Here is a 46,650-nt window from a genome sequence, read left to right on the forward strand (position 1 = left end):
GCCGAGGAGTTCCAGCTCGACCCGGCCGACCTCGCCCTGCCGCTGACCGTGGCCGTCGAAGCGGCGGACGCCGTGCTGCACCTGGCGTTCCGGCGCGATCCCAACGGCGACCAGGCGATGCTGGCCGAGGCCAAAGACCTGGTCCGCGGGTACTTGTCCAACCGGATCGCCGAAGGAGAACGAGTCAGCTCGGCCGTGGTCGGGCGAACGATCATGCCGCGTTACCCGAACGACCTGCCTTCCCCGCGGTAGGTCGGCGCCTCTTCGACGGCCGAGACCCCGCCGTCGACCAGGTGGTACCGGTTGAACCGCTCCGCGAGCTCCCCGGCCTTGGAGTGCCGGAACCAGACCCGGTCCCCGATGCGCAGGCCGCGCGCCGCCGCACCGGTCACCGGTGTCTGCACCTCACCGGCACCCTCGGCCCCCAGCAGTCCCAGACCCTCCGGCCAGTGCGGGGCCGGAACCCGGTCCGCCCCAGGCGGACCCGAAGCGATGTAACCGCCGCCGAACAGCGTCGCGATGCGCCTGGCCGGTCGATGCACCACCGGCAGGGCGTAGAGCACGGCCGGCCGCGGCTGGAAAGCGCGGTAGGCGTCGAACAACGTCGGGCCGATCAGCCCCGAACCCGCCGCGATCTCGGTGATGATCCCGTCCTCCACCGCTGTCCGCTCCAGACTTCCGGTGCCGCCGCCGTTGACGAACGCCAGATCCGCGACCTCGCGAACCTCGCGCACCACCGCCGCGCGCCGCTGCGCCAGCTCGGCCGCCGAGCGGCGTTGGATGCCGCGCAGCAGCGCCCCGCGCAGCGGCCTGCCGGGCGGGGCGTCGCCGAGCCCTGCGATCTGCCCCTCGTACGCCATCAGCCCGACCAGCTGGAATCCCGCGCGCCGCTGAGCGGCTTCGGCGAAACGCCGCACCTGCGCCGGGGTGTGCAGCGGGGAACGGCGGGTGCCGATGTGCACCCCGGGCACCGGCCGCCACGAGGCGTCGACTTCGACGCACAGCCGGATGTCCGGCCGGTCGCGCCCCACCGCGGCGTCGATGAGGTCCAGGTGATCGATCGAGTCGACCATGACGCTGATCGCCGCGGCGGCTGCCGGGTTCGCGGCCAGTTCCCGCAGCGCGGAGCCGTCCGCGGTCGGGTAGGCGACCAGGAGGTCGTCGCTGAGGCCTTCGGCGTGCAGCCACAGGGCTTCGGCAAGGGAGTAGCACATCAGGCCCGAGTAGCCGTCCATCCGCAGCGCGCGGGTGATGAGCTCCCGGCACCGGACGGATTTCGTGGCGATCCGGATCGGCACACCGGCCGCGCGGCGCACCATGTCCTGGGCGTTGTGGTCGAAGGCTGCCAAGTCCACCGCTACGAACGGTGCCTCGATTTCGCTGGTGATCTCGTCGATCCGGCGCACGCCGACAACCGTAAGCCGATGGGCCTTGTTATGTGAATCGGTTTCACATAACTTCAGCCCATCGCGCCGACCACCTCACCCATTGGAGGCCCGGCATGCAGCGTGATCCGGCCACCGCACGGCCGTGGACCAACTGGGGCCGCACGACCACCGCGCATCCGGCGCGGGTCGTCGCCCCACGAGACACCGCCGAAGCGGCCGAAGCGATCCGCGCCGCGGCCCGGGATGGCCTGCGGGTGCGGCCGATCGGGTCCGGGCACTCGTTCTCGGCCGTGGCCTCGCCGGAATCCGGTGTGGCGCTGGACCTCCGGCACTGGTCGGGGATCATCCACGCCGACCCGTCGACCGGCCTGGTCACCGCGCACGGCGGCACTCCGCTGCACGTGCTCAACGCCGAACTCGACTCGCTGGGCCTGGCGATGGCCAACCTCGGCGACATCGACCAGCAGACGATCGCCGGCGCCATCTCCACCGGAACGCACGGCACCGGAGCCGGTCTCGGCGGTCTGGCCACGCAGGTGGAAGCGCTGGAACTGCTGCTCGCCGACGGCAGCGAGGTGCGCTGCTCGGCGACCGAGAACCCCGAGCTGTTCGCCGCGGGCAGGCTCGGCCTGGGCGCGCTCGGCGTGATCACCACCGTGACGCTGCGCTGCGTCCCGGCGTTCACGCTGGCGGCCGAGGAACGTCCGGCGCCGCTGGAGGAGGTGCTCGCCGACTTCCACGGGCTCGCCGAGGCCCACGACCACTTCGAGTTCCACTGGTTCCCGCACAGCCGCAACGCCATGGTCAAGCGCAACGACCGGCATCCGGGACCGCCGCGCCCGCTGCATCCCGTGCGGCACTTCCTGGAGTACGAGGTGATGGAGAACCACCTGTTCGGCGCGGTCTGCGGGATCGGGAAAGCCGTTCCCGCGCTGGTCCGGCCGCTGAACCGGATCTGCGCCGCGACCTGGTCGGCCCGCAGCTACCAGGACCGCTCGTTCCGGGTGTTCACCACGCCGCGCCGGATCCGGTTCGTGGAGACCGAGTACGCGTTCCCCCGCGAGATCGTCCCGGACGTTGTGCGCGAACTGCGCGAGGTCGCCGCGCGGCTGGCCGACCCGGTGATGTTCCCGGTGGAGGTTCGGGTCGCCCGAGCCGACGACGTGTGGCTGTCCACCGCTCACGGCCGCGACACCGGCTACATCGCGGTGCACCAGTTCCTGGGAATGCCCTACCGGCACTTCTTCGACGCCTTCGAGGCGATCGCCCGGGACGCGGGCGGGCGACCGCACTGGGGGAAGATGCACCGCCTGGACTCGACGGCGTTGTCTCGCATTTACCCACGGTTCAACGAGTTCCGGCAGGTCCGCGCCTCGGTGGACCCGGGCGGGATCTTCCACAACTCGTACCTGGACCGCGTCCTGGGACCTGTGGATAACCCGAACTGATTACCCCGCCGCGGCACGCACCGCGTCGGTGATCGCAACGTCACCACCGACGAGCTCCAGGGCCCGTCCGGAGGTCCCCGGTTCGAGCAGCAGGGCCGCCAGAACGGCGGCCACGTCGCGGCGCGTGACCTCGTCCCGGCCGACTTCCTCGGCGAGCGTGACCCGGCCCGTCGGCTCGTCGTCGGTGAGCCGTCCCGGGCGCAGGATCGTCCACTGGAGATCGCGCCCGCGCAGGTCCTCCTCGGCCGCCCGCTTGGCGTCCAAATAGGCCCCGAACACCGGGTCCACGTCGGGCGGGTTGGGGGTCCGGGTGCCCATCGAACTCACCTGCACGAAGCGTCGAATTCCGGCCTGTTGACAGGCATCCGCGAGCAGCGCGGAGGCTCCGCGGTCCACTGTGTCCTTGCGCGGAGCACCGCTGCCGGGACCCGCTCCCGCGAGGAAGACGGCGGCGTCCACTCCGGACAGCCGGCCCGCCAGCTCGGCCGCTCCGGTGCTCTCCAGATCGAGCACCAGGGGCTCGACGCCGTCGGCTTCGAGGTCGGCCGCGTGGTCGGGGTTGCGGATGATTCCGAGGACCTGATCGCCCCGTTCGGAGAGCAGTCGGCCGAGCGGCCGAGCGATCTTCCCGTGGGCTCCGGCGATGACGATGCGCATGTCCCCACGGTATGCCCGACGCCGCTGCTCAACCGTTCAAGCACGGCCTGTGGACAACTCCCGATTTCTGGGGATAACCCACCTGTGGACACACCTGTGGACAACTCCGCGAGAAGCCTCGAACCGAGTCGGCGGACGGAGCCCGCCCACGCTGCGCGGTAGCGTGGTCCGGGCGGGCACCGTCCGCTTCTCTCCCCCTCCAGCAGGCAACCCCCGCCCACTGGTTCTGGTAAGTGCAGTTCCAGTTGAAGCCCCCCGGTCCAACTGGAACTGCGGCCCCCAGGGGCCTTCAGCTGCGCGACGGCGCTGGGGCTTCAGCCGACAGCAGTTGCTGGTAGACGACCTCGTTCACCCATCGCGAGACCGCGGTGTGCTCGACCGGCGGCGCGTCGTCGAGGCTGTGCCCCGGAAGTTCTTCGCGCACGTCGTCACCGTCGGCGCTGAGCACCGCGATGCCGAACTGGCGGGCGCGGATCAGGCAGGTCTCGGCGAAGTCCGGCGCGACGGCCACGCTGCGCGGCACGACGATCGCCGCGTCGACGAAGCGCGCGAACGGCACCGCGGCGGTCAGCGCGGTGCGCCAGTGGCGCGCCGGCGCGAGGACTCCGGTGATGCGGGCCGCGGGCGGTGGCACCCGGCCGTCCATCTCGGGCCAGACCCAGGTGGCGATCTCCGCGCGGTCCAGAACCGGACCGCTGGCGAAGACCAGGCGTTCGGCGTGGGCTTCGGGCACCAGTTCCGCGGTGGCGATGATCTGGCGTCCGAGCAACTTCACCGGCGGCAGCACGCTGCCGCTCCAGCCCATCGCGTCCACCGATCGCTGGGCGAGCCGACCCATCGAGGCGGCCTGCCCCAGCGGCGACCGGACCTGCGTGGTCGAGCAGGCTCGGAGCTCGTCTTCGGACCAGGCATGTCCCGGCATTGCGGTCACAGCGTTCCGCCTCCCTCGCGCTACGTGCACTCCGCGACTTCAACTTCCCCCGGCCACCGGTGCGGGGGCCACGTTGACTAAAACAGCTCCGAGGCGGTTCTGCGCTGCTCATCGGGGGTCGCTGCGATCGGCGGCGGGCAGCTGTCGGTGACCGGTCGACGAATGACATGGAGGCTTCAGCCCCGCCATGCGGCCAAACAGGTGATCGGTACCCGACACCCGCACGACGACGCCTTCCGCCCATCATTCATGGCCTTCAAAATCGCGGCATGATATCTGCGCCGGTCACACGACCTGCACAAATGTACAGTTGACGGATTATTCGACCAGTAAGCGGAAGATTATTCATCGCTGCAGCGCGTCGAGGTTGACCCGTTCGCCCTCGGCGAGCCGCTGCCGGATGCCGTCGGCAGCGGGCAGCAGCGAGCGGACGAGCCGGGTGATGTCGGCCCGGACGCTGTGGGCGACCACGCCGAGCGCCGCGACGACCGTTCCCGAGGTGTCGTGGACGGGCACGGCGACCGAGCAGTTCCCGAGCGTCATCTCCTCGTTGGCGGAGGCGAAGCCGCGCGTGCGGACTCCCTGCAGCTCGCGGCCGAGCCGGCCGGGCTCGGTGATCGTGTAGGCGGTGTGCCGGGACAGCCCCGTCTCGCAGCAGGAGTGCAGAACGCTCGCGGGCGCGTGCGCGAGGAGGACCTTGCCGACCCCGGTCGCGTGCAGCGGCAGCCGTCCACCGGTCCGGGAGACGATCGGCACGGCCTTGGGCGTCGTGAGCTTCTCCACGTACACGGCGTCCAGTTCGTCCCGAACCGCCAGGTGCACGTTGTCGTGAGTGGTTTCGCACAGCTCCTGCATGTAGGGCAGCGCGGCTTCGCGCAGCCGCCCGTTCACCGGGGCCAGCAGTCCGATCTCCCACAACCGCAGCCCGATGACGTACCGCCCGTCGGGGTCGCGCTGCAGCGCACCCCAGAGCTCCAGCTCGCGCACCAGCCGGTGCGCGGTGGCCAGCGGGATGTCGGCCCGCTGCGCGATGGCCGTCAAGGTCAGCCGAGGGTGCTCCGCGTCGAAGGCGGTCAGCACGCTCAAGGCACGAGCGGTCACCGACCGCCCAGGATCCCGACTGTTTCCCGCCACGAGGCCACCTCCGAGCCACAACCCCCAGCCGGACACCCCCACCCCAGCACAAGAAGCACCCAACACCAAGAAAGATCACGAAAAGATTTCGCTCAACGCTGAACACCCACCCCACCACGAAAACAGCAAGGAGAAGGGAGGAAACGCCACTCGAGGCCGAAGGCCGAGCACAATGCTTTACGTGAGCAGGCCGAAGAAGAACCAAGGCGACGACCAGGAAGAACGAGCCCAGCCGCACCGTGGGGGGCATGGGGGGTTCGACCCCCCAACACGAAGACGAAGAAGGCCCCCGGCGAAGCATGAGCCGGGGGCCTTCGAAGTGGGCGAGGAGGGAGTTGAACCCTCACGTCCTTTCGGACACACGGACCTGAACCGTGCGCGTCTGCCATTCCGCCACTCGCCCGTGGCACGATGAGAAGCTTAACTTGCCGCTTTTCACCGCTGGGCACCGGGGTGAGCTTTCGCTTTTCCCTGCTGCCCTGTTGGCGAAAAGAAGATTAGCACGGCCCTGAGAGGGGTCTGCGCAGGGGGGTCAGGAAGTTGGGAGCAGGGCGGTGTCTCGGGCCGTGGGCCCAGATACGATGGTCGGCAGAAGTCGTACGCGTGGAGGGATATTGCCGTGGGCCTCGTGCAGCGCTTTGAGCGCCGGATCGAAGGCATCGTCGGTAATGGCTTTGCGCGCGTGTTCGGCGGGAACGTAGTTCCGCAGGAAGTCGCCCAGGCCTTGCAGCGCGATGCTGAGCTGAAGGTCAGGGAGCTTGCCGGTGGTCGGTTGCTCGCTTGTAACCACTACGTTGTGCAACTGAGCCCGTCGGACCATGATCGGCTCACCGGCGATGAGGACCGGGTGACGGACCTCCTCGCCGACTGCGTTCAAGAGCACCTCACCGAGCAGGGGTGGGACACATATGGTGACGTCGTAGTCTCCCTGGAGCGCTCTGAAACGCTGCACACGGGACAGTTTCGAATCAGTTCGACCGTCGACCCCGATGTAACCCGACGGCCGACACAACCGCGTACCGCAGGAGACCGACCCATGAGCCAGCCACCAGGCCACTACCCCCAGGGAGATCCGTACAACCAGCAGGGGCAGTACGGCTACGACCAGGGATACGGCCAAGGCCAGGACCCCAACTACGGCTACGGTCAGCAGCCCGGCTACGACCAGCAGGGTTATGGCCAGCAGCAGGGCTACGGTCAGCAGCCCGGCTACGACCAGCAGGGCGGGTACGGCCAGCCGCCGCAGCCCGGTTACGACCAGGGCTACCCGCAGCAGCCCGGCTACGACCAGGGCTACGGCCAGCCGCCGCAGCAGCCCGGTTTCGACCAGGGTTACGGGCAGCCGCCGCAGCAGGGATTCGACCAGGGCTACGCACAGCCACCGCAGCCCGGCTACGACCAGGGTTACGGCCAGCCCCAGCAGGGTTACGACCAGGGCTACGCACAGCCGCCCGGTTTCGACCAGGGCTACGGCCAGCCCCAGCAGGGATTCGACCAGGGCTACCCGCAGCAGCCTGGCTTCGACCAGGGCTACGGCCAGCCGGGCGGTGCCTACCCGCAGAGCGCTCCGGGCGGTTTCCCGGACCAGGGCGGCTACGGCCAGCCCGGCGGTGGCTACCCGCAGAGCGCACCGGGCGGTTACCCGGCCGGTGGTCCTCGTGGTCAGATGACCGCCACGCTGCACCTGGACGACGGTTCGAACCGCTCGTACACGCTGCAGCAGGGCTCGAACATCATCGGCCGCGGACAGGAGGGCCAGTTCCGCCTTCCCGACACGGGGGTCTCGCGCAAGCACATCGAGATCACCTGGGATGGTCAGAGCGCGATGCTGGCTGATCTCGGTTCGACAAACGGCACCACGGTGAACGGCACTCCGGTGCAGACTTGGCAGCTGGCAGATGGTGACGTGATCAGGGTCGGGCATTCGTCCCTGGTCTTCCGCGCCCAGCAGGGCTGAGCGCGGACCGCCGATCCCCGAATACGAGTAGGAGCGTTCACAACAAGTGCCGGAGCTGGTTATTCAGCTGACCAGAGCAGGGTTTCTCGCCCTGCTCTGGTTGTTCGTGCTGGCTGCGCTTCGCGTGGTTCGTTCAGATCTCTACTCCGCGTCGGGGATGCGAGTCCCGATGCCAGGTGCGAGTCGGGCCCCGGGCAAAGCCCGGGGCAAGAGCAAGGCGCCCCGCCAGATGGTGGTGACGCACGGCGCTCTCGCCGGCACGCGCATTTCCCTGGACGGCCGGCCGATCCTGATCGGCCGAGCCGATGACTCCACGTTGGTGCTGGACGACGACTACGCGTCGACCCGGCACGCTCGGTTGTCGCTTCGCGGCTCCGATTGGTACGTGGAGGATCTAGGCTCCACTAACGGCACATACCTCGATCGGGCGAAGGTCACGGGGCCGACCAAGGTCCCGCTCGGCGTTCCGATCAGAATCGGCAAGACGGTGATCGAGCTGCGCTCATGACCCTCGTCCTTCACTACGCAGCCCGCAGCGACCGCGGCCTGGTGCGCTCCAACAACCAGGACTCGGTCTATGCCGGCCCACGACTACTCGCCCTCGCGGACGGCATGGGTGGACATGCCGCCGGTGAGGTCGCCAGCAAGGTCGTCATCGCGGCGTTGGCGCCGTTGGATGATGACGAACCAGGTGACGACCTGCTCGGACAGCTCCGCGGTGCGGTGCTGGACGGCAACAGCGCGATCGCCGAGCTGGTGGCCAACGACCCGGAGCTGGACGGGATGGGCACCACCCTCACCGCTGTGCTGTTCGCAGGCAGCAAGCTGGGTCTGGTGCACATCGGTGACTCCCGCGCATACCTGGTCCGCGACGGCGAGCTGACCCAGATAACCCACGACGACACCTTCGTGCAGTCGCTGATCGACGAAGGCCGGATCACCGAGGAGGAGGCCGCCAACCACCCGCAGCGCTCGCTGCTGCTGCACGCGTTGACCGGCCACGAGGTGGAACCGAGCCTGGCGATCCGCGAAGCTCGCGCGGGCGATCGCTACCTGCTGTGCTCCGACGGCCTGACCGGCCCGGTGAGCACGGAGACGATGGCGGAAGCCCTGCGCATTCCGGACCCGCAGCAGTGCGCGGACCGGATGATCGAGCTGGCGCTCAAAGGTGGCGGTCCGGACAACGTGACCGTGATCATCGCCGACGTCGTCGACGTCGAGTTCGGCGACGACGCCCCCATAGTCGGGGGTGCGGCGGGAAATGGCGATGAGCATCCGCAACCCGATTCGTCGGCGGCGCGCGCTTCCGCGGTGACCATGCCGCGGCCGCAGCCGAAGCGTTTCGAGCCCACCTCACCTCCGGCGGAGAAGCCGCGCAAACGGCGCTGGCTGACCCCGCTGGTGGTGGCCTGCGGCGTGCTCATCGTGTTGGCGGCTGTCGCGCTGGTTGGGCGTTGGTGGGTGCTCAACCAGTACTACATCGGCGTGAACCGCGCCGATGAGGTCGTGATCTACCAGGGCGTTCAGGGAGCCACGCTGGGCGTGGCGCTGAACTGGCAGGTCGAGACCTCCTGCCCGCCGGACTCCGCCAAGGACTGCCAGCCGATCAAGCTGAACGACCTGCAGGAAGCGCAGCGTCCCGACGTGCGCAACGGCATCACCGAGGTCAACGGCCTCACCGAGGCGCGGGAGGCGATGCGGCGGCTGCGGATGACCGCGCTGCTGCCGGAGTGCCAGACGCCCGAGCCTTCGGTGCCGACGGTTCCGCCCGTTCCGGGTGCCCCCGTTCCGGGTGCGCCGACACCGCCTCCTCCCGGTCAGCCGCCCGTGCAGCCCACCCCGGGTGCTCCGACGCCTGGTCAGGCCCTGCCGCCGGAGTCCTCGGCGGCGGACGCCACGCCGCTGCAACCGGAGGAGCCGAAGCCTGGCGTGAACTGCCGGACGGTGAGTTGATGTCCGAACCGGCCGCTACGACCGGAGCAGTCAACGGGGCCCCCCGAGTCAACACTCGGCGGGGCACCGAACTGTTCATGCTCGTTTTCTCCGCGATCATCGTGACCGCGGCGTTGATCTTGGTGGAGGTTTCGCAGGAGCAGACCGTCACCCGTGAGCTGCTGTTCTACGGGGTCGCGTTCCTGATCCTCTACGGCGCCGCGCACTTCGGCGTGCGCTACTTCGCGCCGTACGCCGACCCGTTGATCCTGCCGCTGGTGGCGTTGATCAACGGGCTCGGTCTGGTGATGCTGCACAGGCTGGACCTGGCCCCGGTCGTCGGGGCGCCGTACACGCCGAAGCAGATCCTCTACACCACGGCCGGCGTGGTCATGTTCATCCTCGTCCTGTGGCTGGTGAAGGATCACCGCACGCTCGCGCAGTACGGCTACACGTGCGGTTTCGTCGGGATCGCGCTGCTGGCGCTGCCCGGTGTGCTGCCGGCGAGCATCTCGGAGGCCAACGGCGCGAAGCTGTGGGTCAACCTGGGTTTCATCTCGATCCAGCCGAGCGAGTTCGCCAAGATCCTGCTGCTGATCTTCTTCGCCTCGTTCCTGGTGGGCAAGCGCGAGCTGTTCACCACGGCGGGCAAGCGGTTCCTCGGTGTGGACTGGCCGCGTCCGCGTGACCTCGGCCCGGTGCTGGTCGCCTGGGTCCTGTCCATCGGCATCGTGGTGCTGGAGAAGGACCTGGGCACCTCGCTGCTGTTCTTCGGCATCGTGCTGGTGATGATCTACATCGCGACCGAGCGCGCGGTGTGGGTCGGCCTCGGCCTGACGTTGTTCGCGGCGGGCGCGGTCATCGCCTTCAACCTGTTCTCGCACGTCCAGGTCCGGGTGAACACCTGGCTCGACCCGATGATGCGGGTGGCCGACGGCGAGTCCGACCCCGGCTACCAGCTGCGCACCGGCCTGTTCGGGATGGCCCACGGCGGCATCCCGGGTTCGGGTCTGGGCAGCGGGATGCCGAACATCACGCCGCTGTCGTTCAGCGACTTCATCATCCCGGCGCTGGGCGAGGAGCTCGGCCTCATCGGGCTGATGTCGTTGCTGCTGGTCTACGTGCTGCTGATGATGCGCGGGCTGCGCAGCGCGCTGGCGGTGCGCGACTCCTTCGGCAAGCTGTTCGCCGGCGGTCTGTCGTTCACCATCGCGCTGCAGCTGTTCGTGGTCGCCGGCGGTTCGACGGGTCTGATCCCGATGACCGGTCTGACGGCGCCGTTCCTGGCGGCCGGTGGTTCGTCGATGCTCGCCAACTACGTGCTGATCGCGCTGCTGTTGCGGGTGTCCGACGCGGCCCGCCGCCCGCAGGCCCCGGCCAAGCCCAAGCCCAAGCAGGCGCCGATCGCGGAAGCGCATACGGAACTGGTGGAGCGTCCCCGATGAACAAGCCGCTGCGCCGAGTGGCGCTGGCCATGATGGCGATGGTCCTGCTGCTGATGGGCAACATGACCTACGTCCAGGTCATCAAGGCCGACGAGTACCGCGAGGACGCCCGCAACACGCGCACCCAGCTGGAGGAGTTCTCCCGGGAGCGCGGTCAGATCATCGCGTCCGGTCAGTCGCTGGCCAGCTCTTCGCCGATCGAGCACGACCGCTACAAGTTCCAGCGGACCTACCCGAACGGCCCGCTGTACGCGCCGGTCACCGGGTTCTACTCGTTCTTCTACGGGTCGAACGGCGTCGAGCGCGCCAACGACAAGATCCTCAACGGCACCGACGACAGCATGGCGTTCGGCCGGATGTCGGACATGATCACCGGCAACACGCCGCGCGGTGGCAGCGTCGAGCTGACCATCAGGCCGGAGATGCAGCAGGTCGCCTACGACCAGCTGACGAAGAAGGGCTTCCAGGGTTCCGTGGTGGCGCTGAACCCGTCGACGGGCGAGATCCTGGCGATGGTCAACGCGCCCTCCTACGACCCGAACAAGCTCACCGGCCCGGATAACAACCAGGTCGCCGAGCAGTGGAACGCGCTGAACGAGGCCGAGGGCAACCCGATGGCCAACCGGGCGGTCTCCGAGATCTACCCGCCCGGTTCGACGTTCAAGCTGATCACCGCGGCCGCTGCGCTGGAGAACGGGTACAACCCGAACAGCCAGGTGCAGGACGCCGCGTCGATCACGCTGCCGCAGACGTCGACCCAGCTGCCGAACTACGGCGGCAAGAAGTGCTCGGGCAACACGCTGACCGACGCGCTGGCGCACTCCTGCAACACCGCGTTCGCCGAGATCGCGGGCAAGGTCGGTGCGGACAAGCTGCGGGAGACCGCGGCGTCGTTCGGCTTCGGCCAGGACCTGCAGATCCCGATGAGCGTGGCCAAGTCCGACCTGGGCCCGATGGACGACGGTGCGTCGCTGTACCAGAGCGGCATCGGCCAGCGCGACGTGCGCGTCACGCCGATGCAGAACGCGATGATGGCCGCCACGATCGCCAACGGCGGCAAGGTGATGAAGCCGCAGCTGGTCAGCGCGACGAAGGCTCCCGACATGGAGGAGCTCGACTCCCTCCGCCCCGAGGAGCTGGGCCAGGCGGTCACGCCGGACGTCGCGGGCAAGATCCGCGACATGATGATCAAGTCGGAGCAGAACACCAAGGGCTCCGGCAAGATCACCGGGATCGAGATCGCCTCGAAGACCGGTACCGCTCAGCACGGCGACCCCGGTGACCGGCCGCACGGCTGGTACGTCGCGTTCGCGCCTGCCGCCAACCCCACGATCGCCGTCGCGGTGATCGTGGAGAACGGTGGCGACGAGGGCGACGAGGCCACCGGTGGTTCGCTGGCAGCCCCCATCGGCCGGGAGGTCATCCGGGCCGGTTTGCGGGGAGGTGGCTGATCCGTGCTGACCACCGGCCAGTTACTCGCCGAGCGCTACCGCCTCGGCCGCCGCATCGCGGTCGGCGGAATGGGCGAGGTGTGGGAGGCGGTGGACGTCCGGTTGGACCGGACGGTGGCGGTCAAGGTGCTCAAGGCCGAGCTGTGCGGGGACGCCGAGTTCCTGCACCGCTTCCGCACCGAGGCCCGCACCACGGCGTCGCTGAACCACCCGGGAATCGCAGCGGTCCACGACTACGGCGAGACCGCTGCGGTCCCCGACGGTCCGGAGGACACCGCCTACCTGGTGATGGAGCTGGTCGAGGGAGAGCCGCTGGCGGCGATCCTGGCTCGGGAACGGCGGATCAACACCGATCACACGATGGACATGCTGGAGCAGGCGGGCCAGGCGCTGCAGGCCGCGCACGAGCGCGGCCTGGTGCACCGGGACGTCAAACCCGGCAACATCCTGATCACCCCCGAGGGCAAGGTGAAGCTGACCGACTTCGGCATCGCCAAGGCAGCCGACGCGGCACCGGTCACCCGCAACGGGATGGTGATGGGAACGGCGCACTACATCGCGCCGGAGCAGGCGCTCGGCAGCGACGCGACACCGGCCAGCGACGTGTACTCGCTGGCCGTCGTCGGTTACGAGTGCCTGATGGGGCACCGCCCGTTCCTCTCCGAGAACGCGGTGACGGTCGCCATGATGCACATTCGCGACATCGCTCCACCGCTCCCGCCGGACGTTCCGCCGGGAGTGCGGGCGCTGGTCGAGGCGACCCTGGTGAAGGACCCGCGCCGGCGCTACGCCGACGGCGGGGAGTTCGCCTCCGCGGTCGCCGCGGTGCGCGCGGGTCGGCCGCTGCCGACGCCGTCGGCCCTGGTCGCCCAACAGCAGCGACCGGTGAACGTGCACGGGCCGGGCACCGGCGTGCACCCGGCGCCGCCGGGTCCGCCACCGATGGGCAACACCTATCCGCCCGGCATCATCCCGCCCCAGCAGCCCGTGCAGCAGCAGGCGGTTCAACAGCACCAGGTTTCACAGCAGCAGGCCCCGATGCCGGTTCCGGCCAACGCCTCGGGGGTGGCAGGAGCCATGGGTGGCAATGCTCACCGGGAAAGCGGCAACACCAGGGTTGTCGTGTGGATTCTCGTCGCGGCGCTGGCGGTAGTCTTGCTGGTCGCCATCGGTCTGCTGACGTATTGGGCGGTCAACCGCCACGACCTCGGCATGTCCGGACGCGGTCCGGTGGCCACCCTGAGCCTGGATTCCACGAACGGTTTGGGCCAAACTTCGCATCGGCAGGAACCCATGATCGGAATGCCTCCCGCGGGTGAGATGGGACGATCGTTGACAAGGATCGGAACGACGATTCGATGAGTTCACCTCGACTTCTATCCGACCGCTACGAGCTCGGCGAGACTCTCGGCTACGGCGGTATGTCGGAGGTGCACAAGGGCCGCGACACCCGCCTGAGCCGAGACGTCGCGGTCAAGATCCTGCGTGCCGACCTAGCCCGGGACCCCACCTTCCAGCTGCGCTTCCGCCGCGAGGCGCAGAACGCGGCAGCGCTCAACCACCCGGCGATCGTCGCGGTCTACGACACCGGCGAGACGGACTCCGAGAACGGGCCGCTGCCCTACATCGTCATGGAGTACGTCGACGGCCGGACGCTGCGCGACATCGTCAAGACCGAGGGACCGCTGTCGCCCCGGCGGGCGATGGAGGTCATGGCGGACGGTTCGGCCGCGCTGGACTTCAGCCACCGGCACGGGATCGTGCACCGCGACGTGAAGCCCGCCAACATCATGATCACCCGCTCCGGTGCGGTGAAGGTGATGGACTTCGGCATCGCTCGCGCGCTGGCCGACGGCCAGGCGGCGGTGACCCAGACGGCGGCGGTCATCGGCACCGCCCAGTACCTCTCGCCGGAGCAGGCGCGCGGCGAGGCGGTGGACGCGCGAAGCGACGTCTACGCCTCCGGCTGCGTGCTCTTCGAGCTGCTCACCGGGGAACCGCCGTTCACCGGTGACTCGCCCGTCGCGGTGGCCTACCAGCACGTCCGGGAAGAACCCCGCAAGCCGTCCGACGTCGTTCCCGCCACCCCCGCGTCGCTGGACGCCGTGGTGCTCAAGGCGCTGAGCAAGAACCCGGCCAACCGCTACCAGTCGGCGGCCGAGATGCGCGCCGACCTGGTCCGCGTGCTGTCCGGTCAGCGCCCGAAGGCTCCGATGATCATGTCGGAGGAAGAGCACACCGCGATGCTCGGCCAGGGCGCCGGCCCCACCGAGATGATCGGCTCCGGCCGGCACCGCTCGGACGACGTCGAGGACTACCCGCCGGCCCACCAGCCGGAGCGCCGGCGCAGCAAGAACGCCGTCGTCGCGCTGGTCACCCTGGCCTGCGTGGCCGTGTTCGCGCTGGCCGCGTGGCTGGTGACGATGCTGGTCGGGGTGGGCAACCCGGATCGCGTCCCGGTCCCGAACCTGATGGGCATGACGGCCCAGGCCGCGAACGAGAAGGCCAAGTCGGAGGGCTGGATGGTCCTCCCGCGGTCCTGCCCATCACCGGAGGACAAGCGCGGCACCATCGTGAACCAGACGCCGAGGGCGGGAACCCAGAGCGTCAAGGCCGAGACCAAGATCGAGCTCTGCGCGGGCACCGGGCCGGAGTCCACCGCGGTCCCGGACCTGTCCGGCATGACCATGACCGAGGCTCAGCAGGCCCTCGAAGCCGCGGGGCTGAAGATCGGGCTGAACCCGGACAAGAAGGAGACGTCCGACCCCAAGCAGGTCGACAAGATCCTCGACTGGGACAGCAAGGGCTCCGAGGTCGCCAAGGGCACCACGATCAACGTCGTGGTCGGCCAGGCGATCCCGCAGACGGAGGTCCAGGACCTGCGCGGCCAGCAGCTGGAGACCGCGAGGGCGTTCCTCGTCGGCGCCGGTTTCAAGGTCAGCGTGGAGCAGCGCGACTCCTCCGAGCCGCCCAACACGGTCATCGACCAGTCGCCGTCCGGTGGCACCAAGGCCCGAACCGGTTCGACGGTGACCCTGGTGGTCTCCAAGGGCAACCAGATCACCATGCCGCAGCTGCAGAACATGTCGAAGAACGAGGCCGAGGCCGCGCTGAAGGCCGCAGGCTGGAACGGCACCCTCAGCGAGTCCGAGCAGCCCACCGGTGATTCGTCCAAGGACGACAAGGTCCTCAGCAGCTCGCCGCAGGCGGGTCAGAAGATCAGCAAGGACCAGTCGATCACGATCTACGTCGGCAAGTACGACAGCTCCAGCACGAGCTCGCCCCCGGGCAGCGGAGGCGGGTTCTTCCCGTTCCCCTGAGGGGACTGACGAGAGCGGGGCGGTGGCCGAGTGGCCACCGCCCCGTTTCGCGTTCGAGGAGTGCTGGTCAGCGGGCCGATGCCGCTGCGGCGACCTTGCGCATCTCGGCTTCGAGCTGGTCGACGACGTGATCGGCCACCGGGTGACCTGCCGAGGCCATCCAGTTGGCGAGCATCCGGTGGCCGCCGTCGGTGAGCACCGACTCGGGGTGGAACTGCACGCCCTCGATCGGCAGCTCGCGGTGGCGCATGCCCATCACGATGCCGGACTCGGTGCGCGCGGTGACCTCGAAGTCGTCCGGGATGGTGTCCGCGCGGACGATCAGCGAGTGGTAGCGGGTCGCGATGAACGGCTGCGGCAGTCCGGCGAACACACCGGCCCCGGAGTGCTCGATCTCGCTGACCTTGCCGTGCAGCAACTCGGGGGCGCGCTCGACCGTGCCGCCCCACACCGCGCCGATGGCCTGGTGCCCGAGGCACACGCCGAAGGCCGGCTTGCGCTCGGCGGCGCAGCGCTGGATGAGCTCCATCGTCCGTCCCGCACGGTCCGGAGTCCCCGGACCGGGGCTGAGCAGCACGCCGTCAGCAGCGGCCACGTCGTCGTCCGTGACCACGTCGTTGCGGCGCACCTCGCACTCGGCTCCGAGCTGGGCGAGGTACTGCACGAGGTTGTAGACGAAGCTGTCGTAGTTGTCGACCACCAGTACACGCACGCGCCCAGACTACGCGTCCGGCGCATCCGAATTTTCCGCGCTCGTCCTGCTCGGCGGTGGTCAACCGGTGGTGACGTCGTCGAACGGAAGCAGCGGTTCGACCCAGGGGAACACCACGAACAGCAGCAGGGCGACGACGGCCGCGACGAGCACGAGCGCCACCAGGGCCTTCGCCGCGAACGGGCCGGGCAGGTGTCGCCAGATCCACGCGTACATCAGCGCTCCTCCAGTTCCGGGGGCCGCAGCTCGGGGTGGTCGGCGACCTTGGGGTACTGCGTGGTGAGCACGCCGTGGACGATCAGCCGCTCGCGCGCGGAGAACTCCGGGTGGCAGGTGGTCAGGGTGATGAGCCTTGTGAGCTGGTCGCGCGGGAAGGTCTCCGGCGCGAGGCCGGGCACCGGGAAGATCACCTCTCCCTGCGAGGGCCGCACGAGGTGCCGCCCGACCACGTGGTCGTAGGGCGCGGGCATCGGCGCGACGCCCCGGCAGTGCGGATCGCCGCCGCGCCCGTCCCAGGTCGCGACCTCGTCGGCCATCGGCAGGACCCGGTAGACGTACCAGTGGGTGGCCGTCTCCACGACGATCGGTGCGCAGGAGGGCAGCCGGTCCAGGTCGTTGAACGGCGCGCCTCGCCCGATCCGGTGCCCGGCGACCGCGAAGTTCCCCTGCTCCCCCGGCCACGCCGTGCCGGTGTAGTGCCCGGGGCCGCCGCTGAGGGTCCGGAGGGCGGTGCCCTCCAGCACGGTGAAGTCGAAGTCCGGCCCGAAGGTCGGCAGGTGGAGCTGCGCGAACCCGGCGCCGGGCGCGGGCGGTGGCGGTTCGGCGATCGGGTGCAGCTGCCGGGCCTGCCACTCCTCGTGCATCCGCCCGGTCGCCTGCGCCTGGTCGCGCGCGGTGAACAGGTCGGTCACGTAGACGACGTAGAAGACGAACAGCAGCAGCACCAGGCCGACGGTGATCATCAGCTCGCCGAGGACGCGGACCACCGCACGGGCGGTGTCGCCTCCGCGCCGGGGCGGCGGTCGGGGCGGGCTCTGCACCGACGGAACCACGACGTTCCTCTCCGGTCACGGGTTTGCGAGGGGTGCTCGCTCAGCGCTGTGATTACGTTAACGTGGTAGGTGGAAATGGAGCCGTTCCGCCGCCACCGGCGACGAGCCGGGCGGGCGCGGGACGGCGGTGCCGCATCACCTGGCGAGGACACCTATGCCGAAGTCCAAGGTCCGCAAGAAGGACGACTCCAACCCGGTTGTCGATCGCCGCACGCCGGTCAAGGCGAAGTCGGTCGGTCCGTCGCACCCGATCTACGTCGCCGTGATGCTCGGCCTGATGATCATCGGGTTGCTCTGGCTCGTCGTCAACTACATCGCCGGCGACAAGATCGGATTCATGAGCGACCTGGGCGGGTGGAATTTCGCCGTCGGCTTCTCGTTCATGATCGTCGGCCTGCTGATGACCATGCGGTGGCGCTGACCCACCCCGCTGACCTGCAATGACGTCCGGCCTTGAGGGTCGTATAAGGCCGGGCGCACGCGGTCGCAATTCGAGCGCCCAGCACGGCGACGCTTCGTGCACGAGCTCCGGAGGAGGGAACTCCTTCGGAGCTCACTCATCCCTTTGGCGGCTTGACAGACGGTCAGCGAAACACACCTGTGTAACTAGTCCCCAGTGGGGATAAGTCCTGTGGATAACTCGTCGATAGCGGGTGGATGACGGTGAACACGGCGGAGCAGTCGATGGGCTGGGCACCTCCGGCCGCGCTGGTGGGCTGCGGCTGGCTGCTCACCGCGGGCGCCGCGACCTGGGCCTTCCTCGCCTCCACACCGGCCGACCGGGTCTTCGTGGGAGCGCTCGCGCTCGCCCTGCTGACCGCGTCCGCCTTCGGCACGATCTGCCGTCCCAGACTGCACGCCGACGCCACCGGCATCACGGTGCGCGCGCTGACCGGCCGCAGGCACTACTCCTGGGACCAGGTCACCATCCGCGTCCGGGAGACCCGCCGACTCGGCCTGACCGGCACCAGCCTGGAGCTCGACGCGGACCCGGACCTGACCGTCCTCACCCGCCTCGACCTCGGCGAAGACCCCTACGCGGCGGCCGACGCGCTGCACGCGCTGCGCAGGTGAGTCAGCCGCAGGCCAGGGTGTAGCCGGAGCCGAAGCAGGCCAGGTCACCGTAGGAGGCGTCCCGGACGAACAGCACGACCACCAGCACCACCAGCAGTCCGACCAGCGCACCGGCCTGGACGAGGGTGCGGCGCTCGCGCGGCGCGTAGACCAGGACCGCCGTCGACGCGGCGCCCAGGATCAGCCCGCCGATGTGCCCGAGCAGCGAGATGCCGGGGATGAGCACGCTGGCGACGATGTTCAGCGCGATCACGGTGGTCACCGGGCGCAGGCTCACCTTCAGCCGAAGCGCGGCCACGGCGATGCCGCCCATCAGGCCGTACACCGCACCCGAAGCACCCGCGACCGGGGCTTCGGCACCACCCAGCAGGAACACCGCGGTGCTGCCGCCGATCAGCGACAACCCGTAGACGGCGGCGAAGCGCGCGCGGCCGAGCAGCAGCTCCAGGTCCCGCCCGATCACCCACAGGGCGAGCATGTTCATCACCAGGTGCACGACACCGATGTGCAGGAACCCGGAGGTGACCAGGCGCCACCACTGCCCGCCCGCCACGGTGAGCGGGATCAACGAGTAGTCGACGAACAGGGCCGACCGGAAGTTCTCCCAGAAGTCGCCCGCCTGAACGGCGGTGAGCACGTACGCGGCGACGTTGGCCGCGATCAGCAGCGGCACCAGGATCGGCTTGTCGCGCAGCCGCGCACCGGCGACCGTCACGGGTCGGCGCACGGTCGCGCCGCCCTCCCGGACGCAGTCCACGCACTGCTGGCCGACGGAGGCGTCGCGCAGGCATTCCGGGCAGGCCGGGCGTTCGCACCTGGTGCAACGCAGCCCGGTCGGCCGGTCGGGGTGCCGCGCGCACGTCGGTAACTGCGGCGGCGCCCCGTCCGGGCCGGGCGTCGTTCCGGGTGGCACAGTCACGGGTGAGACCTGCTTTCCCGGGCGGTGTCAGCCGCGCTCGATCGAAACCTTCTCGATGACGATGTCGTTCACCGGGCGGTCGTTGCGACCGGTCGCGGTGCCGGCGATCGTGTCGACCACCTCGCGCGACTCCTTGTCGGCGACCTCACCGAAGATGGTGTGCTTGTAGTTCAGCCAGGACGTGGCCGCCACGGTGACGAAGAACTGCGAGCCGTTGGTGTTCGGCCCCGCGTTCGCCATCGCGAGCAGGTACGGCTTGGTGAACTGGAGCTCCGGGTGGAACTCGTCGCCGAACTGGTAGCCGGGGCCACCGCGTCCGGTACCGGTCGGGTCACCGGTCTGGATCATGAAGCCTTCGATGACCCGGTGGAAGATCACGCCGTCGTAGAACGGGCCGGAGCGTTCGCCCTTGGCGTTCGGCTCCGTGTATTCCTGGGTCCCTTCGGCGAGGCCCACGAAGTTTTTCACGGTCTTGGGCGCCTGGTCGGGGAACAGGTTGATCCGGATGTCTCCCTGCGAGGTGTGCAGGGTCGCGGTCAATGTCGTCCCAACGAGCGATCCGTTGTCTTCAGCCACCCGACCATCCTGCCATCGAGCGGGCCGATTGCGGTGTCTGGGTGCAATATGGGCGGGTCCGCGCCCCTTACCCGGCTCCGTGGTGGAGGCGTGGTTGGCAGGTGCTCATCCGGGATAACCGGACTGGTGAAGGCAAGCCAGGCCAAGGAGGTCAACAGGCGATGGATGAAGTGAACGCGATGGCCAAGGCCGGCGAGACCGTGGGGAAGGCGGTTGGCACCGGTATCAAGCAGGCCCGTCACGGCGCGAAACGCGCAGGTGAGCAAGGTGCGGTGCTGTCCAGGCAGGCGGCAGCGAGGGCCGAGCGGGAACTGGCCAGCCGCGGCTATTCGACCGAGGAGTTGCAGGAGCTCATCGCCCAGCGCGCCACGGGCAAGTCCCGCAAGGAGCTCGCCAAGCAGGCGAAGCAGGCCCGCAAGGACTGGGAGAAGCGGACGACCGAGTCCCGCAAGCGGCTGGCCGCCAAGATCGACCCCACTCCGGTGAAGAAGAAGCGCCGCTGGCCGTGGCTGCTGCTGATGTTGGTGGTCCTGGGCGTCGCCGGAGCGGCGATCGCGCTGACCCGCCGTCCCGAGGAGCTCCCGCTCGCAGCGGCGGACGACGAGCCGTGGGACTCGCACACCCCGGGCACCTCCCAACCCCGCCACCGGGCCTCGGCCGAGACCGACGGCCACCAGGAACCTCGCGCGGTGGAAACCCCCAGGGCGAACCCGCCCACGCCCTGATCAGACGAGAAGAGGCCGGGCCCCGCGGGCCCGGCCTCTTCATGTTCACTATTAATAATGAATTCGATCATTCAATGATTTCTACTCAATTAAACCACCGCAAATGCGACACCAGCGGGAGCACGGGCCTGTGAGCAGGCCGGGAACGCTGTCCCGCGCACGGAGCCGACACCAAGCGGCCACCGCACCGTAGGGGGCTTGGGGAGTCGCTCCCCCAAAATCATGACGAAGCGATAAACGCGAAAACGCCCCGTGTTGAGCGGGGCGTTTTCGATCGCGCAGTGGAGACGAGGGGAATCGAACCCCTAACCCCCGCCTTGCAAAGGCGGTGCTCTGCCAATTGAGCTACGTCCCCCAACGGCGGCGGAGGTCAGGGCCCCCGGCCGGAGGATCAGACCTCCGCGGTGGCCTCGCGCCAGAGGTCGGCCTCGGCCTTGGCGGCCTTGTTGCGACGGACCACGAACAGCACGACTCCGGCAACTGCGGCGAGTGCGAGCAGCTTCTTCATTCCGGTCGCCTCCTAGAACACGGCACCTGTGCCGTTGATGTTCGAGTCTGTGAAAGAGGGGGGAAGAAATTCCCGAGTGGGCCTAGAAGGACTTGAACCTTCGACCTCTTCGTTATCAGCGAAGCGCTCTAACCGCCTGAGCTATAGGCCCTCGTTCGTTGTGCTGCAAACATTACAGGACGGGCTCCCGCTCTCGTCACGGGGGGTCACTCCGTCCCGACCTTGCTGCGGCGGCGCTCTCCCACCTCGGAAAACGCCGCCGCAGCCCGGTCAGCTGCTCACTCGCGCTCGGACAGCGTGATCTCGATGCCGCCGGCGAAGTCCGCCGCCACGTTGTAGATGAACGCGGCCACGGTCGCCAGAGCCGTGATCAGAACGATGTTGATCGCACCGATGATCGAGGCGACGCCGAAGACCCTGCCCGCGCTGATCAGCGGCTCGTTCACCGCGTCGTCGGGCTGGGTCAGCTCGGTGAAGGTGCCGTTGAGCTGCTCCCAGACGCCCATGCCGTCGAGCACGCCGTACAGGACGGCCACGGCGATCATCCACACGAAGAACAGCGCGACGCTGAGCACCAGGGCCAGCTTCAGCACCGACCACGGATCGAACCGCTTGACCTGCAGACTCGCCCGGCGCGGTCCCCGGCTGGGGCGCCGCGCGGACGGGCCGCTGGAGCTGCGCTGCTGCGTCCCCGAACCGCTGCCCGCACCGGTGTAGGACACCTGGGTGCGCGCCGACTGCGGGATCTGCGTGCGGACCGTCTCCTGGTCGGACACGGTCTTCGGGAACGTCTGGGTGTCGTCGGCGCCGCGGCCCCCGGCGGCGGAACCGCCTGCCGCGGCACCGGCGGCGCCGCCGAGGGCACCCGCCGCCAGCGATCCCGAAAGACTGCCCGGCTCCTCCTCCGCGGATTCCTCCTCCGAGGAGGCGGCCGAGCCGCGCTGCCACGGCGGCGGCGCGTCGGTGCCGTCGAGGGCCTCCCCGCCGCCGTCGGTGGCGGTCGGCTCGGCCGTCGAGCCGGACTCCGCGGTCCCGCTCGCAGAGGCAGCAGCCTCAGAACCGGTCGTCTCGACCTTGTCGTCGACTGTCTGGGTGCTGGCCGAGCCCCGGCCCGCATCCTTCTGCGGGTCCGAGGACTCCGGCTTCTCGGAACTTGTCACGAGCGATCCTTCGGTGATCGTCGGCGTTGGTGTGCCCCGTGGCGTGCCACGGCATGTTCAGTTGATCGGCGCTGCGGTCACGCCTGCTTGGGCTCCGGTGCGGCGTCCGGATCCGCTGCCTCGTCGGCGTTGCGCGCCACGGCCAGCAGGGTCGAGCCCTCGTCGAGGTTCATCAGGCGAACCCCCTTCGTCTGCCGACCGGCCTTGCGCACCTCCTTGGCAGTGGTGCGGATGACCCCGCCCGCAGAGGTGATGGCGTAGAGCTCGTCCTCCAGCTCGACGATCTGCGCCCCCACAAGCCTGCCACGTTTGCGGTCGTACTGAAGAGTCAGCACTCCCTTTCCGCCGCGGCCCTGGACCGGGTAGTCCTCGATGGGAGTCCGCTTCGCGTAACCGCCGGCAGTCGCGACCAGGACGTACCGGTCTTCGCGGCACACGCCCATCGCGAGCAGCTCGTCACCGTCGTTGAAGCGCATGCCCAGCACACCTGAGGTGGCCCGGCCCATCGGCCGGAGCGCGTCGTCGGAGGCGTGGAACCTGATCGACTGGCCTTCCGCCGACACCAGCAGCAGGTCGTCGTCGGCCGAGCAGAGCACCGCGCCGACGAGTTCGTCCTCGTCCTTCAGGTTCACGCCGATAAGACCACCCGATCGGTTGGAATCGAAGTCCGTCAAACGGGACTTCTTGACCAGACCGTTCTTGGTCGCCAGCACCAGGTACGGCGCCGCGGTGTAGTCCTTGATCTGCATGACCTGGGCGATCTGCTCGTCCGGCTGGAACGCCAGCAGGTTGGCCACGTGCTGACCGCGAGCGGTCCGGTTGGCCTCGGGCAGCTCGTAGGCCTTGGCCCGGTAGACCCGGCCCTTGTTGGTGAAGAACAGGATCCAGTCGTGCGTGGAGCAGACGAAGAAGTGCGACACGATGTCGTCCTGCTTCAGCGCCGCTCCCTGCACTCCCTTGCCACCGCGCTTCTGCGCCCGGTACAGGTCGGTGCGGGTGCGCTTGGCGTAGCCGGTGCGGGTGATCGTGACGACCACGTCCTCGTCGGCGATGAGGTCCTCCATGGAGACCTCGCCCTCGAACGGGACGATCTTGGTGCGGCGGTCGTCGCCGTACTTGTCGACGATCTCCATCAGCTCGTCGCGGATGATCTGCCGCTGCCGCTCGGGCTTGTCGAGGATGTCCTTGAGGTCCTCGATCTCCCGCTCGATCTCGGCCAGCTGGTCGACGATCTTCTGGCGCTCCAGGGCGGCCAGGCGGCGCAGCTGCATCTCCAGGATCGCGTTCGCCTGGACCTCGTCGACGTCGAGCAGCTCGATCAGGCCGGTGCGCGCGTCGTCGACCGTCGGCGAGCGGCGGATCAGCGCGATGACCTCGTCGAGCATGTCCAGCGCCTTGACCAGACCGCGCAGGATGTGGGCGCGCTCCTCGGCCTTGCGCAGCCGGTACTTCGTCCGGCGGACGATGACCTCGATCTGGTGCTTGACGTAGTACCGGATCGTCTGGTCGAGCCGCAGCGTGCGCGGCACGCCGTCGACCAGGGCCAGCATGTTGACGCCGAAGGTCGTCTGCAGCTGGGTGTGCTTGTAGAGGTTGTTGAGCACCACCTTCGGGATCGCGTCCCGCTTGAGGGTGACCACGATCCGCATGCCGCGCCGGCTGTTGGACTCGTCGGCGATGTCGGAGATGCCGGAGATCTTGCCTTCCCGGTGCATCGAGGCGATGTTCTCGATGAGGTTGTCCGGGTTGACCTGGTACGGCAGCTCGGTGACGACCAGAGTGGTGCGTCCCTTGCTGTCCTCCTCGACGGCCACGACGGCGCGCATCTTGATGGAGCCGCGGCCGGTGCGGTAGGCGTCCGCGATCGCGTTGGTGCCGAGGACCAGGGCGCGGGTCGGGAAGTCAGGGCCCTTGATCCGCTCCATGAGGGCTTCGAGGAGCTCCTCGTCCTCGGCCTCGGGGTGCTCCAGCGCCCACACGACGCCGTCGGCCACCTCGCGCAGGTTGTGCGGCGGGATGTTGGTCGCCATGCCCACGGCGATACCGCCACCGCCGTTGACCAGCAGGTTCGGGAACCGCGACGGCAACACGTCGGGCTCCTGGGTGCGCCCGTCGTAGTTGTCGGAGAAGTCGACGGTGTCCTCTTCGATGTCGGCGAGCATGTGCATCGCCAACGGGGCCAGCCGCGACTCGGTGTACCGCATGGCCGCGGCCGGGTCGTTGCCCGGCGAGCCGAAGTTGCCCTGACCGTCGATCAGCGGGTGGCGCATCGACCACGGCTGGGCCAGGCGGACCAGGGTGTCGTAGATCGCCGAGTCACCGTGCGGGTGGTAGTTGCCCATCACGTCGCCGACGACGCGGGAGCACTTCACGTAACCGCGGTCCGGCCGGAAGCCCGAGTCGTACATCGCGTAGAGCACGCGCCGGTGCACCGGCTTGAGGCCGTCGCGCACGTCCGGCAGGGCGCGCGCGACGATCACGCTCATCGCGTAGTTGATGTAGGAGTTCTGCATCTCCTGCTGGAGTTCGACCGGTTCGATCCGACCGTGTTCCGGCGGCAGGATTTCCGTCATGCTCTTCCCTTGCTAGTTCGGAGAGTTCGCTGGTTGACCTGCGCGTCGATCACACGTCGAGGAAGCCGGCGTCCTTGGCGTTGCGGGTGATGAACGAGCGCCGGGCTTCGACGTCCTCGCCCATCAGCACGCTGAACAGCTCGTCCGCGGTCGCCGCGTCGTCCAGCGACACCTGCAGCAGCAGCCGGGACTCGGGGTTCATCGTGGTTTCCCAGAGCTCGTCGGCGTTCATCTCGCCGAGACCCTTGTAGCGCTGGATGCCGTCGTCCTTGGGCAGCTTCCGCCCGGCGGCCGCGCCCTGGGCGAGCAGCGCGTCGCGCTCCTTGTCGCTGTAGGCGTACTCCGGCTCGGCGCGCGGCCACTTGATCTTGTACAGCGGCGGCTGCGCGAGGAACACGTGACCGTTCTCGATCAGCGGGCGCATGAACCGGAACAGCAGGGTCAGCAGCAGGGTCCGGATGTGCTGGCCGTCGACGTCGGCGTCGGCCATCAGCACGATCTTGTGGTACCGCAGCTTCGACAGGTCGAACTCGTCGTGGATGCCGGTGCCCAGCGCGGTGATGATCGCCTGGACCTCGTTGTTCTTGAGGACCTTGTCGATCCGCGACTTCTCCACGTTGATGATCTTGCCTCGCAGCGGCAGGATCGCCTGGAAGCGCGACTCGCGACCTTCCTTGGCCGAGCCACCCGCGGAGTCACCCTCCACGATGTAGAGCTCGCACTCGTCGGGCTGGTTGGACTGGCAGTCCTTGAGCTTGCCCGGCAGGCCGCCGATGTCCATCGCGCTCTTGCGGCGGACCAGCTCCTTCGCCTTGCGCGCTGCCATCCGCGCCTGCGCCGAGGAGACCGCCTTGTTCACGATCGTCTTCGCGTCGGCGGGGTTGCGCTCGAACCAGTCGGTCAGCCACTCGAAGGCGGTGGTCTGCACGAACGACTTGACCTCGGTGTTGCCCAGCTTGGTCTTCGTCTGGCCCTCGAACTGCGGCTCGCGGACCTTCACCGACACGATCGCGGCGAGACCTTCGCGGACGTCGTCACCGGTGAGGCTGCCGTCCTTGTCCTTGAGGAGCTTCTTGTCCTTGGCGTAGGCGTTGACCACGCGGGTCAGCGCGGACCGGAAGCCCTCCTCGTGGGTACCGCCCTCGTGCGTGTTGATCGTGTTGGCGAACGTATACACCGACTGGTTGAAGCCGGAGTTCCACTGCAGCGCGACCTCGAGCTCGTGCCCGTTGCCGGAGGCGTTGAAGGCGACGACCTTCTTGTGGATCGGCTCCTTCGTCGCGTTGATGTGCTTGACGAAGTCCTCGAGCCCACCCGGGTAGTGGTAGGTGCGCTCGGTGATCTTGGCGGTGGCGCCCTGGGCGTCCTCACCGCCCTCCTCCGCCTCGGCCGTGCGCTCGTCGCGCAGGACGATGGTCAGGCCCTTGTTCAGGAAGGCCATCTCCTGCAGCCGGCGGGAGACCGTCTCCGCGTTGTAGTGGGTGGTCTCGAAGATCGTCGGGTCGGCCCAGAACGTGATGGTGGTGCCGGTCTTGCTGGTCTTCTCCCCGCGCTCGATGTCGGCGGCGGGCTTGGAGTCCTCGTAGCGCTGCCGCCACACGTGGCCGTCGACGTGGATCTCCGCCTCGAGCACGGTCGACAGCGCGTTGACCACCGACACGCCCACGCCGTGCAGACCACCGGAAACGGCGTAGGAGTCGCCGCCGAACTTGCCGCCCGCGTGCAGCACGGTCAGCACGACCTCGAGGGTCGGCTTCTTCTCGACCGGGTGCATGTCGACCGGGATGCCTCGGCCGTCGTCGCTGACCCGCACGCCGCCGTCGGCGAGCAGGGTGACCTCGACCTTGGAGGCGTACCCGGCCATCGCCTCGTCGACCGAGTTGTCCACGACCTCCCACACCAGGTGGTGCAGGCCGCGCTCACCGGTGGAACCGATGTACATGCCGGGACGCTTGCGGACGGCCTCAAGGCCCTCAAGAACGGTGATGGATGAAGCGTTGTATTCGCTCTTCTTCGGTGCCACGGGCCTCGATTTCTCCTCAAGCCGACTGTGCTGTCACGGTGATCGGTCGATGCCGGCCTGGTTACCGGCTCCGGCGCACCTCTACGACCACTTCGGGGCGACTCGGCTGCCGGCGCCGCACCCCGGCGCGGCCCGGTCCGGACCCCTCGCCACTAACGACCGGGGAGCGCGTCGGGTCACACCCGCCTTGATTCTACTGGTCCCCCGCCGCAGAAGTGGGGCAAGGACGCCCCTAGCTTGCTCACAGAGTCGAGAACTCGGATCAATCCACCATCGGAGAGCCGTGAGCGCCCGCTCGGAATTCTCTGCGGCGATCGGCCGCCCGGCGACCCTCACCTGCGAGTGGACCCGCACCTCGACGGTCCGCAGCTCGCAGATTACTAGCCGTAGGTGTCTCGCGGTCCGCGCCCGGAGATGTGTCGCGGACCGTGTCGCCAGCTCGGAGCCGCAGGTCCCTGCACCTTGATCCGCTTGACCACGCCGGGCCCCACCCCGTCGCTGATCCGCTTGAGGATCTGCCGCTGGAGCAGCCGCAGCTGCGTGGCCCACGCCGTGGACTGCGCCTGCACCGTGAGCTCGCAGTCCTTGAGCTGCAGCGGCTTGGTGTGCTCGGCGATCTCCCCGCCGACCAGCGAATCCCACTTGGCGAAGACCTGACCACCGGAGAGGTGCTCGGTCCAGCCGTGCTCCGCGGCGATCCGCGCGGCGAGCCTGCCCAGCGGCTGCGGGTCCCGGTCATCGGGTCCGGCACCGGTCCAGCCACGACGCCTGCGGGTGCGGAGCTTGCCCGGCTTGCCGGGTTTGCCCATCGCCTTGCGCTTGGCTGCGGACTGCTCGCGCGCCGACTGCAGCGCCGCACGAGCCAGGTCCGGCCCGGCCAGCTCGCTGCCGTCGATCCCCTGACCTGGCACTTTGTCCTCGGGCAGGGCGGCGCCGTCGGAGCCGCGAACGGGCGCGGAGTTATCCACACCATCCACAGAGTTATCCCCAGATGTGGGTAGTTCCACGGATTGATCCGTGGTCGCGGTCACTCTGCGTGAAGTTTTTCGTCCGTTTCCGTCAGGCGGCACGGTGCACCTCACCTTCCCGGACGTCGAATCGGGCGCCGGTGAGCTCCTCCGGGACGTCCTCGCCGACCGCGGCCGTCACCAGGACCTGCTCGGCCCCCGAGACGAGCGCGGCGAGCCGGGACCGCCTGCGGCGGTCGAGCTCGGCGAACACGTCGTCCAGGATCAACACCGGTTCGGCGCCATCCTCTGTGAGCAGGTGGTAAGAAGCCAGCCGCAACGCCAGGACGAACGACCACGATTCACCGTGACTGGCATAACCCTTCGCGGGCAGCTCGCCGAGCAGCAGGTCCAGGTCATCGCGGTGCGGGCCGACCATCGACACGCCGCGCTCGATCTCCTGCGGTCGGACGCGCTCCAGCTCCGCGAGCAGAGCGGCCTCCAGCTCCGGCACAGCCTCGTCCCACGGGATCTCCGGGCCCCCGGGTACCCCGTAGCGCTCCGGCATCGATTCGCCCAAGCTGCTGCGATATCGCAGGTCAGCGACCCGTCCGGACGGAGTGCTCGCCTCGTCGGTCGCCGCGACGTTCGCGTATGCGCTGGTCACGTGAGGGGCAAGCGCCGACACCAGAGAGAGCCTCCCGGCCAGCAGCTCGGCGCCGTAGCGCGCGAGGTGACCGTCCCAGACCGCCAAGGTGCTCAGATCCGCCTTGCCCCCACCCCGCCGGGCGGCGCCCGCCGACTTCAACAGCGCGCTGCGCTGCTTGAGCACCCGCTCGTAGTCGGAGCGGATCCCCGCGTAGCGCGGCGCCCGCGCGACCAGCAGGTCGTCCATGAACCGGCGGCGTTCGCCCGGGTCACCTCGCACGATCGCCAGGTCCTCCGGTGCGAACAGCACGGTCCGCAGGATCCCCAGCACGTCGCGGGGCTTGCCGGCCGCGCCCCGGTTGATCCGGGCGCGGTTGGCCTTGCCCGGGGTGATCTCCAGCTCGACCAGCAGCTCCCGGCCGTTGTTGACCACCGCGGCCCGCACCACCGCCCGGCCCGCTCCGTAGCGGACCAGCGGTGCGTCGTTGGAGACCCGGTGCGATCCGAGGGTGGCGACGTAGCCGATCGCCTCGACCAGGTTCGTCTTGCCCTGACCGTTCGACCCGACCAGGACGGTGACTCCGGGTTCGAGTTCGAGGTCGGCGAGCGGCCACGACCGGAAGTCGTTGACCTGCAAGTGGCGCACGTACACGACGATCCAACTCAGTTGTTCTTGCCGGGCAGGTTCCGCGGACGCCGCGGCTGCGACGTCCGCACCGTCCGAATTGGTGTGTCCGGACCGTGCCGGACGGCCTGTCCGCGTGCCGCGACCAGCGCGGACACCCGCGGAACGACGGGGAGATTTGTCGACAAGTCTCCCCGTCGACGTTCCCGCGGTGTGGGGACGCTTCAGCCGAAACGCCCCCACACGAGGAGCCGGGAGTTCAGCCCTCGGACTTCTGGACCGCGTGGCCGCCGAACTGGTTGCGCAGCGCCGAGACCGCCTTCATCGCGGGCGAGTCCTCCTGGCGCGAGGCGAACCGGGCGTACAACGCGGCGGTCATGACCGGGGCCGGGACCGCGTTGTTGATCGCTTCCTCGATGGTCCACCGGCCCTCGCCCGAGTCCTGCACGTAGCCGCGCAGCTCGGACAGCTCCGGGTCCTCGTCGAGCGCGCGAACCAGCAGGTCGAGCAGCCAGGAGCGCACGACGGTGCCCTTGCTCCACGCCTTGATGGTGGCGGGCACGTCGGTGACGACGTCGGAGGCGGCGAGCAGCTCGAAGCCCTCGGCGTAGGCCTGCATCAGGCCGTACTCGATGCCGTTGTGCACCATCTTCGCGTAGTGACCGGCCCCGACCGGACCGGAGTGCGCGAAGCCCTCGTCGCGCGGACCCTCCGGCCGCAGCGCGTCGAAGATCGGCAGCGCGCGCTCGACGTCCTCGGCGTCACCGCCGGCCATCAGGCCGTATCCGTTCTTGGCGCCCCAGACACCGCCGGACACGCCGACGTCGACGTACTTGATGCCGTTCTCGGCCAGCAGCGCGGCATTCGCCTGGTCATCGGTGAACTTGGAGTTCCCGCCCTCGATCACCAGGTCACCGGCGGACAGCAGTCCGGACAGCTCCTCGACGGTCTGCCGGGTCGGGTCGCCGTGCGGAACCATGATCCACACGATCCGCGGACCGGCCAGCTTCTCGACCATCTCCGCCACGGACGCCGCATCGCTGACGTCCGGGTTGCGGTCGTACCCCACGACCTCGTGGCCGGCGGCCCGCAGCCGCTCGCGCATGTTGAAACCCATTCGGCCGAGGCCGACAAGCCCGAGTTGCACTGGAACTCCCTATCCGAACTGTGTGTCGACTTGTGGAGGTCGGCGCGTGGCCGGCCGCGCTGCGGGATCATGGCACCCGCTGAATCGATCTGGCGCGAGCCTACGACCACGAACCGGGACGACGGGGCGGGTGGTGCGCCGGATGTGAGCCGCGCACCACCTCGGCCGCGTCGGAGGTCAGCCGGGCAGGCGGACCGGCATCAACAGGTAGAGGTAACCCTCCTGGACCTGGCCCTCGTCGTCGATCGGCTTGATCAGCGCCGGGCGGTTGGCGGTGGTGAACTGCATCTGGGCGCGCTCGGACTTCAGCGCGCTGAGTCCGTCGAGCAGGTACGCCGGGTTGAACGCGATGGTCAGCTCCTCGCCGTCGAGCTCGATGGGGAGCTCTTCCTCGGCGCTGCCTTCGTCGTCGCCCCCGGCGGACAGCCGCAGCAGGCGGTCGGAGAACTCCAACCGGACCTGCGTGCCGCGCTCGGCCACCAGCGACACTCGCTTGATCGCCTCGGCCAGCGGCCCGACGTCGATGTTCGCGGTCACCGCGGTCTCGGCGGGCAGCAGCTGGCGGTACTTGGGGAACTCCGCGTCCAGCAGCCGGCTGGTGTTCCGGCGGGTCGTGCCGGACAGGCCGAGCAGTCCGTCGCCGGAGGCCAGCGAGATCTCGACCTTGCTCGCACCGGCGCCCAGCGTCTTGGCGGAGTCCGCCAGCGTCTTGGCCGGGACCAGCACCTGGGTGTCCGCGATGCTCGTGCCGGGCTCCCAGGTGATCTCGCGCATCGCCAGCCGGAACCGGTCGGTGGCGACCATGGTCAGCTTGTCCGCGTTGATCTCCATCCGGATGCCGGTGAGCATCGGGAGCGTGTCGTCCTTGCCCGCGGCCACGGCGACCTGGCCGACCGCTTCGCTGAACAGGTCGGTCGGCACGGATCCGGCGTGCTCGGGCATCTCCGGCAGCGCCGGGTAGTCCTCGACCGGCATTGTCGGCAGGCTGAACCGCGAGCTGCCGCAGGTGATGGTCACCCGGGAGCCGTCGACGGTCAGCTCGACCGGGCGTGCCGGCAGCGCCTTGGTGATGTCCGCCAGCAGACGCCCGGAGACCAGGGTCTTCCCGCTGGCGTCGATCGAGGCGTCGATGGTGACCTGGGCGGAAACCTCGTAGTCGAAGCCGGAGATGGTCAGCGCTTCCCCGGAACTCGCATCGAGCAGCACCCCGCCCAGCACCGGAACCGGTGGCCGCGACGGCAGGCTGCGCGCGACCCAGGCGACGGCGTCGGCAAGACCGTCACGCTCCACGCGGATCTTCATGGGTGTCCTTTCGGTTTCAGCCGTGGCTCGGCTGCCGAGAACTGTGTCGAGCCGTGCGCGGCTGGAAGGTTCGGTGTGCTCCGCATCGGGGGCGAAGCGATCCCGCGGCGAGAACAGCTTGAACTTCGCTAGGAGTTCGAGCCGGGCTTCTCGTTGCGGGGAGTTCCACCGTAGAGCGTGCTCACCGATCTCCGCATCCGGGTCGTGGCTGTTGGCCCGAGCCGGTTCGAGCGTCGAGGCGGGAGTTGTCCACTTATCCACCGCCCCTAGTTCTCTTTTCTTTTTTTCTAAGAAGAGAAGAAATGTCCGCAGTAGTAGTAAGGCCTGTGAGTTGTGGGGACAACTGTCGTTTGGGCTGGTCGGGTGGCGTGATCGCGTGTGGATGGCCACTGGAAGTAACCGGGGACTACGACAGCCGGGTGGTGGACAACTTCTGACCGTCTTGAGTTCTTCCACAACCATCCCCAGTTGTCCACACTCCCATCCACAGTCGGACCCCAGGTTGTACCCATCCCCGGGTGGATTGGGCGTTCTCCACCGGTCGGGTTGTGGGCAGAGTTGTGGGAACTCTGTTGGCAACCGGCCTCAACCATGTGGGCAGGCTGTGCACAGCTTGTGGATGAACTGGGGAAATTTGCAGGTCAAGCCTGGGGATTGAATTTCTGTGGACAGCTGGTGTCTTCGGCGGTTTTTTGTTCTGGCGGTGAGGTGAAGCCCACGGGGCCGGGCAGAAAAGTTCTTGCCGACAATCTTCGGGGACGCACGCACCGCGCCCGGACGAACACTGAAAGTGGTGATTTCCGGGCGCAGGTCTTGCGCGGAGGCGTTCGGCGGCCCCGCCGGACGACCGGATCTGGCTCGAATCTTTCTGCTCGGCGCCCGGGATCAGGGCGGAGCGGTCCAGCAGAAACCTTCGCGAGCACCTCGACGGCCACGGGTGCGGGCGCGCGGGCAGGGGTGAACCCGGGCCGGAACGCCTGAACATTTCTGCTGCGGCGGGTGGACGTGGGCACGCCCTGATATCAGAAAGATGGGCCGTGTGCGGCCTAGGGAATCACACCAGGGGACCCGCAAAATCCCGTCAGCGGCGAAATGAGCGGCTGACGCTGAAAAGGTGCAGGTCAGAGCCTCGCGTTGACCGGCTTCGTCAGGCAGGCGGGGTGCGGAAAGGACCGAGAACTACTCGGACGGCGGTTGTCCTCGGCGTCGTGCGGTCGATCAGCGGGACTGCTGCTTGATGCGGGCGGTCAGCTCCTGGACGTGTTCGTACACGCGCCGGCGCTCGGCCATCTCCTTGCGGATCTTCTTGTCGGCGTACATGACGGTGGTGTGGTCACGGCTGCCGAAGTACTGGCCGATCTTCGGCAGCGACGAGTCCGTCAGCTCCCGGCACAGGTACATCGCGATCTGCCGGGCCTGGGCCAGCGCCTTCGTCTTGCCGGGCCCGCAGAGGTCGTCCATGGTCACGCCGAAGTAGTCCGCGGTGACCGCCATGATCGTCGGCGCGGTGATCTCCGGGGTCTGCGAGTCCGGGATCAGATCGCGCAGCACGATCTCGGCCAGCTGCAGGTCGACGGGCTGGCGGTTCAGCGACGCGAACGCCGTGACCCGGATCAGCGCGCCCTCCAGCTCGCGGATGTTGCGCTCGATGCGGGACGCGATGAACTCCAGCACGTCGGCCGGCGCGTTCATCCGGTCCTGGGCCGCCTTCTTGCGGAGGATCGCGATCCGGGTCTCCAGCTCAGGCGGCTGGATGTCGGTGATCAGACCCCACTCGAACCGGGTGCGCAGCCGGTCCTCCAGCGTGCGCAGCCCCTTCGGCGGCCGGTCGGAGGACACCACGATTTGCTTGTTCGAGTTGTGCAGCGTGTTGAAGGTGTGGAAGAACTCCTCCTGGGTGCCTTCCTTTCCCTCCAAGAACTGGATGTCGTCGACCAGCAGCACGTCGACGTCCCGGTAGCGGCGCTGGAACGCCACCTGCCGGTCGTCGCGCAGCGAGTTGATGAAGTCGTTGGTGAATTCCTCGGTCGAGACGTACCGGACGCGCATCCCCGGGAACAGCCGTTGCGTGTAGTGCCCGACCGCGTGCAGCAGGTGCGTCTTGCCGAGACCCGACTCGCCCCAGATGAACAGGGGGTTGTACGCCCGAGCGGGTGCCTCGGCCGCGGCGACCGCGGCAGCGTGCGCGAACCGGTTCGACGAACCGATCACGAAGGTGTCGAAGGTGTACTTGGCGTTGAGCCTGGTCTGCGAGGTCGGCGGCGCGTGCTTGGGCGCCGTGAACGGCTGGCCCTGCTGCGGCTCGGCCGACGGGATCGTCTGACCGCCCTGGCCGCGACCGAAGGTCGGCCACACGCCTTCGTCAGCGGCCTGCTCACCGGCTTCGGGCTCGGCCGAGCTCGAACCGGTGGAGGTGTCCGAGCTCTCGGACGCGGATTCGGCGGGTTCGGGCTCCGGTTCCGCCTCGGGTTCCGGCTTGGCCGAGGCGGGCTTCGGGACCTCGCCGTTGGGCCACTTGAACTCGGCCGTCGGGAAGTCGATGTCCGCGGCCTTCGGCTTCGGCTCGGGCGCGGCGTGCCTGCCCTGAGACTCCGAGCTGGGAGAACCAGCGCTCTGCGGACCGTTGCTGGGCACGATCGGGATGGATCCGGTGTGGGCGATCGAACCGGTGTGGGCCGTGTGCCCGAAGGAGCTGTCGCCTCCGTAACCGGGAACGGAGATGTAGCTGGAGGACGACTGGTCGTCGCCACCGCGCGGGCTCCACGTCTCCGGGGCGGGTGCCGGTGCGGGCGCGGCGACCGGGCGGGTCGGCGCGGGCACCGCGGTGTCGACCTTCACGGCCAGCGAGACGTCGCGCCCGAGACGGCGGGAGAGGGCATCGGTGATCGGATCGCGCAGCGCGCGTTCGATGGCTTCCTTCGCGAAATCGCTCGGAGCGGCCAGCAGCGCGGTCCCGTCGAGCAGCCCGATGGGGCGGGTGACCCGCATCCACGCGCGTTGCTGCGGCGAGAGAGTGCCGGAGGACAGCTCCTGCACCACCTCTTCCCAAACTCGACCGAGATCGGCTTGGTGGTCGGACACCGCCTGCTCCCCTCCCCTCGCTTGATGCTCCCCGGTTGCGGCCCCGGTCCCCAACCCCCAAGGTTGCACGGGTAGCGGGTACCACGGAACGAGTGGGCGACTCGATGGGCACACGTGTCCACAGAGTTGTCCACAGCGTGTGTATGAAGGTACGGCAGCCCGCTCCGGTGTCTCCCCCTGGGGCCGTAGTACCCCTGCGATCCAGGTCAGTTCCCCCTGACTGCCGACCGATGCTCCCAACCACCGGCCCGCGACATCGCAGGGAGGCACGCTAACAAGCGGAGGCCTCAGCCACAAGCAGGTCCCCGGGGCCTCGCGGAGATCGTGATGTGGCAGGCTCTTCGGTGTCGACGAGCGGTGACCCGATCACCAGCGCGGACATCTCCGCGGGCCTCGCGACCCGCTTCGCCGGGCCTGGCCGCCTTCGTTATGGGGCCGATATCGCCGGATGCCGACCCCGGCTGTGAACCTGCTGTTGGCTCTGGCGTACCCTCGTACAGTCCCCCGCTTGTGCAGCGGGCATGTCGGCGCGCCGACATCACGCCCGGCCTTGCGGCTCTTGGTCCGTAACCTGCGGACCTGCGGGTTGAAGAACCGGGGACACCAAGACCGAACCGTGGTCCGAACTGACCATCGGTGCCTGTAGTAACCGGGAGATCCGACCGTGAGCAAGGGCAAGCGCACTTTCCAGCCGAACAACCGCCGCCGTGCCAGGAAGCACGGGTTCCGGCTGCGCATGCGCACTCGCGCCGGCCGGGCCATCGTGGCCACGCGCCGTCGCCGGGGCCGCGCGCAGCTGTCTGCCTGATCGCGTCCGGCCGTGCTTCCCACGGCAGCCCGGCTGACCAGGAACCAGGACTTTCGCCTGGTGGTCCGTCGTGGTCGTCGGGCCGGACGTCCCCGACTGGTGGTCCACGTCCTGCGCCCGGATCAGACCCGGGCTCTGGTCGGTGGTGAGGCCAAGCCGGAGGCTCAAGCTAATACGGCACCCACCCGGGACTCGTCTGCTTCGACCCGGGTGGGTTTTGTCGTCAGCAAGGCCGTGGGTGTCGCGGTGGTGCGCCACCGGGTCGCCCGCCGTCTGCGGCACTTGATGCGAGACCGCCTCCCGGACCTGCCCGCTGGCACACTGGTGGTGGTTCGGGCGCTGCCTCCGGCAGCGGACGCGTCCAGCCGGGAGCTCGGCACGGACATCGACGCGGCGTTGAAAAAGCTTCGCGTCCGTTACCCCGATGGCCCGGACAGCAGTTGATGGCGGGGTTGCAGGAGATGGCACCGGATCGGCGGCATGACGAATCGCATGACGAAAGTCGTGCGGGGAGCAAACCCCACCTGTCCGCCTGGCTCCTGCTCGGCCCGGTGCACGTCTACCGCAAGGTCATCTCCCCGCTGCTGCCGCCGATGTGCCGGTTCTACCCCAGCTGCAGCGCCTACGCTGTTGAGGCACTGACCGTGCACGGGTTGTTCCGCGGCGGATGGCTCACCGTCCGCAGGCTCCTGCGTTGTGGCCCCTGGCACCCCGGAGGACTGGACCCGGTCCCACCACCCCGTGAGCGGCGAGCCGGTATTCGCCTTTCCGACAAACCCGCCGAGGAGTAGCCCGCGTGCTGGACTTCATCTACTACCCCGTGTCGGCCATCCTCTGGTTCTGGCACAAGGTCTTCGGCTCCGTGCTCGAACCGTCGAGCGGGTTCGCTTGGGCGCTCTCGGTCATCTTCCTGGTATTCACCCTGCGCGCGCTGCTGTTCAAGCCGTTCGTGCACCAGGTCCGGTCGATGAAGAAGATGCAGGAGTTCGCTCCCCTGGTGCGGGAGTTGCAGGAGAAGCACGGCGACGACAAGCAGAAGCTCGCCGCGGAGATGCAGAAGCTCCAGACCGAGCAGGGCTTCAACCCGCTCTCCGGCTGCCTGCCCATGCTCGTGCAGGTCCCGGTGTTCATCGGTCTCTTCCACGTGCTCAACGGCTTCAAGCCCGGCGCCCCCGGCAACTTCGTGTTCAACGCCGCCGACGTCGCCTCCTTCGTCGAGGCCGACCTGTTCGGCGCGAAGCTGTCCAACACGCTCAGCCAGCCGACCGAGCTGCTCGCCACGTTCGGCACCGACCGGCTGTCCATGATGACCGTCGCCGTGCCGCTGATGATCGCCGCAGCGATCGCCACGCACTTCACCGCCCGGCACTCGCTGCAGCGGCAGAGCCCCGAGGCCGCCGCCAGCCCGCAGGCGGCGATGACCAACAAACTGATGCTGTGGATCTTCCCGATGTTCGCTATCGTCGGTGGTCCGTTCCTCCCGCTGGCCATTCTGATCTACTGGCTGGCCAACAACTTCTGGACGCTGGGACAGCAACGAGTGGTGTACCGCCGGATCGATCGCGAGGAGGCTGCGTCCGCTGACGCGCCCGCGATCGCGAACCCGGCAGGCACGACTTCGGCCACTGCTGGTTCGGCCACTGCTGAGAAGGCGTCCGATGACCAACCCGGTGAGATCCCCGGGGTGATCGAAGACCGCGCTCGTGACACGGACAAGCCGGGCGAGACCCGCTGACCCCGTCGCGAACCCCTGGAGAGGAGACACCCAGTGTCTGAAACTGTGCAGGAGAGCCCGGCCGTCGCCGAGGCCACCGACTCCCCCGCCAACGACGAGTCCTCCCCCGAGGTGTCCAACACCGAGGCCCTGCTGGTGCAGGAAGGTGACGTCGCGGGCGACTACCTGGAGCGGCTGCTCGACCTGCTCGACTACGACGGCGACATCGACCTCGACGTGGAGGCCGGCCGTGCGGTGGTGAGCATCGACGGAGGCTCCGACCTCGAGAAGCTCGTCGGTGGCCGCGGCCAGGTGCTCGAAGCCCTGCAGGAGCTGACCCGGCTCGCCGTCCAGCAGGACACCGGCGTGCGCAGCCGGCTCATGCTCGACGTCGCCGGCTGGCGGGCCGGGCGCCGCGAGGAGCTCTCCGAGATCGGCCGGTCCACCGCCGAAGAGGTCCTCAAGAGCGGCCAGGAGGCTCGGCTGCGGCCGATGACTCCGTTCGAGCGGAAGATCATCCACGACGCCGTCGCGGCGATCGATGGGGTGTACAGCGAGAGCGAAGGCGAAGAGCCCAACCGCAAGGTCGTCGTCTTCAAGAGCTGACCCACTCCCCTGCTGAACGCCCCCGTCGGACTTCGGTCCGGCGGGGGCGTTTTGTCGACTTGAACACTTACCGGTTTGCCACTGGGCGGACTGGGCTGTAGTCGTGGTGCAACCGTTCTGAAACTCTGGTCTGGCTGAATGGTCCTTGGCCTCGCCGGTACTCGTTCGGCGTGGTTTCACGTGAAACAGCGGGTTGGTGCGCGGCTTGGGATCGCGATCCGGCAGGCTAGACGCGAAGTCTTCCGTTTCACGTGAAACAGCGGGGTGAATGTCTTGACCGGAGGTGCGCCCGAGGCGGCGCGGGTCGTTTTCGGCGAGCGAGTGGAGTTGGCGGAGAGGTTCGCCGAGTTACTCCACGAGCACGGAATCCGTCGCGGATTGATCGGTCCACGCGAATTGGACCGGCTCTGGGAAAGACATCTGCTGAACTCTGCTGTGATTGCGGAGTTGCTCCCCCCTCAAAGCCGGGTTGTGGACGTAGGCTCTGGGGCGGGGTTGCCGGGCATCCCGTTGGCGATCGCTCGCCCGGATCTCACCCTCACCTTGCTGGAGCCGATGGCTCGGCGGGTGACGTGGTTGCAGGAAGTCATCACCGAGCTGGCACTCACCGTCGAGGTGGTGCGTGGTCGTGCCGAGGAGGGGCCGGTGCGCGAACGACTTGCCGATCAGGACGTCGTGACCGCGCGCGCCGTGGCGCCGATGGAACGGCTCGCGAAGTGGTCTCTCCCGCTGCTGCGGCAGGACGGCCTACTGCTCGCCATGAAGGGCGATAGCGCGGCTGAAGAACTCGAACGGGATGCGGCGGCGATCGCCGCGGCCGGTGGCGGTCGTGGCGAAGTCAAATCATGCGGTGTCGGCGTACTCGATGTGCCGACGACCGTTGTCGTGGTGGAGCGGGTCGCGGCGGCCCGAACCTCGTCCGGTCGGCGTCGTGAGACACGTCGAGCGAGAAAGGAACGTGGACGGTGAATCCGGAGGAAAACGGAGCGGGTCGGGTTTCACGTGAAACAAGGGGGCGCGCGATGGGCGCCATGCGATTCCCCTCCGGCCCGGAGACCAACGCCATGAGTTTCGGCCGGGACGACATCGGCTGGACTCCGATCATGGAGGAGGCGCAGCGCGCGACGCGCGTGCTGCACCCCGACGAGCTGGACCTCCCCCGCCCCAAGAACCGGCGCATCATCACCGTGGCCAACCAGAAGGGCGGCGTCGGCAAGACGACGAGCACGGTGAACCTCGCGGCCGGGTTGGCGCTGCACGGGCTCAAGGTTCTGGTGATCGACCTCGACCCGCAGGGGAACGCGAGCACCGCGCTGGGCGTCGAGCACCGCGGTGGTGTCCCCTCGGTCTACGAGGTGCTCCTCGGTGAGATCAGCGTCGCGGACGCGGCGGCCAAGAGCACCCAGTCGGACAACCTCTTCTGCGTCCCGGCCACGATCGACCTCGCCGGCTCGGAGATCGAGCTCGTCACGATGGTGGCTCGCGAGGGCCGCCTGAAGGAGGCCCTGAACGCCGAAGCGGTCGAGGCGTTGGACTTCGACTACGTCTTCGTGGACTGCCCGCCGTCGCTCGGCCTGCTCACGGTGAACGCGTTGGTCGCCGCGCACGAGGTGCTGATCCCGATCCAGTGCGAGTACTACGCGCTGGAGGGTCTGGGACAGCTGCTCCGCAACATCGAGCTGGTCCAGTCCCACCTCAACCCGGCGCTGTGGGTCTCGACGATCCTGCTGACGATGTACGACGGGCGGACCAAGCTCGCCGATCAGGTCACCGCCGAGGTGCGCGGTCATTTCGGCGACCTGACCCTGCGGACGGTGATTCCGCGTAGCGTGAAGATTTCTGAAGCTCCGGGCTTCGGTCAGACTGTGTTGACCTACGATCCGGGATCACGAGGCTCGATGAGCTACCTGGACGCGGCGCGAGAGATCGCGGAGCGGGGTGCCGAAAGGAAGACAGCATGACCGAGCGACGAGGTGGTCTGGGCCGCGGTATCGCCGCGCTGATCCCGAGCGCTCCCCCAGCCGGTGCCGATGGCGCCACGCTGAGCGGGACGACCTCCGGGATGCGTGGTGGGCCCGCCTACGGCGGCTCCCAGCCCGAGCCCTCCGTTTCACGTGAAACGGAGAGCGAGGCGCAGGGGTCCGTTGCGGGTGCCGTCTACAAAGAGATCGCCATCGCATCGATCAACCCCAACCCGAAGCAGCCTCGTCAGGTCTTCGACGAGGAAGCGCTCAACGAGTTGGAGCACTCGATCCGCGAGTTCGGGCTCATGCAGCCCATCGTGGTGCGCGAGATCGAGGACGATCAGTACGAGCTGATCATGGGCGAGCGCCGGTGGCGCGCCTCCCAGCTGGCCGGTCTGGAGTACATCCCCGCGATCGTCCGCGAGACCAAGGACGACGCACTGCTCCGGGACGCGCTGCTGGAGAACATCCACCGCGTGCAGCTCAACCCGCTGGAAGAGGCGGCGGCCTACCAGCAGCTGCTCGACGAGTTCGGCGTGACTCACGATGAACTCGCGGACCGGATCGGTCGGAGTCGTCCGGTCATCACCAACACCATCCGGCTGCTGCGCCTCCCCCTCGAAGTCCAGCGTCGGGTCGCCGTCGGCGTGCTGTCGGCCGGCCACGCCCGCGCGCTGCTGAGCCTCGACGACGTCGGGCACCAGGAGGACCTCGCGAAGCGGATCGTCGCGGAGGGACTTTCGGTCCGCGCGACCGAGGAGCAGGTGACGCTCAAGAAGTCCGAGGCTCCTGCGAAGGAGAAGTCCTCTGCGAAGAAGCAGATCCAGGCGCCTGGCTTCGATCGGCTGGCGGACCGGCTCGCGAACCACTTCGACACCAAGGTGAAGGTGTCCCGTGGAAGCCGGAAGGGCAAGATCGTCATCGAGTACGGGTCGATCGACGACCTTGAGCGCATCGCAGAGTTGATCTTGGGTCAGGAAGGCCGTGGAATCAGCGAGGAATGACACCGAGGCCTTACGTCACGGTGATGATTACTGATCGTGATCAAATCGGCCGATCTCGGTGACGGTCGGCGATCGACGAAAAAGCGGCGGACTCCGTGGAGTCCGCCGCTTTTGTTTCACGTGAAACGCGCGAGTCACCCGCCGCGCTTGATCGCCCGCTCGACGAGTCCGGCGTAGGTCTCCCCCAGCGATCGCCCGGCGGCCTCGACCGCCATCGGTAGGAGCGAGGTCTCGGTCAGTCCGGGCGACACCTTCGCGTCGAGGAAGTGCGGGACGCCGTCGGTGTCGATGATCGCGTCCGTCCGGGAGATGTCGCGCAGCCCGAGCAGCTTGTGCGCGGCGATCGCCAGCTCGCCCGCCGCCGCGGCGGTGTCGGCGGAGATGTCCGCCGGGGACCGGTAGTTCGTCAGCCCGGCGGTGTAGCGAGCGGTGTAGTCGTAGACGCCGTCGGCCGCTTCGATCTCGACGGCCGGCAGCGCCTCCGGACCGTCCGGTCCCTCGACGACGGTGATCGCGACCTCGGTCCCCTCGATGAAGCGCTCGACGAGAACCGCGTCGCCGTAGGACAGCGCGCCCACCATCGCCGACGGCAGACCCGCGGCGTCGCGCACCACCTGGGCGCCCAGTCCCGAGCCGCCCTGGTCCGGCTTGAGCATCAGCGGCAACCCGAGCTTGCTCACGAGCGCGTCCAGCACGGCTTGCGCTCCCAGCTCGCGGAAGGTCGCGTGCGGCAGCGCCACCCAGTCCGGCGTCGTCAGCCCGGCACGGGCCACCTCAGCCTTCGCAGTCGGCTTGTCCCAGGTGCGACGGGAAGCGTGCGGTCCGGTTCCGACGTAGGGGATGCCGAGCATGTCCAGCACGGCCTGCACCGAGCCGTTCTCCCCTTCGCCGCCGTGCAGGGCGATGACCACCGCGTCCGGCCGCTCCTCGGTGAGGCGGGACAGCAGCCGGGCATCGGCGTCCCACTCCGCGACGGTCATGCCGACCGAGCGCAGCGCGGCGGACAACCGGCGGCCGGAACGCAGCGACACATCGCGCTCGTGCGAAAGCCCACCGGCGAGGACGGCAACCCAGCGATCAGACACTCTTCAGCACCTCGGAAAAGTAGCGGTCCACTGCACCTGATCAGGCGCAGTGGACCGGTCGTGTGGACGGGGAAAACTCACGCGGTGTCGGGCGACGGCGCCTGCGGTCCCGGCACGCTCCTGGGCGGCACGGTACCGAAGGTGCGAACCAGCTCCATCTCCTCGGACAGCGTGTTGGCGAGCCGGCGCACGCCCTCGCGGATCCGCTCCGGCGTCGGGTAGCAGTAGGACAACCGCATCTGGCGGCTGCCGAACCCGTCCCGGTAGAAGCCGGTGCCCGAGACGTAGGCGACCCGTTGGGTCACCGCGCGCGGCAGCATCGCCTTCGTGTCCACGCCCTCCGGCACGGTCAGCCAGACGAAGAAGCCGCCCTCCGGCTTGGTCCACGTGCAGCCCGTCGGCATGTGCTGCTCCAGCGCGGACATCATCGCGTCGCGGCGCTCCCGGTACTGCTCCTGGAAGATCTTGATCTGGCCCTGCCAGTCGTGCGTCGACAGGTAGCGGGAGACGATCATCTGGTTCAACGTGGGCGGGCACAGCGTCGCCGACTCGGCCGTGAGGACCAGCTTCTCCCTGATCGCCAGCGGGGCCAGCACCCAGCCCACGCGCAGGCCCGACGCGAAGGTCTTCGAGAACGAACCCAGGTACACCACGTTGTCCGGGTCCATGCTGCGCAGCGCCGGGTACGGCTTTCCGTCGAAGCCCAGCAGGCCGTACGGGTTGTCCTCCACGACGAGGATGTCCGCCTGACGGCAGATCTCCAGGATCTCCGCCCGCCGGTTCACCGCCAGCGTGATGCCGCCCGGGTTGTGGAAGTTGGGGATCGTGTACAGGAACTTGATCCGCTTGCCCTGCTTGCCCAGGTCCGCGATCGCCTGGCGCAGCGCCTCCGGCTGCAGGCCGTCCTCGTCCATCGCGACGTGAACGACCTCGGCCTGGTAGGCGCCGAACGAGCCCAGCGCGCCCACGTAGGACGGCCCCTCGGCCAGGATCACGTCGCCCGGGTCGCAGAAGATGCGGGTCACCATGTCCAGGCCCATCTGGGAGCCGGCGGTCACCACCACGTCGTCCGGGTGGGCGCTGATCCCCTCCAGGGCCATGACCTCGCAGATCTGCTCGCGCAGTTCCGGCACGCCGTGAGCGGAGCCGTACTGCAGCGCGACCTGCCCGTCCTCGGACACCAGCCTGGCCACCTCGGTGGCCAGGGAGTCCAGCGGAAGGGCGGCGAGGTTCGGCATGCCGCCCGCCAGCGAGACCACCTCGGGGCGGCTGGCGACGGCGAAGAGAGCTCGGATCTCGGAAGCGGTCATCCCGGCGGTCCGCTCGGCGTAACGCGCCCGGTAGGCGTCCAGGTTGCGGGCCGCCTTGTCCACGGAGTGGTCAGGCTGGTCCGGTTGGCTTCCTTGATCCGACATATCGCGCTCCCGTTTCGGTTAGGCGCACCAGCGCGTTTGCAGCTCGTACAAACGATCGGGCGATTCTATAGGCCCTATCGTTCCGCGGTATCGCCTGTGTAACAGGTCTCTCGTCGGTGGCCCTGCTCGTGCCTGGTGACGGCGGGCGCCTCGCTGTCGTTCTCGGGTGTTTTAGGCCGTTGTTTCACGTGGAACAACAGGTTGGCGCTGGTCGTCGAAGTCCGCCCGTTGGATCTTGGTTCGGTTGCTATTAGGGATGTCACCCCATTGAGGCGGTGCGGGTGAGTAGCGGAGCTAGCCGTCCGGCAGGACAGCGGCCTATTCTGGCGTCAACCCGCCGTGGTCGCGTGCGGGCAATTGCGGCTTGCCAGGAGGTCAGGTGTCGCGACGCGTGGTCGGCATCACGCTGGACAACCTCGACCACCTGCCCCCGCGGTGTCGCCGGTGCGTCTACTGGGAGCTCGCGCCGCACATCAGGGAGCAGGCGGAGGAGTTCGGCGAGACCGAGCTGGAGAAGGAGGCCTGGGTCTCCAGCGTCCTGCTGGAGTGGGGCTCCTGCGGTCGCATCATCTACGTCGACGGTGTCCCGGCCGGGTACGCGATCTACGCGCCGCCGGCCGCCGTCCCGCGTGCCGCGTCCTTCCCCACCGCGCCGGTGAGCGCGGACGCCGTGCTGCTCACGGCGTTGAAGGTGACCACGGAGTTCGAGGAGGGCGGACTGGGACGCATCCTGGTGCAGAACGTCGCCAAGGACCTCACCCGGCGCGGCGTGAAGGCCGTCGAGGCGTTCGGCGACCTGACCGGTGAAGCCGACGGTTGCGTGATCCCGGCCGGGTTCCTCCAGCAGGTCGGCTTCAAGACCGTCCGCCAGCACCCCAAGTGGCCGCGCATGCGCCTGGAGCTGCGCACTGCCATCAGCTGGAAGGAGGACGTCGAGGCGGCCCTGGAGCGCCTGCTGACGTCCGTGACCATCAAGACGGCGGAACCGGCCGTCGGCGGTGCCTGACGGATTCCAGGCTCACCCCGCTCGGTGGCGGAACCCGGCTGTCCTCGTCTGAGAGCCGCTCAGGGACCGCGGCGGCGCCGGTGCGCTCAAGTTGGTCGCCGCCAAGCGGTTCGGAGGCTCTCAGGCGCCCTCGGCGCGTGCCAGCTCGTGCCGCAGGAGGTCGTCGAAGGTGAAGGTTCCGGTCGGCTGGTCGTCCTTGCCGAGCAGGTACAGGCGCTTCACCGCGACCAGCAGGCCCTCGGCCACCACGTCGCGGAACGACGGGTCGAGCAGGCGGTTGCGGTCGTGCTCGTTGGTCAGGTAACCGATCTCCATGCGGACCGCGGGCATCCGGGTCAGCCGGAGCACGTCCCAGGTCTTCGGGTGGGTGCGGCAATCGCGCATGCCGGTGCGGGCGACGATCTCGCGCTGCAGGAACCCGGCCAGCGCCTCCCCCACCGTCGAGGTGGTGCCGTTGCCGGTGCCGAAGTGGAAGCTCGCCACGCCCTCGGCTCCCGGTGACGGGTTGGCGTCGGCGTGCAGCGACAGGAACATGTCGGCGCCCGCCTCGTTGGCGAACGCGGCGCGGTCCGAGTCGGGCGGGCAGGCGTTCGGGCCGCGCGTGATCAGCGCTTCCATGCCGGTGGCCACCATCCGGCCTTCGAGCCGGCGGGCCAGGTCCCAGGTCAGGTCGGCCTCGGAGACGTCCCCGACGGTCACGCCGCGGTCGCCGCCGCCGTGGCCCGGGTCGATCACGATGCGCTTGCCGCGCAGCCGCGGTCCGGCGCGCCGGACCTTCTCCTGCTCGCGCAGGAAGACCGGGCGGCCACCGCGGACCTTGGGGGCGAGCTGCTTGAGCGCGCGCAGGGTGCCGGGGCCGCAGATGCCGTCCGGGGTGAGCCCGTAGTCGCGCTGGAAGCTGCGCAGCGCCTGCTCCGTCTCGGCGCTGAAGATGCCGTCCGGGCGGCCCGCGTCGTAGCCCAGCTCCAGCAGGCGCTCCTGCAGGGCGAACACGTCGTCGCCGCTGACCGGCTTGGACACCAGGAATGCCAGCGAGCGGTCGCCGAGGCGCCACCGCGCGTCGGTCAGCGCGCGGTAGGTCGCCGGGCCGACGACTCCGTCGGTGATCAGGCCCCGCTGCTGCTGGAAGCCGCGTACCGCTTGTTCCACCGCTTCGTCGAAGAGCGCGGGCCCTGGCCGGCCGTTTGCCGGCAGCAGTCCCAGCGACGCAAGGGTGTTCTTGATCTCGGCAACGGCCGGACCGACGTCACCGCGGTGGAGCAGCTGCATGCACTCCTCGCTCGATTCAGGCGTCGGCGAGACCGACGCGGAGGATTGTCGGGATTCTCCCGAGTTCTGCGTTTGCGGAGCGGGTCCGCGGCTGGCGGACCCGTCGGGTCATTGTGCCTTGTGCGCCGTACCCCGGCGCTGCGGCCTACGAGCACCGGGCCGGACGTGCGACAACGGACCGTACACGAATGATCCCTCGCTGCGGCGAGAACGAGCCCCACCGCAGCGGCGGGGCCCGTGAAAGCACGAACCCGCCGTCACTGTCCTATCGACAAGACGGCGGGCGCGCGTTATTCGGTTGCCTCAAAACGAGGTTGACTTCACAGCGAAATCACAGGTAGTCGGACAGGTCCGACAGCAGCGCGGCCTTCGGCTTGGCGCCGACGATCTGCTTGACGGGCTCGCCGTTCTGGAAGACCAGCAGGGTCGGGACCGACATGACCTGGTAGTCGCGGGAGATGCCGGGGTTCTGGTCGATGTCGAGCTTGGCGACGGTGATCTTGTCGGCGTGCTCGTCGGCGATCTCCTCCAGCACCGGGGCGACCATCTTGCACGGGCCGCACCAGGTCGCCCAGAAGTCGACCAGCACGGGCTTGTCGCTGTCCAGGACGGTGGTCTTGAAGGAATCGGCGTCCACGGTCACGGTGTTGCCGGCCATGTTCATCTCCCTTTTCGTTGAAAGTGGGACGGTTTGCTCAGGGTGCGGGAGACGTGTGCGAACCCGTGGCGGTGCGAGCTGCGAGGGCGGACTTCCTAGCTCGCGGCTGCGCCGCTCGCACGCACACGGTTCCGGGACACGCTGTGGAATTGTTCTGGGGCTCAGGCCCCGTAGCCGCCGCCGACCAGCTCGGAGGCGATCTCGGCCTGCGGGGTCTCGTTCTCCGCCAGCCAGCGCTCGGCGTCGATCGCGGCGGAGCAACCGGACCCGGCGGCGGTGATGGCCTGCCGGTAGGTGTGGTCCACCAGGTCGCCGCAGGCGAACACGCCGGGCACGCCGGTGTGCGTGCTGGGCTGCTGCACCTGCACGTAGCCCTCGTCGTCGAG

41 protein-coding genes, 3 tRNA genes and 3 pseudogenes are annotated in these 46,650 nt (G+C 68.7%); 21 read left to right on the plus strand and 26 right to left on the minus strand.

Annotated features, from left to right (window positions below; genetic code table 11):
• Positions 1-252: pseudogene (locus tag AB0J91_RS28855) on the plus strand (hypothetical protein); the annotation flags it as partial.
• Here the strand turns inward: AB0J91_RS28855 and AB0J91_RS28860 are convergent.
• Positions 222-1,406 (minus strand): amino acid deaminase/aldolase, encoded by a 1,185-nt coding sequence (locus AB0J91_RS28860; protein WP_363875056.1) that lies wholly within the window; start codon positions 1,404-1,406, stop codon positions 222-224. The pseudogene AB0J91_RS28855 and the gene AB0J91_RS28860 overlap by 31 nt on opposite strands.
• Before the next feature lie 95 nt (positions 1,407-1,501).
• On the opposite strand from AB0J91_RS28860, the gene AB0J91_RS28865 reads away from it, so the two are divergent.
• Positions 1,502-2,836, plus strand: a complete 1,335-nt coding sequence (locus AB0J91_RS28865) for a D-arabinono-1,4-lactone oxidase (RefSeq protein ID WP_363875059.1) — start codon at positions 1,502-1,504, stop codon at positions 2,834-2,836.
• On the opposite strand, the gene AB0J91_RS28870 is transcribed toward AB0J91_RS28865, so the two are convergent.
• From AB0J91_RS28870 to AB0J91_RS28885, 4 genes are all read right to left on the minus strand, one after another.
• The gene (locus AB0J91_RS28870) at positions 2,837-3,493 is read right to left on the minus strand and encodes an SDR family oxidoreductase (protein ID WP_363875062.1); all 657 of its coding nucleotides are present in this window, start codon (positions 3,491-3,493) and stop codon (positions 2,837-2,839) included.
• 289 nt (positions 3,494-3,782) lie between these two features.
• A complete protein-coding gene (locus tag AB0J91_RS28875; protein WP_363875121.1) occupies positions 3,783-4,415 on the minus strand; it encodes a hypothetical protein in 633 nt (210 codons plus the stop codon).
• Positions 4,416-4,769: 354 nt separating this feature from the next.
• Positions 4,770-5,558: an IclR family transcriptional regulator gene (locus tag AB0J91_RS28880; RefSeq protein ID WP_363875065.1), complete on the minus strand. Its 789-nt coding sequence runs from the start codon at positions 5,556-5,558 to the stop codon at positions 4,770-4,772.
• A 320-nt stretch (positions 5,559-5,878) separates the two neighbouring features.
• Positions 5,879-5,961 (minus strand) — tRNA-Leu (locus AB0J91_RS28885).
• 216 nt (positions 5,962-6,177) lie between these two features.
• On the opposite strand from AB0J91_RS28885, the gene AB0J91_RS28890 reads away from it, so the two are divergent.
• Genes AB0J91_RS28890 through pknB form a run of 7 tightly spaced genes read left to right on the plus strand, consistent with a single transcriptional unit; the run spans position 6,178 to position 15,663 of the window.
• On the plus strand, positions 6,178-7,515 hold the full coding sequence (locus tag AB0J91_RS28890) for an FhaA domain-containing protein (protein WP_363875068.1): 1,338 nt from the start codon (positions 6,178-6,180) through the stop codon (positions 7,513-7,515).
• Positions 7,516-7,561: 46 nt separating this feature from the next.
• On the plus strand, positions 7,562-8,023 hold the full coding sequence (locus AB0J91_RS28895; RefSeq protein ID WP_132626305.1) for an FHA domain-containing protein: 462 nt from the start codon (positions 7,562-7,564) through the stop codon (positions 8,021-8,023).
• Entirely contained in the window at positions 8,020-9,468 is a 1,449-nt protein-coding gene (locus AB0J91_RS28900; protein WP_363875071.1) for a PP2C family serine/threonine-protein phosphatase, read from the plus strand. The genes AB0J91_RS28895 and AB0J91_RS28900 overlap by 4 nt, the downstream gene beginning before the upstream one ends.
• Positions 9,468-10,892 carry an FtsW/RodA/SpoVE family cell cycle protein gene (locus AB0J91_RS28905; RefSeq protein ID WP_363785316.1) on the plus strand — a complete coding sequence of 475 codons (1,425 nt, stop codon included), beginning with the start codon at positions 9,468-9,470 and terminating at the stop codon, positions 10,890-10,892. The genes AB0J91_RS28900 and AB0J91_RS28905 overlap by 1 nt, the downstream gene beginning before the upstream one ends.
• A complete protein-coding gene (locus AB0J91_RS28910; RefSeq protein WP_363785318.1) occupies positions 10,889-12,343 on the plus strand; it encodes a penicillin-binding protein 2 in 1,455 nt (484 codons plus the stop codon). Before AB0J91_RS28905 ends, AB0J91_RS28910 begins: the two co-directional genes overlap by 4 nt.
• Positions 12,344-12,346: 3 nt before the next feature.
• On the plus strand, positions 12,347-13,705 hold the full coding sequence (locus AB0J91_RS28915; RefSeq protein ID WP_363875074.1) for a serine/threonine-protein kinase: 1,359 nt from the start codon (positions 12,347-12,349) through the stop codon (positions 13,703-13,705).
• A complete protein-coding gene (gene pknB / locus AB0J91_RS28920) occupies positions 13,702-15,663 on the plus strand; it encodes a Stk1 family PASTA domain-containing Ser/Thr kinase (protein ID WP_363875077.1) in 1,962 nt (653 codons plus the stop codon). Before AB0J91_RS28915 ends, pknB begins: the two co-directional genes overlap by 4 nt.
• A 67-nt stretch (positions 15,664-15,730) precedes the next feature.
• Here pknB and AB0J91_RS28925 read toward each other — a convergent pair whose 3' ends face one another.
• Genes AB0J91_RS28925 through AB0J91_RS28935 form a run of 3 tightly spaced genes read right to left on the minus strand, consistent with a single transcriptional unit; the run spans position 15,731 to position 17,415 of the window.
• A complete protein-coding gene (locus AB0J91_RS28925; protein ID WP_363785326.1) occupies positions 15,731-16,375 on the minus strand; it encodes an aminodeoxychorismate/anthranilate synthase component II in 645 nt (214 codons plus the stop codon).
• Between the two features lie 60 nt (positions 16,376-16,435).
• Positions 16,436-16,591 (minus strand): hypothetical protein, encoded by a 156-nt coding sequence (locus tag AB0J91_RS28930; protein ID WP_363785329.1) that lies wholly within the window; start codon positions 16,589-16,591, stop codon positions 16,436-16,438.
• On the minus strand, positions 16,591-17,415 hold the full coding sequence (locus AB0J91_RS28935; RefSeq protein WP_363875080.1) for a class E sortase: 825 nt from the start codon (positions 17,413-17,415) through the stop codon (positions 16,591-16,593). The genes AB0J91_RS28930 and AB0J91_RS28935 overlap by 1 nt, the downstream gene beginning before the upstream one ends.
• Before the next feature lie 166 nt (positions 17,416-17,581).
• Here AB0J91_RS28935 and crgA point away from each other — a divergent pair, with 166 nt between their 5' ends.
• Positions 17,582-17,848, plus strand: a complete 267-nt coding sequence (gene crgA / locus AB0J91_RS28940; RefSeq protein WP_132677185.1) for a cell division protein CrgA — start codon at positions 17,582-17,584, stop codon at positions 17,846-17,848.
• Between the two features lie 236 nt (positions 17,849-18,084).
• Complete coding sequence (locus AB0J91_RS28945) at positions 18,085-18,501, plus strand: PH domain-containing protein (protein ID WP_363785336.1); 417 nt, start codon at positions 18,085-18,087, stop codon at positions 18,499-18,501.
• A 1-nt stretch (position 18,502) separates the two neighbouring features.
• Here the strand turns inward: AB0J91_RS28945 and AB0J91_RS28950 are convergent, their stop codons facing one another.
• Positions 18,503-19,420: a rhomboid family intramembrane serine protease gene (locus AB0J91_RS28950; protein ID WP_363875083.1), complete on the minus strand. Its 918-nt coding sequence runs from the start codon at positions 19,418-19,420 to the stop codon at positions 18,503-18,505.
• A 27-nt stretch (positions 19,421-19,447) separates the two neighbouring features.
• A complete protein-coding gene (locus AB0J91_RS28955) occupies positions 19,448-19,996 on the minus strand; it encodes a peptidylprolyl isomerase (RefSeq protein WP_207920343.1) in 549 nt (182 codons plus the stop codon).
• Positions 19,997-20,157: 161 nt separating this feature from the next.
• On the opposite strand from AB0J91_RS28955, the gene AB0J91_RS28960 reads away from it, so the two are divergent.
• Positions 20,158-20,721 carry a hypothetical protein gene (locus AB0J91_RS28960; protein ID WP_363875086.1) on the plus strand — a complete coding sequence of 188 codons (564 nt, stop codon included), beginning with the start codon at positions 20,158-20,160 and terminating at the stop codon, positions 20,719-20,721.
• Between the two features lie 282 nt (positions 20,722-21,003).
• Here AB0J91_RS28960 and AB0J91_RS28965 read toward each other — a convergent pair.
• The 11 genes and pseudogenes from AB0J91_RS28965 to dnaA form a co-directional block, all read right to left on the minus strand.
• Positions 21,004-21,076: transfer RNA gene (locus tag AB0J91_RS28965), tRNA-Ala, on the minus strand.
• A 45-nt stretch (positions 21,077-21,121) separates the two neighbouring features.
• A pseudogene (locus AB0J91_RS28970) lies at positions 21,122-21,229 on the minus strand (DLW-39 family protein); the annotation flags it as partial.
• A gap of 77 nt (positions 21,230-21,306) precedes the next feature.
• Positions 21,307-21,380, minus strand: a tRNA-Ile gene (locus AB0J91_RS28975).
• A gap of 127 nt (positions 21,381-21,507) precedes the next feature.
• A complete protein-coding gene (locus AB0J91_RS28980; RefSeq protein WP_363875089.1) occupies positions 21,508-22,389 on the minus strand; it encodes a DUF3566 domain-containing protein in 882 nt (293 codons plus the stop codon).
• A gap of 77 nt (positions 22,390-22,466) precedes the next feature.
• Positions 22,467-24,962 carry a DNA gyrase subunit A gene (gyrA, locus tag AB0J91_RS28985; RefSeq protein WP_363785347.1) on the minus strand — a complete coding sequence of 832 codons (2,496 nt, stop codon included), beginning with the start codon at positions 24,960-24,962 and terminating at the stop codon, positions 22,467-22,469.
• Between the two features lie 49 nt (positions 24,963-25,011).
• The gene (gyrB, locus tag AB0J91_RS28990; RefSeq protein WP_363875091.1) at positions 25,012-26,985 is read right to left on the minus strand and encodes a DNA topoisomerase (ATP-hydrolyzing) subunit B; all 1,974 of its coding nucleotides are present in this window, start codon (positions 26,983-26,985) and stop codon (positions 25,012-25,014) included.
• Positions 26,986-27,365: 380 nt separating this feature from the next.
• Positions 27,366-27,911 (minus strand): DciA family protein, encoded by a 546-nt coding sequence (locus AB0J91_RS28995; protein ID WP_363786334.1) that lies wholly within the window; start codon positions 27,909-27,911, stop codon positions 27,366-27,368.
• A 133-nt stretch (positions 27,912-28,044) separates the two neighbouring features.
• Positions 28,045-29,232 (minus strand): DNA replication/repair protein RecF, encoded by a 1,188-nt coding sequence (gene recF, locus AB0J91_RS29000; RefSeq protein ID WP_363785352.1) that lies wholly within the window; start codon positions 29,230-29,232, stop codon positions 28,045-28,047.
• A 232-nt stretch (positions 29,233-29,464) separates the two neighbouring features.
• Entirely contained in the window at positions 29,465-30,352 is an 888-nt protein-coding gene (gnd, locus tag AB0J91_RS29005; RefSeq protein WP_363875094.1) for a phosphogluconate dehydrogenase (NAD(+)-dependent, decarboxylating), read from the minus strand.
• Positions 30,353-30,529: 177 nt separating this feature from the next.
• Positions 30,530-31,654 carry a DNA polymerase III subunit beta gene (gene dnaN, locus AB0J91_RS29010; protein ID WP_363875097.1) on the minus strand — a complete coding sequence of 375 codons (1,125 nt, stop codon included), beginning with the start codon at positions 31,652-31,654 and terminating at the stop codon, positions 30,530-30,532.
• 1,218 nt (positions 31,655-32,872) lie between these two features.
• Positions 32,873-34,735 carry a chromosomal replication initiator protein DnaA gene (gene dnaA / locus AB0J91_RS29015; protein WP_363875100.1) on the minus strand — a complete coding sequence of 621 codons (1,863 nt, stop codon included), beginning with the start codon at positions 34,733-34,735 and terminating at the stop codon, positions 32,873-32,875.
• Positions 34,736-35,399: 664 nt separating this feature from the next.
• On the opposite strand from dnaA, the gene rpmH reads away from it, so the two are divergent.
• From rpmH to AB0J91_RS29055, 8 genes are all read left to right on the plus strand, one after another.
• A complete protein-coding gene (gene rpmH, locus AB0J91_RS29020; RefSeq protein ID WP_132626978.1) occupies positions 35,400-35,543 on the plus strand; it encodes a 50S ribosomal protein L34 in 144 nt (47 codons plus the stop codon).
• Positions 35,544-35,555: 12 nt separating this feature from the next.
• Positions 35,556-35,987 (plus strand): ribonuclease P protein component, encoded by a 432-nt coding sequence (rnpA, locus tag AB0J91_RS29025; protein WP_363875103.1) that lies wholly within the window; start codon positions 35,556-35,558, stop codon positions 35,985-35,987.
• On the plus strand, positions 35,987-36,334 hold the full coding sequence (yidD, locus tag AB0J91_RS29030) for a membrane protein insertion efficiency factor YidD (protein WP_363875106.1): 348 nt from the start codon (positions 35,987-35,989) through the stop codon (positions 36,332-36,334). The genes rnpA and yidD overlap by 1 nt, the downstream gene beginning before the upstream one ends.
• 5 nt (positions 36,335-36,339) lie before the next feature.
• Positions 36,340-37,278 carry a membrane protein insertase YidC gene (yidC, locus tag AB0J91_RS29035; protein ID WP_363875109.1) on the plus strand — a complete coding sequence of 313 codons (939 nt, stop codon included), beginning with the start codon at positions 36,340-36,342 and terminating at the stop codon, positions 37,276-37,278.
• Between the two features lie 111 nt (positions 37,279-37,389).
• Positions 37,390-37,863 carry a R3H domain-containing nucleic acid-binding protein gene (locus AB0J91_RS29040; RefSeq protein ID WP_235876940.1) on the plus strand — a complete coding sequence of 158 codons (474 nt, stop codon included), beginning with the start codon at positions 37,390-37,392 and terminating at the stop codon, positions 37,861-37,863.
• A 273-nt stretch (positions 37,864-38,136) separates the two neighbouring features.
• Positions 38,137-38,832: a 16S rRNA (guanine(527)-N(7))-methyltransferase RsmG gene (gene rsmG, locus AB0J91_RS29045; protein ID WP_132677511.1), complete on the plus strand. Its 696-nt coding sequence runs from the start codon at positions 38,137-38,139 to the stop codon at positions 38,830-38,832.
• A gap of 62 nt (positions 38,833-38,894) precedes the next feature.
• The gene (locus AB0J91_RS29050) at positions 38,895-39,824 is read left to right on the plus strand and encodes a ParA family protein (protein WP_363786339.1); all 930 of its coding nucleotides are present in this window, start codon (positions 38,895-38,897) and stop codon (positions 39,822-39,824) included.
• The gene (locus tag AB0J91_RS29055) at positions 39,821-40,831 is read left to right on the plus strand and encodes a ParB/RepB/Spo0J family partition protein (RefSeq protein ID WP_363785368.1); all 1,011 of its coding nucleotides are present in this window, start codon (positions 39,821-39,823) and stop codon (positions 40,829-40,831) included. Before AB0J91_RS29050 ends, AB0J91_RS29055 begins: the two co-directional genes overlap by 4 nt.
• 134 nt (positions 40,832-40,965) lie before the next feature.
• Here AB0J91_RS29055 and AB0J91_RS29060 read toward each other — a convergent pair whose 3' ends face one another.
• A complete protein-coding gene (locus tag AB0J91_RS29060) occupies positions 40,966-41,916 on the minus strand; it encodes a D-alanine--D-alanine ligase (protein ID WP_363875112.1) in 951 nt (316 codons plus the stop codon).
• A gap of 77 nt (positions 41,917-41,993) precedes the next feature.
• Positions 41,994-43,331: a PLP-dependent aminotransferase family protein gene (locus AB0J91_RS29065; RefSeq protein ID WP_363875115.1), complete on the minus strand. Its 1,338-nt coding sequence runs from the start codon at positions 43,329-43,331 to the stop codon at positions 41,994-41,996.
• 379 nt (positions 43,332-43,710) lie between these two features.
• Between AB0J91_RS29065 and AB0J91_RS29070 the strand changes: the two genes are divergently transcribed.
• The gene (locus AB0J91_RS29070; protein ID WP_363785374.1) at positions 43,711-44,337 is read left to right on the plus strand and encodes a GNAT family N-acetyltransferase; all 627 of its coding nucleotides are present in this window, start codon (positions 43,711-43,713) and stop codon (positions 44,335-44,337) included.
• Positions 44,338-44,457: 120 nt separating this feature from the next.
• Here the strand turns inward: AB0J91_RS29070 and AB0J91_RS29075 are convergent, their stop codons facing one another.
• The 3 genes and pseudogenes from AB0J91_RS29075 to AB0J91_RS29085 form a co-directional block, all read right to left on the minus strand.
• Positions 44,458-45,606: an N-acetylmuramoyl-L-alanine amidase gene (locus AB0J91_RS29075; protein ID WP_132677506.1), complete on the minus strand. Its 1,149-nt coding sequence runs from the start codon at positions 45,604-45,606 to the stop codon at positions 44,458-44,460.
• Between the two features lie 331 nt (positions 45,607-45,937).
• Positions 45,938-46,264 (minus strand): thioredoxin, encoded by a 327-nt coding sequence (gene trxA, locus AB0J91_RS29080; protein ID WP_363875118.1) that lies wholly within the window; start codon positions 46,262-46,264, stop codon positions 45,938-45,940.
• Between the two features lie 161 nt (positions 46,265-46,425).
• Positions 46,426-46,650, minus strand: a pseudogene (locus tag AB0J91_RS29085) (thioredoxin-disulfide reductase); the annotation flags it as partial.

Source organism: Saccharopolyspora sp. NPDC049357, from assembly GCF_040677225.1.
Lineage (GTDB): Bacteria > Actinomycetota > Actinomycetes > Mycobacteriales > Pseudonocardiaceae > Saccharopolyspora.

Excerpts from the sequence above, each read along its gene's own strand:
- AB0J91_RS28865 (WP_363875059.1), top strand. The coding sequence starts at position 1,502 with ATGCAGCGTGATCCGGCCACCGCACGGCCGTGGACCAACTGGGGCCGC.
- AB0J91_RS28870 (WP_363875062.1), bottom strand. The coding sequence starts at position 3,493 with ATGCGCATCGTCATCGCCGGAGCCCACGGGAAGATCGCTCGGCCGCTC.
- AB0J91_RS28875 (WP_363875121.1), bottom strand. The coding sequence starts at position 4,415 with ATGCCGGGACATGCCTGGTCCGAAGACGAGCTCCGAGCCTGCTCGACC.
- AB0J91_RS28900 (WP_363875071.1), top strand. The coding sequence starts at position 8,020 with ATGACCCTCGTCCTTCACTACGCAGCCCGCAGCGACCGCGGCCTGGTG.
- AB0J91_RS28905 (WP_363785316.1), top strand. The coding sequence starts at position 9,468 with ATGTCCGAACCGGCCGCTACGACCGGAGCAGTCAACGGGGCCCCCCGA.
- AB0J91_RS28910 (WP_363785318.1), top strand. The coding sequence starts at position 10,889 with ATGAACAAGCCGCTGCGCCGAGTGGCGCTGGCCATGATGGCGATGGTC.
- pknB (WP_363875077.1), top strand. The coding sequence starts at position 13,702 with ATGAGTTCACCTCGACTTCTATCCGACCGCTACGAGCTCGGCGAGACT.
- AB0J91_RS28930 (WP_363785329.1), bottom strand. The coding sequence starts at position 16,591 with ATGTACGCGTGGATCTGGCGACACCTGCCCGGCCCGTTCGCGGCGAAG.
- crgA (WP_132677185.1), top strand. The coding sequence starts at position 17,582 with ATGCCGAAGTCCAAGGTCCGCAAGAAGGACGACTCCAACCCGGTTGTC.
- AB0J91_RS28945 (WP_363785336.1), top strand. The coding sequence starts at position 18,085 with ATGACGGTGAACACGGCGGAGCAGTCGATGGGCTGGGCACCTCCGGCC.
- AB0J91_RS28960 (WP_363875086.1), top strand. The coding sequence starts at position 20,158 with ATGGATGAAGTGAACGCGATGGCCAAGGCCGGCGAGACCGTGGGGAAG.
- gyrA (WP_363785347.1), bottom strand. The coding sequence starts at position 24,962 with ATGACGGAAATCCTGCCGCCGGAACACGGTCGGATCGAACCGGTCGAA.
- dnaN (WP_363875097.1), bottom strand. The coding sequence starts at position 31,654 with ATGAAGATCCGCGTGGAGCGTGACGGTCTTGCCGACGCCGTCGCCTGG.
- yidD (WP_363875106.1), top strand. The coding sequence starts at position 35,987 with ATGGCGGGGTTGCAGGAGATGGCACCGGATCGGCGGCATGACGAATCG.
- AB0J91_RS29050 (WP_363786339.1), top strand. The coding sequence starts at position 38,895 with ATGCGATTCCCCTCCGGCCCGGAGACCAACGCCATGAGTTTCGGCCGG.
- AB0J91_RS29055 (WP_363785368.1), top strand. The coding sequence starts at position 39,821 with ATGACCGAGCGACGAGGTGGTCTGGGCCGCGGTATCGCCGCGCTGATC.
- AB0J91_RS29065 (WP_363875115.1), bottom strand. The coding sequence starts at position 43,331 with ATGTCGGATCAAGGAAGCCAACCGGACCAGCCTGACCACTCCGTGGAC.
- AB0J91_RS29075 (WP_132677506.1), bottom strand. The coding sequence starts at position 45,606 with ATGCAGCTGCTCCACCGCGGTGACGTCGGTCCGGCCGTTGCCGAGATC.
- trxA (WP_363875118.1), bottom strand. The coding sequence starts at position 46,264 with ATGGCCGGCAACACCGTGACCGTGGACGCCGATTCCTTCAAGACCACC.